General features: G+C 45.6%; 54 protein-coding genes, 1 pseudogene and 2 riboswitches (1 of these 57 running past the window's edge). Of the genes and pseudogenes, 17 read left to right on the top strand and 38 right to left on the bottom strand.

All coding sequences use genetic code 11. The features are described from left to right. Nucleotides 1–479, top strand: partial view of a DEAD/DEAH box helicase gene (locus AC0J20_RS08725; protein ID WP_473021381.1) — the end only. It extends 841 nt beyond the left edge of the window; the window shows 479 of its 1,320 coding nt (coding positions 842–1,320); its start codon lies beyond the left edge, outside the window; its stop codon occupies nucleotides 477–479. 55 nt (nucleotides 480–534) lie between these two features. On the opposite strand, the gene AC0J20_RS08720 is transcribed toward AC0J20_RS08725, so the two are convergent. Beyond that, nucleotides 535–1,461, bottom strand: a complete 927-nt coding sequence (locus AC0J20_RS08720) for an electron transfer flavoprotein subunit alpha/FixB family protein (protein WP_473021380.1) — start codon at nucleotides 1,459–1,461, stop codon at nucleotides 535–537. Continuing rightward, nucleotides 1,462–2,211, bottom strand: coding sequence for an electron transfer flavoprotein subunit beta/FixA family protein (locus AC0J20_RS08715; RefSeq protein ID WP_473021379.1), 750 nt, complete (start codon nucleotides 2,209–2,211; stop codon nucleotides 1,462–1,464). It abuts the gene before it with no gap. Nucleotides 2,212–2,457: 246 nt separating this feature from the next. On the opposite strand from AC0J20_RS08715, the gene AC0J20_RS08710 reads away from it, so the two are divergent. From AC0J20_RS08710 to AC0J20_RS08690, 5 genes are all read left to right on the top strand, one after another. Beyond that, on the top strand, nucleotides 2,458–4,110 hold the full coding sequence (locus AC0J20_RS08710; RefSeq protein ID WP_473021378.1) for an electron transfer flavoprotein-ubiquinone oxidoreductase: 1,653 nt from the start codon (nucleotides 2,458–2,460) through the stop codon (nucleotides 4,108–4,110). Between the two features lie 247 nt (nucleotides 4,111–4,357). After that, nucleotides 4,358–4,759: an H-NS histone family protein gene (locus AC0J20_RS08705; RefSeq protein ID WP_229527151.1), complete on the top strand. Its 402-nt coding sequence runs from the start codon at nucleotides 4,358–4,360 to the stop codon at nucleotides 4,757–4,759. Nucleotides 4,760–5,072: 313 nt separating this feature from the next. Further along, nucleotides 5,073–5,990, top strand: coding sequence for an AAA family ATPase (locus AC0J20_RS08700; RefSeq protein WP_229527150.1), 918 nt, complete (start codon nucleotides 5,073–5,075; stop codon nucleotides 5,988–5,990). An 8-nt stretch (nucleotides 5,991–5,998) separates the two neighbouring features. Continuing rightward, the gene (locus AC0J20_RS08695; protein ID WP_473021377.1) at nucleotides 5,999–7,012 is read left to right on the top strand and encodes a DUF58 domain-containing protein; all 1,014 of its coding nucleotides are present in this window, start codon (nucleotides 5,999–6,001) and stop codon (nucleotides 7,010–7,012) included. After that, complete coding sequence (locus AC0J20_RS08690) at nucleotides 7,009–9,015, top strand: transglutaminase TgpA family protein (protein ID WP_473021376.1); 2,007 nt, start codon at nucleotides 7,009–7,011, stop codon at nucleotides 9,013–9,015. Before AC0J20_RS08695 ends, AC0J20_RS08690 begins: the two co-directional genes overlap by 4 nt. Here the strand turns inward: AC0J20_RS08690 and AC0J20_RS08685 are convergent. The 5 genes from AC0J20_RS08685 to AC0J20_RS08665 are packed head-to-tail and all read right to left on the bottom strand — an operon-like array spanning nucleotide 8,994 to nucleotide 12,579. Continuing rightward, nucleotides 8,994–9,659 (bottom strand): HAD family hydrolase, encoded by a 666-nt coding sequence (locus tag AC0J20_RS08685; protein WP_229527147.1) that lies wholly within the window; start codon nucleotides 9,657–9,659, stop codon nucleotides 8,994–8,996. The genes AC0J20_RS08690 and AC0J20_RS08685 overlap by 22 nt on opposite strands. 1 nt (nucleotide 9,660) lies before the next feature. Continuing rightward, a complete protein-coding gene (gene rlmM / locus AC0J20_RS08680) occupies nucleotides 9,661–10,716 on the bottom strand; it encodes a 23S rRNA (cytidine(2498)-2'-O)-methyltransferase RlmM (protein ID WP_473021433.1) in 1,056 nt (351 codons plus the stop codon). Continuing rightward, complete coding sequence (locus AC0J20_RS08675; protein WP_229527146.1) at nucleotides 10,713–11,087, bottom strand: DUF423 domain-containing protein; 375 nt, start codon at nucleotides 11,085–11,087, stop codon at nucleotides 10,713–10,715. Before AC0J20_RS08675 ends, rlmM begins: the two co-directional genes overlap by 4 nt. A 1-nt stretch (nucleotide 11,088) precedes the next feature. Continuing rightward, nucleotides 11,089–11,688 (bottom strand): alpha/beta family hydrolase, encoded by a 600-nt coding sequence (locus AC0J20_RS08670; RefSeq protein ID WP_473021375.1) that lies wholly within the window; start codon nucleotides 11,686–11,688, stop codon nucleotides 11,089–11,091. 3 nt (nucleotides 11,689–11,691) lie between these two features. Further along, a complete protein-coding gene (locus AC0J20_RS08665; RefSeq protein ID WP_229527144.1) occupies nucleotides 11,692–12,579 on the bottom strand; it encodes a transcriptional regulator GcvA in 888 nt (295 codons plus the stop codon). Nucleotides 12,580–12,842: 263 nt separating this feature from the next. Between AC0J20_RS08665 and AC0J20_RS08660 the strand changes: the two genes are divergently transcribed. Next, on the top strand, nucleotides 12,843–13,124 hold the full coding sequence (locus tag AC0J20_RS08660; protein ID WP_473021374.1) for a hypothetical protein: 282 nt from the start codon (nucleotides 12,843–12,845) through the stop codon (nucleotides 13,122–13,124). Nucleotides 13,125–13,250: 126 nt separating this feature from the next. Here the strand turns inward: AC0J20_RS08660 and kdsA are convergent, their stop codons facing one another. The 9 genes from kdsA to sdhC all read right to left on the bottom strand — a co-directional run bounded on the left by kdsA (nucleotide 13,251) and on the right by sdhC (nucleotide 24,079). Further along, a complete protein-coding gene (gene kdsA / locus AC0J20_RS08655; protein WP_473021373.1) occupies nucleotides 13,251–14,096 on the bottom strand; it encodes a 3-deoxy-8-phosphooctulonate synthase in 846 nt (281 codons plus the stop codon). A gap of 177 nt (nucleotides 14,097–14,273) precedes the next feature. Continuing rightward, nucleotides 14,274–15,146, bottom strand: coding sequence for a succinate--CoA ligase subunit alpha (gene sucD / locus AC0J20_RS08650; protein WP_229527141.1), 873 nt, complete (start codon nucleotides 15,144–15,146; stop codon nucleotides 14,274–14,276). Continuing rightward, nucleotides 15,146–16,312, bottom strand: coding sequence for an ADP-forming succinate--CoA ligase subunit beta (gene sucC, locus AC0J20_RS08645; protein ID WP_229527140.1), 1,167 nt, complete (start codon nucleotides 16,310–16,312; stop codon nucleotides 15,146–15,148). Before sucC ends, sucD begins: the two co-directional genes overlap by 1 nt. Nucleotides 16,313–16,423: 111 nt before the next feature. Next, entirely contained in the window at nucleotides 16,424–17,908 is a 1,485-nt protein-coding gene (gene odhB, locus AC0J20_RS08640) for a 2-oxoglutarate dehydrogenase complex dihydrolipoyllysine-residue succinyltransferase (protein WP_229527139.1), read from the bottom strand. Nucleotide 17,909: 1 nt separating this feature from the next. Continuing rightward, on the bottom strand, nucleotides 17,910–20,735 hold the full coding sequence (sucA, locus tag AC0J20_RS08635; protein WP_473021372.1) for a 2-oxoglutarate dehydrogenase E1 component: 2,826 nt from the start codon (nucleotides 20,733–20,735) through the stop codon (nucleotides 17,910–17,912). 133 nt (nucleotides 20,736–20,868) lie between these two features. Beyond that, the gene (locus AC0J20_RS08630) at nucleotides 20,869–21,579 is read right to left on the bottom strand and encodes a succinate dehydrogenase iron-sulfur subunit (RefSeq protein ID WP_473021371.1); all 711 of its coding nucleotides are present in this window, start codon (nucleotides 21,577–21,579) and stop codon (nucleotides 20,869–20,871) included. An 11-nt stretch (nucleotides 21,580–21,590) separates the two neighbouring features. Continuing rightward, nucleotides 21,591–23,363: a succinate dehydrogenase flavoprotein subunit gene (gene sdhA / locus AC0J20_RS08625; protein WP_229527136.1), complete on the bottom strand. Its 1,773-nt coding sequence runs from the start codon at nucleotides 23,361–23,363 to the stop codon at nucleotides 21,591–21,593. After that, nucleotides 23,364–23,711, bottom strand: a complete 348-nt coding sequence (gene sdhD / locus AC0J20_RS08620) for a succinate dehydrogenase, hydrophobic membrane anchor protein (RefSeq protein WP_229527135.1) — start codon at nucleotides 23,709–23,711, stop codon at nucleotides 23,364–23,366. Then, nucleotides 23,705–24,079 (bottom strand): succinate dehydrogenase, cytochrome b556 subunit, encoded by a 375-nt coding sequence (gene sdhC, locus AC0J20_RS08615; RefSeq protein WP_229527134.1) that lies wholly within the window; start codon nucleotides 24,077–24,079, stop codon nucleotides 23,705–23,707. The genes sdhD and sdhC overlap by 7 nt, the downstream gene beginning before the upstream one ends. 428 nt (nucleotides 24,080–24,507) lie before the next feature. On the opposite strand from sdhC, the gene gltA reads away from it, so the two are divergent. Beyond that, entirely contained in the window at nucleotides 24,508–25,788 is a 1,281-nt protein-coding gene (gltA, locus tag AC0J20_RS08610) for a citrate synthase (protein ID WP_229527133.1), read from the top strand. Between the two features lie 148 nt (nucleotides 25,789–25,936). Here gltA and AC0J20_RS08605 read toward each other — a convergent pair whose 3' ends face one another. From AC0J20_RS08605 to AC0J20_RS08595, 3 genes are all read right to left on the bottom strand, one after another. Further along, entirely contained in the window at nucleotides 25,937–28,252 is a 2,316-nt protein-coding gene (locus AC0J20_RS08605; protein WP_473021370.1) for a TonB-dependent receptor, read from the bottom strand. A gap of 307 nt (nucleotides 28,253–28,559) precedes the next feature. Further along, the gene (gene add / locus AC0J20_RS08600) at nucleotides 28,560–29,555 is read right to left on the bottom strand and encodes an adenosine deaminase (protein ID WP_229527131.1); all 996 of its coding nucleotides are present in this window, start codon (nucleotides 29,553–29,555) and stop codon (nucleotides 28,560–28,562) included. A 36-nt stretch (nucleotides 29,556–29,591) separates the two neighbouring features. Continuing rightward, nucleotides 29,592–30,227 (bottom strand): response regulator transcription factor, encoded by a 636-nt coding sequence (locus AC0J20_RS08595; protein WP_229527130.1) that lies wholly within the window; start codon nucleotides 30,225–30,227, stop codon nucleotides 29,592–29,594. Nucleotides 30,228–30,419: 192 nt separating this feature from the next. On the opposite strand from AC0J20_RS08595, the gene cmoA reads away from it, so the two are divergent. Both cmoA and cmoB read left to right on the top strand, forming a co-directional pair. Beyond that, nucleotides 30,420–31,157 (top strand): carboxy-S-adenosyl-L-methionine synthase CmoA, encoded by a 738-nt coding sequence (gene cmoA, locus AC0J20_RS08590; protein WP_473021369.1) that lies wholly within the window; start codon nucleotides 30,420–30,422, stop codon nucleotides 31,155–31,157. A gap of 12 nt (nucleotides 31,158–31,169) precedes the next feature. Further along, nucleotides 31,170–32,135 carry a tRNA 5-methoxyuridine(34)/uridine 5-oxyacetic acid(34) synthase CmoB gene (gene cmoB, locus AC0J20_RS08585; RefSeq protein ID WP_473021368.1) on the top strand — a complete coding sequence of 322 codons (966 nt, stop codon included), beginning with the start codon at nucleotides 31,170–31,172 and terminating at the stop codon, nucleotides 32,133–32,135. A 56-nt stretch (nucleotides 32,136–32,191) separates the two neighbouring features. Here the strand turns inward: cmoB and moaE are convergent, their stop codons facing one another. The 14 genes from moaE to sufB all read right to left on the bottom strand — a co-directional run bounded on the left by moaE (nucleotide 32,192) and on the right by sufB (nucleotide 43,776). Continuing rightward, nucleotides 32,192–32,647, bottom strand: coding sequence for a molybdopterin synthase catalytic subunit MoaE (moaE, locus tag AC0J20_RS08580; RefSeq protein WP_473021367.1), 456 nt, complete (start codon nucleotides 32,645–32,647; stop codon nucleotides 32,192–32,194). Between the two features lies 1 nt (nucleotide 32,648). Beyond that, nucleotides 32,649–32,894, bottom strand: a complete 246-nt coding sequence (gene moaD / locus AC0J20_RS08575; protein ID WP_229527127.1) for a molybdopterin converting factor subunit 1 — start codon at nucleotides 32,892–32,894, stop codon at nucleotides 32,649–32,651. Then, the gene (gene moaC, locus AC0J20_RS08570) at nucleotides 32,891–33,412 is read right to left on the bottom strand and encodes a cyclic pyranopterin monophosphate synthase MoaC (protein ID WP_473021366.1); all 522 of its coding nucleotides are present in this window, start codon (nucleotides 33,410–33,412) and stop codon (nucleotides 32,891–32,893) included. The genes moaD and moaC overlap by 4 nt, the downstream gene beginning before the upstream one ends. 1 nt (nucleotide 33,413) lies before the next feature. Further along, nucleotides 33,414–33,917: a molybdenum cofactor biosynthesis protein B gene (moaB, locus tag AC0J20_RS08565; protein WP_473021365.1), complete on the bottom strand. Its 504-nt coding sequence runs from the start codon at nucleotides 33,915–33,917 to the stop codon at nucleotides 33,414–33,416. A 25-nt stretch (nucleotides 33,918–33,942) separates the two neighbouring features. Further along, nucleotides 33,943–34,911, bottom strand: coding sequence for a GTP 3',8-cyclase MoaA (gene moaA, locus AC0J20_RS08560; protein WP_473021364.1), 969 nt, complete (start codon nucleotides 34,909–34,911; stop codon nucleotides 33,943–33,945). Next, nucleotides 34,900–35,106: riboswitch (molybdenum cofactor riboswitch) on the bottom strand. Its footprint overlaps the gene before it by 12 nt. Nucleotides 35,107–35,367: 261 nt before the next feature. Next, complete coding sequence (locus AC0J20_RS08555; RefSeq protein ID WP_473021363.1) at nucleotides 35,368–36,102, bottom strand: hypothetical protein; 735 nt, start codon at nucleotides 36,100–36,102, stop codon at nucleotides 35,368–35,370. Nucleotides 36,103–36,207: 105 nt separating this feature from the next. Continuing rightward, on the bottom strand, nucleotides 36,208–37,284 hold the full coding sequence (locus tag AC0J20_RS08550; RefSeq protein WP_473021362.1) for a P-loop NTPase fold protein: 1,077 nt from the start codon (nucleotides 37,282–37,284) through the stop codon (nucleotides 36,208–36,210). A 113-nt stretch (nucleotides 37,285–37,397) separates the two neighbouring features. Then, nucleotides 37,398–37,604, bottom strand: a riboswitch (molybdenum cofactor riboswitch). Between the two features lie 117 nt (nucleotides 37,605–37,721). Continuing rightward, a complete protein-coding gene (locus AC0J20_RS08545) occupies nucleotides 37,722–38,135 on the bottom strand; it encodes a SufE family protein (protein WP_473021361.1) in 414 nt (137 codons plus the stop codon). A 21-nt stretch (nucleotides 38,136–38,156) separates the two neighbouring features. Then, entirely contained in the window at nucleotides 38,157–38,690 is a 534-nt protein-coding gene (sufT, locus tag AC0J20_RS08540; protein ID WP_229527122.1) for a putative Fe-S cluster assembly protein SufT, read from the bottom strand. Between the two features lie 7 nt (nucleotides 38,691–38,697). Beyond that, nucleotides 38,698–39,054: a HesB/IscA family protein gene (locus AC0J20_RS08535; RefSeq protein ID WP_229527121.1), complete on the bottom strand. Its 357-nt coding sequence runs from the start codon at nucleotides 39,052–39,054 to the stop codon at nucleotides 38,698–38,700. Nucleotides 39,055–39,063: 9 nt separating this feature from the next. Further along, nucleotides 39,064–40,281: an aminotransferase class V-fold PLP-dependent enzyme gene (locus AC0J20_RS08530; protein WP_473021360.1), complete on the bottom strand. Its 1,218-nt coding sequence runs from the start codon at nucleotides 40,279–40,281 to the stop codon at nucleotides 39,064–39,066. Next, a complete protein-coding gene (gene sufD, locus AC0J20_RS08525) occupies nucleotides 40,278–41,543 on the bottom strand; it encodes a Fe-S cluster assembly protein SufD (RefSeq protein ID WP_473021359.1) in 1,266 nt (421 codons plus the stop codon). Before sufD ends, AC0J20_RS08530 begins: the two co-directional genes overlap by 4 nt. Beyond that, the gene (gene sufC / locus AC0J20_RS08520) at nucleotides 41,540–42,310 is read right to left on the bottom strand and encodes a Fe-S cluster assembly ATPase SufC (protein WP_229527118.1); all 771 of its coding nucleotides are present in this window, start codon (nucleotides 42,308–42,310) and stop codon (nucleotides 41,540–41,542) included. The genes sufD and sufC overlap by 4 nt, the downstream gene beginning before the upstream one ends. Before the next feature lie 29 nt (nucleotides 42,311–42,339). After that, nucleotides 42,340–43,776: a Fe-S cluster assembly protein SufB gene (gene sufB, locus AC0J20_RS08515; protein WP_473021358.1), complete on the bottom strand. Its 1,437-nt coding sequence runs from the start codon at nucleotides 43,774–43,776 to the stop codon at nucleotides 42,340–42,342. Nucleotides 43,777–44,308: 532 nt separating this feature from the next. Between sufB and AC0J20_RS08510 the strand changes: the two genes are divergently transcribed. From AC0J20_RS08510 to AC0J20_RS08485, 6 genes are all read left to right on the top strand, one after another. After that, nucleotides 44,309–45,076, top strand: a complete 768-nt coding sequence (locus AC0J20_RS08510; protein WP_473021357.1) for a kinase — start codon at nucleotides 44,309–44,311, stop codon at nucleotides 45,074–45,076. Between the two features lie 24 nt (nucleotides 45,077–45,100). Further along, a complete protein-coding gene (locus AC0J20_RS08505) occupies nucleotides 45,101–45,928 on the top strand; it encodes an HAD-IIB family hydrolase (protein ID WP_473021356.1) in 828 nt (275 codons plus the stop codon). Between the two features lie 6 nt (nucleotides 45,929–45,934). Beyond that, nucleotides 45,935–47,155, top strand: coding sequence for a glycosyltransferase family protein (locus tag AC0J20_RS08500; RefSeq protein ID WP_229527114.1), 1,221 nt, complete (start codon nucleotides 45,935–45,937; stop codon nucleotides 47,153–47,155). An 11-nt stretch (nucleotides 47,156–47,166) separates the two neighbouring features. Further along, entirely contained in the window at nucleotides 47,167–48,921 is a 1,755-nt protein-coding gene (locus tag AC0J20_RS08495; RefSeq protein ID WP_473021355.1) for a sugar phosphorylase, read from the top strand. Between the two features lie 202 nt (nucleotides 48,922–49,123). After that, the gene (moeA, locus tag AC0J20_RS08490; protein ID WP_473021354.1) at nucleotides 49,124–50,350 is read left to right on the top strand and encodes a molybdopterin molybdotransferase MoeA; all 1,227 of its coding nucleotides are present in this window, start codon (nucleotides 49,124–49,126) and stop codon (nucleotides 50,348–50,350) included. 12 nt (nucleotides 50,351–50,362) lie between these two features. Beyond that, complete coding sequence (locus AC0J20_RS08485) at nucleotides 50,363–51,715, top strand: MATE family efflux transporter (protein ID WP_229527111.1); 1,353 nt, start codon at nucleotides 50,363–50,365, stop codon at nucleotides 51,713–51,715. A 93-nt stretch (nucleotides 51,716–51,808) separates the two neighbouring features. On the opposite strand, the gene AC0J20_RS08480 is transcribed toward AC0J20_RS08485, so the two are convergent. The 5 genes from AC0J20_RS08480 to AC0J20_RS08460 all read right to left on the bottom strand — a co-directional run bounded on the left by AC0J20_RS08480 (nucleotide 51,809) and on the right by AC0J20_RS08460 (nucleotide 56,885). Beyond that, on the bottom strand, nucleotides 51,809–54,070 hold the full coding sequence (locus AC0J20_RS08480; protein ID WP_473021353.1) for a xanthine dehydrogenase family protein molybdopterin-binding subunit: 2,262 nt from the start codon (nucleotides 54,068–54,070) through the stop codon (nucleotides 51,809–51,811). Then, nucleotides 54,070–54,531 (bottom strand): (2Fe-2S)-binding protein, encoded by a 462-nt coding sequence (locus AC0J20_RS08475; RefSeq protein WP_229527109.1) that lies wholly within the window; start codon nucleotides 54,529–54,531, stop codon nucleotides 54,070–54,072. The genes AC0J20_RS08480 and AC0J20_RS08475 overlap by 1 nt, the downstream gene beginning before the upstream one ends. Continuing rightward, nucleotides 54,528–55,136 (bottom strand): nucleotidyltransferase family protein, encoded by a 609-nt coding sequence (locus AC0J20_RS08470; RefSeq protein ID WP_473021352.1) that lies wholly within the window; start codon nucleotides 55,134–55,136, stop codon nucleotides 54,528–54,530. The genes AC0J20_RS08475 and AC0J20_RS08470 overlap by 4 nt, the downstream gene beginning before the upstream one ends. Nucleotides 55,137–55,140: 4 nt before the next feature. After that, nucleotides 55,141–56,178 carry an XdhC family protein gene (locus tag AC0J20_RS08465; RefSeq protein WP_473021351.1) on the bottom strand — a complete coding sequence of 346 codons (1,038 nt, stop codon included), beginning with the start codon at nucleotides 56,176–56,178 and terminating at the stop codon, nucleotides 55,141–55,143. Between the two features lie 176 nt (nucleotides 56,179–56,354). Then, entirely contained in the window at nucleotides 56,355–56,885 is a 531-nt protein-coding gene (locus tag AC0J20_RS08460; RefSeq protein WP_473021350.1) for an SRPBCC family protein, read from the bottom strand. A 344-nt stretch (nucleotides 56,886–57,229) separates the two neighbouring features. On the opposite strand from AC0J20_RS08460, the pseudogene AC0J20_RS08455 reads away from it, so the two are divergent. Beyond that, a pseudogene (locus AC0J20_RS08455) lies at nucleotides 57,230–57,610 on the top strand (biotin/lipoyl-containing protein); the annotation flags it as partial. Between the last annotated feature and the right edge of the window lie 61 nt (nucleotides 57,611–57,671).

Below are 57,671 nucleotides of genomic sequence, written 5' to 3'. Positions count from 1 at the left end.
TGTTGCAAAGTCAGCGCAATCAAATTATGTCTGACTTTTCCAACAATAAAGCACAAATCCTCGTCACCACCGATCTGGCCTCCAGAGGCCTGGATATTCCCTCTGTGAGCCTGGTCATCAACATGGACTTACCTATTAAAGCGACTGAGTATGTTCACCGTGTAGGACGTACAGGGCGAGCCGGTGCGAAGGGTCAGGCCATATCCCTGGTCAGCAAAAAAGACTGGAAGAGTTTTGTTTTGCTGAAGCAGTTTCTTGCCGATGAGCCTCAATTTAAAACGGTTGAAGGATTGGAAGCTAAATTTAAGGGGCTGTCCGCTAAACCAACTAAACCAGGAGCGAAGAACACCCAGAAAAGTGATGATGGGGCTGATGCTTCACCCTGGCAAAAAGCCAAACGCAAGAAAAAATTTAATGCACTTGCCGGTGACGATGTAGGACATTTACCAATGAAGAAAAAGCGTAATTCTGAAGAGTAATCTTCAACCATAAAAAAACCGGGAAGCTCCCGGTTTTTTTAAATTTTGATATCTTTTAAAGTGCTTTTTCCAGTTCAGGTAGCACTTCAAACAGATCCCCCACCAGACCGTAATCAGCCACCTGGAAGATTGGCGCTTCTTCGTCTTTGTTGATAGCAACAATAACTTTAGAATCTTTCATACCGGCAAGGTGCTGAATAGCGCCGGAAATACCAACGGCAATGTACAGTTGCGGTGCGACGATTTTCCCCGTCTGCCCCACCTGCATATCGTTGGGTACAAAACCCGCGTCAACCGCTGCACGTGATGCACCAATGGCAGCACCTAACTTATCAGCGATACCGTTAAGCAAGGCAAAATTCTCGCCATTTTGCATACCGCGACCACCGGAGATAATCACCTCAGCAGCGGTTAATTCCGGTCTTTCTGATTTGGTCAGTTCCTGAGATACAAAATGCGCTTTGTCTGAAGCTGGTAAGGCTGCAATGCTGATCACTTCAGCGCTGCCATCAGCGGTAACCGCATCGAACGCAGAAGCCCGGACAGTAATTACTTTGATTGTGTCTTCCGATTGGACCGTCGCGATGGCGTTGCCAGCATAAATCGGACGCACGAAGGTATCCGCACCTTCAACTGCAATAATGTCTGAAATTTGTGCCACGTCCAGCAACGCTGCTACGCGGGGTAAAAAGTTTTTACCTGTTGTGGTTGCCGCAGCAATAACATGACTGTAATCGCTCGCCATGCTCAATACCAAAGCACTGACATTTTCTGCGAGTTGCTCTTTATAAATCCCATCATCTACATGGATTACTTTAGACACACCTGCCAGTTTCGCTGCATCTTGTGCGATTGCGCCACACTCATTACCCGCCACTAAAACATGAACATCGTCACCCATGGCCTTTGCAGCAGTGATCATTTTGGCTGTTTCTGCTTTTAAATGAACGTTATCGTGTTCTGCGTAAACTAATACTGTCATTTAAATCACCTTTGCTTCTGATTTTAATTTTGCTACCAACTCAGCTACATCTGCCACTTTAATACCACCTTCACGTGTAGCCGGAGGCGTGACTTTCAACACCTTGACTTTGGAAGTCAAATCAACACCAAAATCACCCGCAGGTTTAACGTCCAGTGGTTTGCGCTTGGCTTTCATAATGTTAGGCAGTTTGGCATAGCGCGGTTCATTCAATCGCAGGTCGGTGGTTACCACCGCAGGTAAGCTTAAATCAACAGTTTGCAAGCCACCGTCAACTTCACGGGTTACCTTAACCTTACCGTCAGCCACAATGACTTCTGATGCAAACGTGCCCTGGGGCATGTCGGTCAATGCAGCTAACATCTGACCGGTTTGATTATTGTCGGAATCAATCGCCTGTTTACCTAAGATAACCAGTTCAGGCTGTTCTTCTTCTACGACTTTAGCCAGCAGTTTCGCCACCTGAAGTGAATCCAGATTTTCATCTGTTTCGATTTGAATACCGCGATCAGCACCCAGTGCCAACGCTGTGCGTATCGTTTCCTGGCAGCTTTTATCACCGATAGAAACCACAACAATCTCAGTAGCAATGCCTTTTTCCTGAAGCCTGACCGCTTCTTCCACCGCGATCTCACAGAAAGGATTGATTGACATTTTAGTGTTACTTAAATCAACGCCAGTATTGTCAGCTTTCACTCTGACTTTAACGTTGTAGTCGATAACACGTTTTACCGGGACTAGTATTTTCATTTCGACCTCGTTGTTTTATTTGCGTCTGAACAGATTAAGTCAGGCGCGTGTAGGATACAAATTACATCTGCTGCTTTTTTTGTTGGAATCGAAATGTACTTACTGTTAACGTAAACGTCAACTTATTGTTAATATATTATTAACTCGCTCTCCGCGAATTTTGTACACATTTTTAGACCAGCAGTTATAGTGCTTCTGATAGAACATCATTACACACTGTGATACTGACCAACCTGAGGAGGAATAATGGAACGCGAATCGATGGAATTTGACGTTGTCATCGTTGGTGCCGGACCCGCCGGACTTGCAGCCGCCTGTAAACTGATGCAACAGGCTAACGAAGCGCAACAAGAATTAATGGTCTGCGTCGTTGAGAAAGGCTCAGAAGTCGGTGCCCATATTCTTTCCGGTGCAGTTTTAGAGACCAAAGCCCTGGACGAATTGTTTCCGGACTGGGCAGATAAAGGCGCGCCCATTAACACGAAAGTAACAGAAGACCATATTTATTATCTTAAGAACGAAAAGTCTGCCACTAAACTACCAGGCTTCATGACGCCCAAAACTATGCATAATGAGGGCAATTATATTGTCAGCATGGGCAATGTTTGCCGCTGGCTGGCGGAACAGGCGGAAAGTTTAGGGGTTGAGATCTTTCCGGGTTTTGCAGCTTCTGACGTGTTGTATCACGAAGATGGCAGTGTGGCCGGCATCGTTACCGGTGATATGGGGATCAGTGTTGCGGGAGAAGAAAAAGATTCCTATATGCCTGGTATGGAACTACGCGCCAAATATACCATCTTTGCCGAAGGGTGCCGTGGTCATTTGGGCAAACAGATAATTGAAAAGTACCAACTGGACGCTGGTAAGTCGCCGCAGCACTATGCTATTGGATTCAAAGAAATTTGGGACATCCCGGCTGAGCAGCACCAGGAAGGCCTGGTGGTTCACTCGGCAGGCTGGCCGTTAACAGATACCTCTGGCGGTGCCTATTTGTATCATGCAGAAAACAATCAGGTACTGGTAGGACTGATTGTGGATTTGAGCTATGAGAATCCCCACCTCAGTCCTTTTGATGAATTTCAGCGGATGAAACATCACCCGGTGTTTAAGCAATACCTGGACGGTGGAACACGCGTGAGTTATGGCGCCAGAGCGATTGCTAAAGGTGGCTTAAACTCATTGCCTAAAATGCATTTTCCCGGCGGTTTTTTGGCGGGCTGTAATGCTGGTACCCTCAATTTTTCCAAAATTAAAGGCAATCACGCCGCGATGAAATCCGGAACCTTGATCGCCGAAACTATCTTTGCTGAACTGCAAAACGATGCGGAATCTGCAGGTAAAGACTTAACCGAACTTACAACACGTTTCGAAGCATCATGGCTTTATGACGAATTGTGTAAAGCGCGTAATTTCGGCCCTGCTATTCACAAATACGGCACCTTTATTGGCGGCGCATTTAACACCCTGGAACAAAACTGGTTAGGCGGAAAGTTCCCGGTCACCATAAAAGACAATAAGGCGGACTACGCCACACTTAAAGAGGCGAAGGACTGCAAGCCATTCAATTACCCTAAACCCGATGGTAAGTTGAGCTTCGACAAATTGTCTTCTGTGTACCTATCCAATACGAATCACGAGGAAGATCAACCCTGTCACCTTAAATTAAAAGATGCAGATATCCCGCTCAAATCTAATCTGCCACTTTTCGATGAACCGGCACAACGTTATTGTCCTGCTGGTGTTTATGAAATTGTTGAAAATGAATCTGGTGAAAAACAGTTTCAAATTAACGCTCAAAATTGCGTTCATTGCAAAACCTGTGACATAAAAGATCCTCAGCAAAATATCACCTGGACCGTCCCGGAAGGCGCCGGGGGCCCCAATTATCCAAACATGTAATACGGTAAATTAAGAGTAGCCTGTACGGGCTGCTCTTAGATTTAAATGGAGCATTAAACTTACCAAATCTACAAATTGTGCCTTCTGTCCCACATTTTCTTTAATTCCTACGCTGTGATTTCGGCAACCTTTAAATTAATTTGACATCCCTGCATTAATTTATAAATTTAAGATTGATTCTTTGCCTCTGTTAATGGTAATTTCAAACCAAATCAATGAGTAAAATAAGTTTCAATAGGAAAGCAGCATGAACGAATTTCTCAAAACACTTACGCATGGAAGAAAGCTACAAGGCGCAGTTAAAGAGCTTTCAATTCAGGAACTGGAAGAAATAGTTGTTAAACTTAGAAACATAATCGAGACCAGAAAGCAAAAAGAATCGGAGAAGCAGGCAGCGGAAAAGGAGAAACTGGATAAGATTGCTGAAATTCAAAAGCAATTACAGGATGCCGGAATTACCTTTGAAGATTTAGCGTCAAATAATGCGATTCCAAGTTCTAAGCGTGTTGGTCAAAAAAGACCAATCAAATACTCCTATACCGACAGCGATGGCGAAGTGCATAACTGGACGGGTATTGGTCGTATGCCGCTGGTGTTCGCAGAACAGTTAAAAAAAGGTAAATCGCTGGAAGATTTTAGCATTAATTAATATTTGCCCTCCGGGCCTGGTTTCAGTTCACGAGTAATTCAGGCTCGTGACTGGACCAAAATGCTAATACCCGCTTTCGAACTCGTTTAATTAATTCCTCTTCAGCCCTACCCTTGTATGAAATGCGTTAAACTCAATGTGTGCAATTTCATTTTGTTACATTTAATCTCTTGTGTTTTTAAATTTAAAAAAAGATATTCGAATTATCTGAATTGGTTCACAATTTAAAAACTCTTTAATTGTTTCATTTTAGGTTTGGATTAACTTAGCCAATCGACTAAAGTTAAATCAAAGAAATTAAATTCGACCTGCCATGCAAACGCAATTAGAACAAGCAATAGAAGCCATCTCTCAAGTTGTCCTGGGCAAAAAACATCAAATCAAACTGGCATTAACCTGCTTGTTAGCAAAGGGCCACCTACTGATAGAAGATTTGCCCGGTATGGGTAAAACCAGTTTGTCGCAGGCTATTGCCAGCACTATCGGCCTGGAGTTCAACCGGGTTCAATTTACCTCGGATTTAATGCCTGCTGATATTATCGGTATTAGCATTTTTGACAATACCAGTAAGGAGTTTGCTTTTCACAAAGGCCCCTTGTTTTCGCAAATGTTATTGGCCGACGAAATAAATCGGGCCAGCCCTAAGACCCAAAGCGCCTTGCTGGAAGCGATGGAGGAACATCAGGTGAGTGTCGATGGCACAACCTGGCCACTGCCTAATCCTTTTTTTGTGATAGCAACCCAAAATCCACTGCACCAGTCGGGTACCTACCCCTTGCCAGAATCGCAATTAGACCGTTTTTTTATGCGCATACAACTTGGTTATCCCGACTGGCAATCAGAGCGACAAATGCTGATGGAACTAACCAGCCACTCGACTATGCCTCCCAAAACCATTATCGACACAACACAATTTTTGGACATTCAAAGCCAGATACCAAAAATCAATACATCAGCGGCCGTCATCGACTATATTTTGCGTCTGGTGACCTTTAGCAGAGAATCGGAAGAGTTTCCCAACCCCCTCTCCCCCAGAGCCAGTAAAGCTATCCTGCTGGCAGCAAAAGCATGGGCTTTTTTATCTTCCAGGGACTATGTAATACCGGAGGATGTTCAGGCCGTGCTACCGTCAGTGGCGGAACATCGCCTGAGAAGCAGCTTTAGCTCCGCCAATGCCGCAGATAACCTGTCTAACAAGTTGATGGAATCTGTTGATACGCTGGCGGCCTGAGACGAAACATGATGTTAAAACTGGGTAGCTGGTGGAATCGCAGACTAGAGCGTTGGTTAAACAACCGCATTCCCGACGACCGAAGGTTTCAAATGAACATGAGTAATGTGTTCATCTTTCCTTCAAAATTTGGTATCGCTTTTTGTTTGTTGTGTGGTTTGTTGTTTATACTAGGTACAAACTACCGCAATAATCTGATGTTGCTGTTAGCCTATTTTTTACTGGCCATATTTCTGGTGACCTTATTAAACAGTTACGCCAATTTTGCCCGGCTAAAAGTGCAACTGGGTAAAGTGAAACCAGCCTATGCCGGTAGCGAATGCGCGTTGCCACTGTGGCTGGGTGAAAATGATAAAAAAGCGATTGCCGCCCTGAATTGCCACGGTCGATTACACTTTCGGCTTTGGCAACAACCGGTACAACGTTCAATTGAATCTGAACAATACAGTAACCCGGTTGTTATTCTCGTAGAAACCCGGCGACGCGGGTATTTTACTCCCCCCAGAATCACCATTGAAAGCTATTACCCAATAGGGCTTTTTCGATGTTGGACCCATTTGCGATTTAAAGCGCAAATTTTGGTGTATCCAAACCCCATTCCGTGCGATTTACGTACCGAAAGCCGCACTACCACAGATGAGGACGGTGCGCAGCTCAGCACATCAATAGGCAATACTGATTTTGATTCACTAAAGCCCTACACGCCCGGTGAGTCGTTAAACCGGGTTGCCTGGAAGTTAGTGGCAAAAGGTCAGGAGATGATGACCAAACAATTTGCGGATGCAAATCACGCTGCGATATGGCTAGATCTGAAAAATTATCTGACCGACGATCTGGAATTGGCAATTAGTCAGCTAACCTGGTTAGCGATTGATTTATCGCAGAGACAGGCCTGTTTTGGGTTGCGTCTCGGGCAGACTGAGGTAGCACCGGATACCGGCAACAGCCATCTGGAAACCTGTCTGGAGAAACTTTCTCTTTATTCTCCAAACGGACAAGCGAAGGCGGAGTACCAGCCTTGAAACGCACAGCCAACACAGCACACCTGATACTCAGTATTAACCTGTTATTACTGACTTTAACCCTATTTGAACCCATTATGTTTTGGGTATCGATACTCGTATTAGTCAGTGTGTTGATTCGGATTGCGCTGTTTTTAGAATGGCACAAGCACCTCCCTAAAACCTCCACGATTAATTTGTTGGCATTGTTATCCGCACTGGTACTGGCCTATACAGGTTGGCACCTGGGATTATTACTCAGTATGGTGAATTTGCTGGTAATGTCCGGTGCATTAAAATTAATGATGATGCGCAAAGTCAGAGATTTTTTAATTCTGGCCCTGGTACAGATTTTCATTATTGGCTGTGGCTTTATCTTCAATCAGGGAATTTTCTACGCACTGATTTATGTGTCTCAATTATTTATTATCTTATTATCACTGAGCTTTCATGTAAGTCCTTCTGGCGCTATTCACAAACAAAGCAAACGCATCGGCCTGCTTATGCTCCAGGCCTTTCCAATTGCAGTACTGTTGTTCTTAGTTTTACCGCAAATTGGCCCTTTGTGGAAAATGCCCGGTAATAAGGGTGCAAAAACCGGGATTTCGGACACCATTACCCCTGGCGATTTTGCGCAATTATCGATGTCAGATGATCTGGTATTCCGGGCCGCCTTTGAAAGCGACATTCCGGATAAGCAGGCACTGTATTGGCGTACTCTGGTCTATGAGGCATTTGACGGAAAAAGCTGGTCGGTATCCAGACATCGCGCCAGAGAAAAAGAACGAATGGAAGCCGGGAATTACAATTACAGCCCAGGCCTCTATGGCGCCAGCCTGCAATACGACGTCATCATGGAGCCCAGTCATCAGAACTGGCTATACACTCTGGATATACCACGCTCCGACACTGAACAAACCTGGTTTAGTCACGACTACCAGTTGCAGAGCCGTATTCTGGTCACCAGCAAATTTAAATACAGTGTGCGCTCTTTTACTGAAATGCCGCTCAATTTCACGCCCTACTACACTGATACCAATATCAACCTGATGCTACCTCAACGCTATAACCCGGAAACGCAAAGCTGGGTAGCGGCACTTCGCGCCAGATATCCTGATGATCAGGCATTTATAGAGGTAGTCGAAGCTTTCTTCGTCCGTGAGAAGTTCTCATATACCTTAAAACCCAGGGCCATGTTATTAAATCCGGTAGACGAATTTCTGTTCCAGTATCAGGCCGGGTTCTGCTCACACTATGCCAGCGCCTACGCTTATATTATGCGCCTTGCAGGCATTCCGGCCCGTTTAGTGGGTGGTTATCAAGGCGGGGAAGCACGGGAGAACAATTACATCAGCGTGTATCAATACGATGCTCATGCCTGGGTTGAAATCTATTTGCCTGACCGGGGTTGGATCCGCAAAGATCCAACGGCACTGGTTTCACCGGAGCGTATCAGTTTGGGTTTAGAAAGTGCAGTAGCCCATGAAAACTCATTTCTGGAAGATTCACCCATGTCGCTAGCAAAACTAAAGAGCATTGCTATTTTTAATCGGCTGCGCTTGTTAATGGCTGATGTGGATTTTTTTTGGAGTAGCTGGGTACTGGGCTTTGATCAACAAAGGCAATTTACCCTGTTTAAAATGTTGGCAGGCAAACTCACTACCGGCAGAGTGGTTGCCATAAGCCTGGCTACGCTAACGTTGATCTGTGCACTGTTGTTGATATTCAATTATCGGGTTTGGCTACCTAAAATAGAAAACCGACACCTGCACTTATACAATCAGGCATTGAAGACATTAAGTCGCCATGGCCTGAATCGCTTACCACAGGAAGGGCCTGATAGTTTTCAGAGTCGAATTCACGGTCGAATTTCAGAACAATGCGCAGAGGATTTCAGGCACATCACCAAACTTTTTATTTTCCATGAATACGCCCCATCCAGCGAAACCAATCCGGATCGCTTGCCGGAACTGAAAATCGCAGTGAACTCGTTTAAGCGGCGTTACCGGTTTTCAATAAAATAAGTATAAAACGCCGACAGACTTTGGCATTGTACATCCGCTTCAGTGAAGTTTTGCGCCCTGGAATGAGGATTCGGAATTGCCACGCAAGGTATTCCTGCTGCCACCGCCGCATTGACGCCGTGTTCAGTGTCCTCAATCGCAATACAATCTGACGCCGACAGGTTCATTTTTTGCAAAGCTTTGAGATAGACATCCGGAGCGGGTTTATTGCTTGGCACTTCCTCACCGGTAGTAATGTATTCAATGTATTGCGTGAAGTTATTACCTGATACTGAGCGTTCAATTGCAAAGCGCTCTGAACCCGACACAATAGCCATTCGGATGCCAAGACTGGCAAAATTTTTCATGATCCGGTTGGCGCCGGGCATTGCCGGAAAACAATGGTTCTTTAAATATTGCTGGGTATTTTCGCGTTTTTGCGCAATGAGTTGTTGTGGCTCCCAGTCAAGCCCAAACTGCTCGATGATATAAGCAGCATTTACATCAGCGGGGATACCGACACAATGTAAGGTGTTCATTTCTTCGGTGAACAGTTCCGGACTTAGCCCTGTGGTCTCTAGCCAGATTTGATAATGCACGAGTTCTGAATCCACCAGTGTACCATCGTGATCAAATAACACGGCTTTGACATTTTTTAGATCCAAATTATTTCTCCTGTTTTTTTAAGTGCACGGTGATCTCGTCCCGGTTGTGATACAGATGTTTCGCTGACAGTTCCAGTTTACCCGGCAGCACTTCGGCGATGATAGCCAGACATTCCAGCACGGACTCGAAACGTTTTTTCATTGGTAATTTCAGATTAAACATGGCTTCTCTGCACCAGTCGTCGGATACCCATTGCGCCATAAGACGGGCCACTTTTTGTGGTTGCTCAATCATATCGCACACCAGCCAATGAATATTTTTCTTGCGGGGTTTAAATTTAAAACCATCTTCCTGAAAGTGAGCCACTTGCCCACTGTCCATCAATGACTCAGCCATCAAGCCATTATCCACGGCCTGCACAAACATCCCCCGGCGCACCAACTGATAAGTCCATCCTCCAGGGCAAGCCCCCAGGTCTACCGCATTTAATCCGGCCCTGAGCCGTTCTTCGCGCTCTTTTTCCGGAATAAAGGTTAAGAAAGCTTCGTCTAATTTTAGCGTTGAGCGGCTGGGTGATTCTGCCGGAAACTTAAGGCGCATGATACCGCCGGGTAATGGACTGATATTGTTCATTGGGGTTATACCCAGATAACATCCGGTACTTTTAACGAAAAAAGCAAAGAGGCAGGTCAGTCCCTTGCTTTCCTGGTACAACTTGTGCTGTTTTAAAGCTTGCCTCAACGGCACAGTAAATTTACGGCAGAAACGAGACAACTCTTTCCCGTCTTCAGTATCAGGGTGCTCAACCCGGACTTCAGAAATCACCGGTAACTCAGCAAAGGAATCGGTTAAATCAGACAACCTGTCGTCTTTTGACAAATTGTCGTAATGCGCCAACACCTGGAGCCATTGCCGGGTAAAAATCAGTTGCGTTAATGCCAACCGTTTAAATAGTGGTTGCAAAGACTGAGGACACTCAAACAGATAAAAGCCTGACAATCGTTCAGCTTTAAAATAGCCATAAAAACCATGCTCGGCGGCACGAGTCTGTAACTCCAACCCGGCATCAGCTTCAAAACCCGGACGGCAATAACCTAAAATCTGTGAAGCCACTATTGATATCCTTTGTTAATTGCCGCCAACATCACCGCCCAACCGGCAATAAACAACAAACCTCCCAGCGGAGTAATGGGACCGAACCATTTAATGCCACTGAGAGATAACGCATACAAGCTACCGGAAAAACACACTATGCCGGCCAACATCAGACTTGCGGACCATGTCCATAAGTGATGAGGAAAAAGCTTAGCCAAAATCACAATCAATATCAGAGCCAGTGCATGGAAAAACTGATACTCAACGCCGGTCGAAAAGGCACTTAACAAATTTTCAGGTAATTTCTGTTTCAGACCATGAGCGGCAAATGCGCCTAAAATCACAGAAAGCATGGCCAGTGCGGCCCCCAGTAATAAAAATAGTTTCATCATTCTAACTTCTTGCTAATGTGTTCTTGATAAATTGACAGGCCTGAGCAACGGCAAACTGCATATTTTCCTGCCAGCTTACGCCACTACTCCTGGTGGTTTTAAAACTGTGCTCACCTGCCGGAATAAAGGTTACCATCAGGCTATCAGGTAATCTGTAGCTTTCAATTTCTTCGGGTTTACCGAACGGATCTCTTTCGCCCTGCAACACCAACAGAGGTTTAGAGATAGAGCTCAGGTGTTCTGTTCTGATTTTTTCCGATTTACCTGGTGGATGAAAGGGATAACCGAAACAAATGCCCCCTAATGCCGGGGATGCTTGCAGTACATGACTGGCCACCCTGCCCCCCATAGATTTTCCACCAATAAAAAGTGGCAATTCACCGGACTCAACGAACTGCGCATTAAACTGCTCTATCAACTTCGGCAATCTCTCCGGAGGACGACGTCGACCGAGCCTTTTCATCTCCGTCATATAATCAAAATCAAACAGAGTACATTTTACGCCAGCCGATTCGAACAGTGTTTTGCATTGCTGCATAAAATCGCTCTCCATGCCCTGACCGGCACCATGAGCCAAAATGAGTTGAGCAATGTAAGCCAAACCCTAGTCCTCGCTAACTTGTTCTAACATCCAGTCTTTGAATGCCTGAATTTTACCCAGCTCGGCATGGGATTGCCTGCACACCAAATAATAGGCCTTTTGCGTTTCAACCCGTTCTTCAAATGGACAAATCAAACGACCTAATGCAATTTCCGGACGCGCCAGGGCGCTGTCAACAAGTGCGATACCCTGTCCCAGCGCAGCCGCCTGCAAAATTAACATTGTATGGCTGAAAATAGGCCCCTGATTCACATTCACGCCCAAAATATTAAAGTGTCTGATCCATTGCTTCCAAAACTCTCTGGATGTGTCGTGCAGTAATTGATGGTGTTTTAAGTCATCAAGCTTATCTAATGGTTTATCCCCCTGAAATAGCATAGGCGAACAAACCGGTGTCAAATACTCAGCATACAGTTTATCAGCCTGCAGACCACTCCAACGACCTCTGCCATAATAAATCGCCAGGTCTACATCATCGGTTAGAAAGCCATCATCTGAGTCAACCGCTTTGATCCGAACATCTATATCCGGGTTTTTAGCAGAAAAATCCGAAAGCTTAGGTACCAGCCATTGCACTGCAAAACTTGGTGGTAAAGCGACGGTTATGGACCCTTTTGCCCCCATTGCATGTAATCGTTTTGTGGCTTCGTACAGCGAGGCAAAGACTTCTTTGATATCCAGGTAATAGCTTTGGCCGATCTCGGTTAATAATAAGGTGCGATTTTTCCTGATAAACAATTTCATCCCCAGAAACTCTTCCAGCGCTTTGATTTGATGGCTCACTGCAGCCTGAGTGACAAAAAGCTCTTCTGATGCCCGGGTAAAGCTCAAATGTCTGGCTGCAGCTTCAAATGCTTTCAACGCGTTCAGTGGCGGTAATCTTTCGTTCATAATCAGGTATTTTTCGTCATAGAAAGTTCATAAATTAAAGATTGCAAGTAAAATTTAGAGGGAAAGCCTCCAACATCCGCATTTGCATTAGTTTTTCTAATGCACTTGGCATATTTTTTCTCGTTTTTAGTTAGTCAAAAAAACATCTATAGTACGCACATCAGCTAAAAACCTTTATTTTACAAGGCTTTTGTAAAATACAAGTAAACAAAACTGATAAACAAAGTGTCTTTTTTACATTATTTTAACTTTAGGTGAATTCTATGAAAAACTTTAAAAACTTAATTACAATCTGTCTATCTACTTTTGTCTTTTCAGCGACTGTTGCTGCTAATGACGTTACTATCGAAACGGTAGAAATTCAAACAGAGATCGCTGACAGTATTCAACTGGCGGTTGCTGAAATCAATGTGCCCGCAGTTGAGAATGCGGCTAAACTACAACTGGAAGAAATGACTTTCAAACAAAATGTAGAACAATTTTTGGCATTGGCCAGATTCAACGAAGAGACGCAAAGCATTTCCACACAAATCATCGCTGAATAACAGCGCAGATTTTACGAATTTAAGGCAATTTGCCTAAAGCTTTCGTTTATTGGACACTCATTGCTCCTGCACAGCGCAGGAGCAACTGATTGCCTGACTACCTTAATCTTTCCCTACGCCAAAAAATCAAGCCGTAATCAATGGCTGAAATCCTTTGACTAATTCATCCAGTTGTTTCATCTGCAATAAATAAGGTTCCAGCTTATCCAACGGTAATGCACAAGGTCCATCACATTTGGCATTTTCCGGATCCGGATGCGACTCAATAAACAAGCCTGCCAGACCTAAAGCCATGCCTGAACGTGCTAACTGCGCTGCCTGTGCCCGACGGCCATCTGCTGAGTCACTGCGACCTCCAGGACGCTGCAGTGCATGAGTCGCATCAAAAATAACCGGTGCCACTGCTCTCATATCATCCATACCCAACATATCTACAACCAGATTGTTGTAACCAAAACACGATCCGCGTTCACATAGAATGATCTTTTCATTGCCCGCTTCTAAAAACTTATTGATGATATGGCGCATTTCATGTGGTGCCAAAAACTGGGGTTTCTTTACGTTAATCACGGCATTCGTTTTTGCCATCGCTACCACCAGGTCTGTCTGTCTGGCCAGGAATGCCGGTAACTGTATAACGTCTGCAACTTCCGCAACCGGTTGCGCCTGATGAGGCTCATGAACATCAGTAATAACCGGCACATCAAACTGCTGTTTGATTTCTTCAAAAATCTTTAAACCTTCATCCATACCCGGACCACGAAAAGAATGCACTGACGAGCGGTTGGCCTTATCAAACGAGGCTTTGAAAACGTAGGGGATGTTGAGCTTTGTAGTCACTTCTTTATAACGCTCTGCGATGGTAAGAGCCAGGTCACGCGACTCCAGTACATTCATACCACCAAATAAAACAAATGGCAGAGCATTGTTAACTTCGACTCCAGAGACAGAAATCGTATGCAAATTATTCATTTATTCTCCGAACAAAAAACCTGAAAAGTTAATCTCTAATCCCGTTAACTAGTTACCGGGATGTTTATACCAATAATATGGCAAGTGGGCTTGATAATGAAAACAAAAATCCCCGGACATTGCCGGGGATTTTTTTAGTAAATTGCCTGACGCAGGCATAATCGAAAAATGTCTGGCTTACCAGCCAGTAATTTCGCGCAATGCTTTGCCAATGTCAGCCAGAGAACGAACGGTTTTAACACCAGCCGCTTCAAGTGCTGCAAATTTATCGTCTGCTGTACCTTTACCGCCCGCGATGATCGCACCAGCATGGCCCATACGCTTACCAGGAGGAGCCGTTACACCTGCAATGTAAGACACTACCGGCTTAGTAACGTTTTCCTTGATAAAGGCAGCCGCTTCTTCTTCAGCAGTACCACCAATCTCACCGATCATAACGATAGCTTCAGTACCGTCATCATCCTGGAACATTTGCAGGATATCGATAAAGTTAGAACCAGGAATAGGATCACCACCGATACCTACACAGGTAGACTGTCCAAAGCCTTCGTCAGTAGTTTGCTTAACCGCTTCATAGGTTAAGGTACCAGAACGAGAAACAATACCAACTTTACCAGGTAAGTGGATGTGGCCAGGCATGATACCAATCTTACATTCACCCGGAGTGATTACACCTGGGCAGTTAGGACCAATCATGCGTACGCCTTTCTGGTTTACGTATTCTTTTACGTAAAGCATATCCAGCGTAGGAATTCCTTCAGTGATACATACGATCAGCTCGATACCGGCATCTGCAGCTTCGATGATAGAGTCTTTACAGAAAGGAGCAGGTACGTAGATAACGGTTGCTGTTGCACCAGTTGCTTCTACTGCTTCACGGACTGTATTGAAGACCGGAAGACCCAGGTGTTCAGTACCACCTTTGCCAGGTGTAACACCACCGACCATTTGTGTACCGTAGGCAATCGCTTGCTCAGAGTGGAAAGTACCCTGACCACCAGTGAAGCCCTGACAGATAACTTTAGTATCTTTATTAATTAATACAGACATTATTTGCCCTCCGCTGCTTTAACTACTTGCTGAGCTGCGTCAGTCAGACTTGTTGCAGCAATAATATCCAAACCAGAGTTTGCCAGAACATCGCGGCCCAGGTCTGCATTAGTCCCTTCTAAACGAACCACTACTGGTACGGTAACGCCAACTTCTTTAACGGCACCGATAATACCTTCAGCGATCATGTCACAACGCACGATACCACCAAAGATATTAACCAAAACGGCTTTTACATTATCATCAGACAAGATGATTTTGAATGCTTCAGCAACGCGCTCTTTTGTAGCACCGCCACCAACATCCAGAAAGTTTGCAGGCTTGCCACCGTGCAGGTTTACGATATCCATGGTACCCATTGCAAGGCCAGCACCGTTAACCATACAACCTACGTTACCGTCTAGTGCAACATAGTTCAGCTCCCACTGTGCAGCATGAGCTTCACGCGCATCTTCCTGAGATGGATCGTGCATGTCTTTCAACTTAGGTTGACGGTACATCGCATTGCTATCAATACCTACTTTGGCGTCAAGACAGTGCAGGTCGCCATCAGTTTTAACAACCAAAGGATTGATTTCGATCAGCGCTACGTCCAGGTCTTCAAACATTTTAGCCAGACCCATGAAGATCTTGGTAAATTGTTTGATTTGTACGCCCTGCAGACCCAGTTTGAAGGCCATTTCACGCGCCTGATAAGGCTGCGGACCAACCAGCGGATCGATTTCCGCTTTTAAGATTTTTTCTGGTGTTTCTTCAGCAACAGTTTCAATGTCAACACCACCTTCAGTTGAAGCCATGAATACAACGCGACGTGTACCACGATCAACTACTGCACCCAGATACAACTCATCAGCAATATCAGTGCATGATTCTACTAAGATTTTGCTAACCGGCTGACCATTTTCGTCAGTCTGAAAAGTAACCAGGTTTTGGCCTAACCACTTCTGAGCAAATTCTTTGATTTCGTCTTTACTTTTAACCAGCTTTACACCGCCAGCTTTACCGCGACCACCGGCATGGACCTGACATTTGACAACCCACTCGTTGCCACCAATGCTATCGGCAGCTTCAGCAGCAGCCTGAGGAGTGTCGGTTGCATAACCTTCTGAGACGGGTAAGCCATATTCTTTAAATAGCTGTTTACCCTGATATTCATGCAAATTCATGGTGAAATTTCCGTGATTATTTAAAAAACGTCGACTAAATCGACCTGAAATAAGTTGTCAGTGTGCATCCTGCACCAATAAAGTAATGCCGTCAGAGACGGCAATACTTCCTTATACATCCAACAGTAAGCGTGTCGGGTCTTCCAGCATCTCTTTAACTGTGACCAGGAAGCCGACTGACTCTTTACCATCGATGATTCTGTGGTCATAAGACAACGCCAGATACATCATAGGAAGAATCTCTACTTTGCCGTCCACTGCCATAGGTCTGTCCTGAATTTTGTGCATCCCTAAAATAGCGCTTTGTGGTGGGTTAATGATAGGCGTAGACATTAATGAACCAAATACACCGCCATTGGTAATTGTGAAATTACCGCCGGTTAATTCATCCATGGTTAACTTACCATCACGGCCTTTAAGTGCCAGACTCTTGATCCCTTTCTCGATACCTGCCAGACCTAACTGGTCGCAGTCTTTCAATACCGGAGTCACGAGCCCGCGAGGTGTAGAAACTGCAATAGAAACATCAAAGTAATTATGATAACAAATGTCGTCACCATCAATTGAAGCGTTGACTTCTGGATAACGCTTCAGCGCTTCCGTTACAGCTTTTACATAGAAGGACATAAAGCCAAGACGGATACCGTGCTTTTCTTCAAATACCGTTTGGTATTTCTTACGCAGATCCATGATGGGTTTCATGTTTACTTCGTTGAACGTGGTTAACATCGCTGTTGAGTTTTTAGCTTCCAACAAACGATTTGCAATAGTTTTGCGCAGACGTGTCATGGGAACGCGCTTTTCTGTGCGCTCAGCCAAAGAAGCAGCGGCAGGTTCTGCTGCAGCAGCCGCAGGAGCTGGCGCGGCACTGGCACCTTTGAGGTGTTTCTCTACATCTTCTTTGGTGATGCGGCCATTTTTGCCTGATCCTTTAATTTTTGCAGGATCTATGTCTTTTTCAGCTAATAAACGACGCACTGAAGGGCTGAGCACTTCATCATCTGAGTCGCTTTCTTCAGCTGCAGGGGCTGGCGCAGCAGCTCCGGCACCGGCGGCGAACTTAGCAATAACCTGCTCTGCGGTTACGGTATCACCTTCATTGTGCAGGATTTCTGAAATCGAACCATCTGCTGGCGCGACAACTTCCAACACCACTTTATCCGTTTCAATATCTACCAGATTTTGATCACGAGATACGGCCTCGCCTGGTTGTACATGCCAGGTTGCTATTGTTGCATCTGCTACCGATTCAGGTAACACCGGTACTTTAATATCCACTGATTCACCTTTTGCGCTTTCGTCTGAATTAGATTGTGCTTTGCTTTCCGTTTTTGCGGAACTGTCTGAGCTGTCAGCTGCACCGGCTCCCACCAAAGCAATGACTTGCTCGGCAAGAACAGTTTCACCTTCCGGGCTGCTAATTTCAGTGATAACACCGTCTTCCGGTGCAACCACTTCTAAAACCACTTTGTCAGTCTCAATATCAACCAGGTTTTGGTCGCGAGACACTTTATCACCTACTTTAACGTGCCAGGTGGCTATCGTTGCATCAGCCACTGATTCCGGCAATACGGGAACTTTAATTTCAATGCTCATTTTAATCCTTGTTTAACTCGATTGCCTCTTCAACCAACTTCTTCTGTTGTTGATTGTGGACTGATAAATAACCGACAGCCGGCGCAGATGACGCTGCGCGACCCGCGTAGGTAACCTTGGCACCTTTGGGAATGGAATCCCAGAAATGGTGTTGACTACAGTACCAGGCTCCCTGATTTTGAGGTTCTTCCTGACACCATACCCAGTCTTTGACATGCTTGTAACGCTGTACCACTTTTTCAATTTCGGCATGAGGAAACGGGTAAAGCTGCTCAATACGAATAATCGCCACATCGCTAATTTCATTTTTGCGACGATAGTCTAACAAATCGTAGTAGACCTTACCTGAACACATGACGACACGCTTGACGTTAGCAGGCTTAAGGTCGTCAATCTCATCTATGACATTGTGGAAAACACCGGCCGACAATTCTTCCAAAGAAGATACCGCCTGAGGGTGACGTAACAATGACTTAGGAGACATAACGATCAGTGGACGACGCATCGGGCGGACAGCCTGACGACGCAACATATTGTATACCTGAGCCGGCGTTGAGGGCACACACACTTGCCAGTTGTGGTCGGCACACAATTGTAAAAATCGTTCCAGTCTGGCTGAACTGTGCTCTGGTCCCTGACCTTCATATCCATGTGGTAACAACAAAGTCAAACCACACAGACGACCCCACTTGTGCTCACCTGAACTTAAAAATTGGTCGATGACCACCTGCGCACCATTGGCAAAATCACCAAATTGCGCTTCCCAAATGGTCAGTGTGCCCGGTTCAGCTGTTGCGTATCCGAACTCAAACGCCATAACCGCTTCTTCGGAAAGTACAGAGTCGTAGATTTCAAACACGCCCTGTTCATCAGCAATATGCTGCAGTGGAGTGTGTTCTGCACCATCTGCCTGATTATGCATAACGGCATGACGATGGAAGAAGGTACCGCGTCCGGCATCCTGACCGGTGAAACGAATGTCGGTTTTGGCTTCAACTAACGTTGCATAAGCCAGGGTTTCAGCAGCTCCCCAGTCTAAGGACTTTTCGCCCTTCATCATGGACAGCCTGTCCATGTAGAGTTTATTAACGCGGGACTGGAGCTTAAAGCTATCAGGTATCGCACAGACTTTTTCACCGAGTTGTTTCAGCTTCTCGATACTGACGCTACCGTCATAGGGTACATCCCAGTCATGGCCGATGTAAGGGGTCCAGTCTACCGAGTGTTCTGTCATAGGACGCCACTCTTCAACCACACAAGCACCGTGGTCCAGCGCAGCGCGGTATTCAGCCACCAGTTTGTCTACATCGTGTTCTGACAGCACGCCTTCGGTAACCAGTTGATCAGCATAAATCTGACGTGGCACCGGATGCTTACGAATCTTCTGATACATCAACGGCTGAGTTGCATTCGGCTCATCAGCTTCGTTGTGACCATGGCGGCGATAACAGACCAAATCAATAACCACATCACGCTTGAAGGTGTTGCGATAATCCAACGCCATTTTAGAGACGAACATGACAGCTTCAGGGTCGTCAGAGTTAACGTGGAATATCGGTGCCTGAACCATTTTTGCAATATCGGTACAGTATTGTGTTGAACGGGTATCTTCGGTTTTAGAGGTAGTGAAACCCACCTGATTGTTAACCACAATTCGAACTGTGCCACCCACCTGAAAACCGCGGGTTTGGGACATATTGAAAGTTTCCTGCACCACCCCCTGACCGGCAATCGCAGAATCACCATGAATGGTAATCGGCAAACACATGGAGCCATCACTGCAACCACGTCTGTCGAGTCTGGCACGTACAGATCCCATAACAACCGGGTTAACAATTTCTAAGTGTGACGGATTAAAAGCCAGTGCCAGATGCACAGCACCACCCGGTGTTGCGAAATCTGAAGAGTAACCAGCGTGATATTTTACGTCACCTGAACCGAGGGACTCATCGTGTAAACCGGAAAACTCATCGAAAAGTACTGAAGGATTTTTACCCAGTACGTTAACTAATACGTTGAGTCGGCCACGGTGCGCCATACCTATCACGACTTCTTTAGAGCCTGCTGCGCCGGCTTGCGTGATCAGGGTTTTGATCATAGGTACCAGCGAATCACCACCTTCCAGTGAGAAACGTTTGGCCCCTGGGAATTTAGCACCAAGATACTTTTCCATACCATCGGCGGCGATCAGTCCCTTGAGAACATTAATTTTTTGCTCTCTGGCCAGATCGGGTTTCGCTTGTGCCGCTTCCAGGTATTGCTGAATCCAACGTTTCTCTTCGGTGTTGGTAATGTGCATATACTCTGCACCGATAGAGCCGCAATAGGTACGGTTAAGAGATTTAAACAACTCACCCAGGGACATTTTTTCTTGTCCCACGGCATAGGAGCCTATGTTGAATACGGTGTCGAAATCTTTTTCAGAAAGGTTATGGTGGGAAAGTTCAAGGTCTCTGACTCGCTCTTGCTGCCATAAACCTAGTGGGTCAAGGTTTGCATGTTGATGACCGCGAAATCGGTATGCGTTGATAAGTTGCAACACCTTAACCTGTTTCAGGTCCCCGGCTTCACCTGCTGGTGCCCCTACTGGCGCTCTGCCAGCCAGCCCCAATGCAGCCATTTTTTTAAACTCGTCTCGGACAAGACTATGACGCGTTTCAATTGAAACACCATCTACTTTTGGCAGTTTGTCAAACGTGCTTCGCCACTCATCTGAAACGCTTTGTGGATCTTCCAGGTACGCTTCATAAAGTTCTTCAACGTAAGCAGCGTTACCACCAGCCATATGGGAAGAATCCCACCACGCTTTCATGACGCTTTCGTGCATTACCGTCCCTTCATCGTATTCATTTTCAACAGGTCTTTTTCAAGACCAACAAAGTACCAATAAAAAAATAGCCAACCTACTTGTGATTGGCTATTTAGTAATCAAAATAAAACGCAATTAACGTTTATTAAAACTAAACAGCCCGTTGCAAAAGCATGGATTTAATTTTACCAATGGCTTTTGTTGGGTTCAGCCCTTTAGGACATACATTGACACAGTTCATAATGCCATGACACCGGAATACACTAAATGCATCATCCAGGTCATTCAGTCTCTCTTCAGTTGCCGTGTCACGACTATCGGCTAAAAAGCGATAGGCATGTAGCAGACCTGCAGGGCCAATGAACTTATCTGGGTTCCACCAAAATGACGGACAAGAAGTTGAACAACAGGCACACAAAATACACTCGTAAAGGCCATCAAGCTCTTCACGCTCTTCTGGTGACTGCAGGTGTTCTCTGGCTGGCGGCTGTTTCGAGTCGTTGATTAGAAACGGTTTTACCTTCTCGTACTGAGTGTAAAACTGAGTCATATCAATCACCAGGTCACGTATAACTGGCAAACCGGGTAAAGGTCTGACAACGATCTTGCCTTTTCCTAACGCGGACAGAGGCGTAATACAGGCCAAACCGTTTTTACCGTTCATATTAACGCCATCAGAGCCACATACCCCTTCACGGCAAGAACGACGAAAAGATAGTGTAGGATCTTTTTCTTTTAAAGCCAGCAGTGCATCAAGCACCATCATATCCTGGCCTTCCTCAACCTCAAGCTGATAGTCCTGCATCCTGGGCGCATTATCAACATCAGGATTGTAACGATAAACTGAAATTTCTCTTATCATTGCAGTGCTCCTTAGTATGTCCGCGTCTTAGGTGGAAATGCTTCACGCGTCTTGGGCGTCATATTAACATCACGCTTGCGCATAGATTCGGTCTCCGGGATATAAACAGAGTGACACAACCAATTCTCATCGTCGCGATCCGGGAAGTCGAATCGGCTATGAGCGCCTCGGCTTTCTGTACGGAAATTCGCAGCTACCGCAGTTGCATAGGCAGTTTCCATCAGGTTATCCAATTCCAGACATTCAATACGCTGAGTATTAAACTCGGTGCTCTTATCGTCCAGTCTGGCGTGTTGCAGGCGCTCGCGAATTTCTTTTAATTCGTTGAGACCAGTTGCCATGGCGTCACCTTCACGGAACACTGAGAAGTTTAGCTGCATACATTGCTGCATGTCTTTCTTGATTTGAACCGGATCTTCACCCTTGCCAATTTCGGAAGATTCCCAACGATTAAAGCGCGCCAGCGCGGCATCCAAATCAGACTCAGAAGCTTCGCGAGAACTGTCGATTTCGTTCAGGGCCTCACCCAGGTGTAATCCTGTCGCGCGACCGAACACCACCAAATCAAGTAGTGAGTTACCACCCAGACGGTTTGCACCATGTACTGATACACAGGCAATCTCACCACAAGCAAATAAACCTTTAACTACTTGCTCACTGCCATCCGGTGCCACCGTCAGACATTGACCATCAACATTAGTTGGTATACCGCCCATCATGTAGTGACAGGTTGGGATTACCGGAATAGGTTCTTTAACCGGATCGACATGCGCGAAGGTACGGGACAACTCCAGAATGCCGGGCAGACGTGATTCAAGTACGTCTTTGCCGAGGTGATCCAGCTTCAATTTAATGTGTGTACCCCATGGGCCCTCACAACCGCGGCCTTCGCGGATTTCGGTCATCATGGAACGCGCTACAACGTCACGACCCGCAAGGTCTTTGGCGTTAGGTGCATAACGCTCCATAAAGCGCTCGCCATCTTTATTCAACAGATAACCACCCTCACCACGACAGCCCTCTGTTACCAGCGTACCGGCTCCCGCGATACCCGTTGGGTGGAATTGCCACATTTCCATATCTTGCAAACAAACGCCTGCGCGCAACGCCATACCAACACCATCACCCGTGTTAATGTGAGCATTTGTGGTTGAGGCATAAATACGACCAGCACCACCAGTAGCCAGCACCACAGCGCGAGACTTGAAGTAAACGACTTCACCGGTTTCAATATCAATCGCCGTACAGCCGACAACATCACCGTCCTGGTTTTTTACCAGGTCCAGTGCATACCATTCGCTGAACACTTTTGTTTTGTTTTTAACATTTTGCTGATAGAGCAAATGCAGCAGAGCATGACCAGTTCGGTCAGCTGCAGCAGCAGTACGAGCGCCCTGCTCGCCGCCGAAATTTTTAGACTGTCCGCCAAAAGGACGTTGGTAAATTTTGCCGTTTTCAAAACGAGAAAATGGCAAACCCATGTTTTCCATTTCAATAATGGCTTCCGGACCAGTTTTACACATATATTCGATAGCGTCCTGATCACCAATGTAATCAGACCCTTTAACCGTATCATACATGTGCCATTCCCAGTTATCGTCGTGGGCATTACCCAATGCTACGGTAATACCACCCTGAGCGGAAACGGTGTGAGAACGCGTTGGAAAAACTTTAGACAAAAGTGCACAAGACTTGCCTGACTGAGAAATTTGTAAAGCGGCTCTCATTCCGGCACCACCGGCACCGATTACTACCGCGTCAAATTCATGAACTGCAACTTTCACTTACACACCCCACAAGACGAACAAACCGACTGCTACATAGGCGAATGCAATCAGGTTTAAAAGAAACTGGATAACGGCTCTGACATTGTGTGGTTTTACATAGTCAGTTAACACCTGCCACAAACCGATACGCACGTGGATCATCACGGAAACCAGTGCAGCAAGCGTGAATACTTTCACAGCCAGATTGGAGAACAAACCAGACCAGACCTCGTAGGTCACCGTCGGTGTAGAAACGAAAAACCACAGCATAAATATGCTGTATGCCAAAATTACGATTGCGGTGGTACGCAAAGAGACGAAATCTTGCACACCATCTCTTTTGATACTTGCCTGATTAGTTACCATATCACTACTCCCATCACGACAGTCAGCGCTATCCACAGGCCAATAATAAATTTAGCACTGTTATTACCTGACTCTAATTCTTCGAAATGTCCCATATCCATAAACATATGACGGACACCGCCAAGAATATGATAAGTCAATGCTGACACTGTGCCGATAACCAATAACTTACCAATAACGCCATTCATCAATTCAGTGACAGAGGCAAAGCTTTCAGCTGAAGTTAATGAACTAGCCCATGCTCCAATTACCAGTAACAGTGCGAAGAACAAAGCAACACCTGTTACACGGTGTAAAATTGAAACCAGAGCTGATGGGGGAAAACTAATCGTATTAAGTTCTAAATTTACGGGTCTTTGTTTATTCACGATTTGTCGCCAACCTGGAATGTTTGTGTGTTAACTCTTTTGTAACAACTGTAACAAGTGAGTATCCCACCTTGAATGTCATCACAATTTACATACGTATGTATTTTAAATTGGATTATTTACATTTTATTAACGAAATATGCTTGCAGACCAATAACTTCGCCTGTCTGGCAGATTTACGTTTTCGCACTGAAGTATATCTTTGGGATTCAGGAAATACAATTTTTGTTACGGATCAAAGACGTGATTGTAAAAATTTTGAGCAATGTGATCAAAGTTTCAGAAATATGCATACTTACCGATGAAATACGCATTAAAATTGACTTATACTATCAGGATAAAGTAAAACTACCGTCTACTTTACAAGCCTCGTCCATTTTTGACGAATCAATGAGCACCCCCCTAGAACATTCGAAAGGAGAATTTTTATGGCAGCTGATTCAGCCATATTAAAAGTTGGTGATAAAGAAATAGAACTCCCCGTACTCACGGGCACAGCCGGCAACCCAGTTATAGATGTAAGAAAATTGGGTTCAATCGGGCATTTCACTTTCGACCCAGGTTTTATGGCAACTGGCTCATGCGAATCATCAATTACCTTTATTGATGGTGAAAAAGGTGTGCTATTACACAGAGGTTATTCCATCGAAGAGTTGGCTCGCGACGCAGATTACCTTGAAGTTTGCTACATGCTTTTACACGGCGAAGCGCCGGATGCCGCGACCTACGCGAACTTTAAATCCACAATAACCCGTCATACCATGGTTCATGAAACCATGAACAATTTCTTCCACGGTTTCCGCCCTGATGCGCACCCTATGGCGATGTTATGTGGTACGGTCGGTGCCATGTCTTCGTTTTATCACGATGATCTTGACGTGAGTGACCCGGATAAACGTCTGCGCAGTGCCTATCGACTGGTAGCTAAGATGCCAACCCTGGTAGCAATGGCATACAAATACAACATCGGTCAGCCTTTCGTTTACCCCCGTAATGACCTGTCCTACGCTGAGAACTTCCTGAACATGATGTTCTCCGTACCTGCAGAAGAATACAAAGTGACGCCGGCCGTTGCCAGAGCTGTTGATCGTATTTTTACCCTGCACGCGGATCACGAGCAAAACGCATCAACCTCTACCGTTCGTCTGGCGGGCTCTTCAGGTGCTAATCCTTACGCCTGTATCGCAGCCGGCGTAGCCTCATTGTGGGGTCCTGCTCACGGTGGTGCGAATGAAGCCTGTTTGAACATGTTAGAGAAAATTGGTTCTGTAGAGCGCATTCCTGAGTTTATCGCAAAAGCAAAAGACAAGAACGACCCGTTCCGACTGATGGGCTTCGGTCACCGGGTTTATAAAAACTATGACCCACGTGCAACAGTGATGCGAGAGAGCTGCCACGAAGTATTGGCAGAACTGGACGTGAAAGATCCCTTGTTACAAGTGGCTATGGAGCTTGAAAAAATCGCGCTTGAGGACGAGTATTTCGCATCCAAGAAATTGTTCCCGAACGTCGATTTTTACTCAGGTATTATCCTGAAAGCAATTGGTATTCCTACCAATATGTTTACCTGTATTTTTGCTCTGGCCAGAACCGTTGGTTGGATCTCTCACTGGCATGAAATGCTGGGTCAGGAAGGTCAAAAAATCGGTCGTCCTCGTCAGCTTTATACCGGTGAAGCACAACGTCCATTTACACCAATTAAGAAATAATACGCCTTAATCAGCGTCCTAAAAGCGTCCAATTGGACGCTTTTTTTATGCCTGTTATTTAATAAATCTGTACATTGAATAAGCAATAAACACAAAAAAGCCGCCCTTAAAGGCGGCTACAACTAGAATGAATTCTTATTAAATAGAATTAATAAAACTCTTTCCTGAACTCTACGCCCCAAACTCTTGGGTTGTTGTCAATAACAGTCAGGTTGTTAAAGTCGATGGCACCGCGAAGATTTTCCTCATCGGTGATATTACGACCAAACAAAGTTACCGTGTATTGATCATCAAAGTTCTCGTAACCCACTCTCAAACCTCCTTCGAATTGAGAATCGGTTGTGAATTCAACTGAATCGTATAAAAACAGATTGGTTTCGCCTTGATACACCCAGTCGGTGTAGGCGAAGATTTCACCGCTTTCAATTTCAAATGCGTAACGGGCGGTAAAACTAAAGTTGGTTTTTGGTGCCTGAGGGAATGGGTTTCCGTCAACGATTGCCAATCCGTTTGCGTCAGTTTGGTCAACAAGTGTACATTGACCAGCGCCACAACCCGGAGAAACGCGAAGGTTTGGATCGTCGATTTCAGTATCGTTATAGCTGTAACCCGCTGTTAAAGTGAGTCCTTCTGCAGCCAACCAGGTTGCTTCAACTTCAAAACCTTGTCCAATACCTTTGTCAGCATTGATAAGACGAGTGAAGTTACCGTCACCACCGATTGCTGAGAACTGCATATCTTCAACTTCATAGTGGTAAATTGCACCGTTTAAACGCAATACGCGATCCAATAAATCCGCTTTAAAACCGGCTTCAAACGAGGTTACGGTTTCTGAGTCCGCCACAGATGGCGCAGATTCGAAAGCCACGTCACGACCCTGAATGGTAGGGGCACGGAAACCTACCGCAGCACGCGCATAGACACTGACATCACGGCTGATGCTGTGATTAATGGACAAGTCGCCGCTAACCTGGCTATCGTCAACCTGTACATCTGGATAATCCTGGATACTTGCATCGCCAGTTACTAATGCAAAACCGTTAACATTTTGGGATACGACTGTTAATTGTTTTTCATCATTGGTGTAGTTCAGACCAAATGTCACCGTGGTATCGTCGCTGACATCGTAGGCCATTTGTCCAAATAGTGCCCACGACTGGTTGGAGTGGCGGACACGTGTTGCACCAAAAAACCCGTCAATAGAGGTGACATCAAATTCAGCGTCAAACACGTACGCACCAATAGTCCAGTCTAAATCATCCGGGCCGGATTCAACAAAACGCACTTCGTGAGTAAACTGATACAAATCATCGAGCTTATCTTGTGTTACTGCAGTAAAAGGAATAAATCCTGGGAAGGATACTGTTGGTGTTCCAAAATTTGAATATTCGGCATAAGTTAATCCGGCAGGTGCATCGGACTCATCACCAGGAATTACCACACCGCCATCGATATCACCTAATGAGTCACCTTCGGCAACGTTATAGTCGGTGATAGAGGAGAAAGTAATATCGTTGCGCAACTCTTTATCTATGCGCAGAGTTACACCGGTATTCTCATAGTTTTGCGGATTGCGATCTTGTTGACCGTCACCATCCAGATCGGCGTCGTAATATACAACATCACGATCGTAGTTTTGATTGAAATCATTGCTACCCGTAGTTAACGCATTAGCCCGGAAAATAGACGCTGTACCTTCCAGGTCACGACCGTATATTTGCAGTAACACAGAGGTATCACCTAAGCCCGGCTCCCACAATAACTGTCCGCGCCAGGCAAGCTCGTTGAAACCACCCATGGCATCATTTTCGCCAGTCCAGGCATTATCAATCCAGTCACCACGATTTTGCGATAATATCGAGAAACGACCTGACAGATTATCCGATAAACCACCACCTACAGCGGCTTCCAGGTTTGCGGTGCTCATGGAACCTAAAGATGCTTCAACAAAAGCCTCAAATTCCTGAGTAGGTTTGCGGGTATCAAACTTAACGATACCAGCGGTCGTGTTTCGACCAAACAAACTGCCCTGAGGACCGCGCAATACTTCCACTTGCTCGATATCAAACAATGGAAAGCTTTTCAGGATAACGTTTTCTTTTACTACATCATCCATCACGATAGAAACTGGTTGTGATGCGGCCAGGTCAAAGTCGGTATTACCTAAACCACGCAAGTAAAAGCGCGGGGCAACACGGCCATTTGATGATTCAGCATTCAAACCAGGCGCTCTTGCCGCCAGTGAAAGAATGTCATCACCGCCAGAAAAGATAGCTTCAAATTTCTCGCCATTCAGCGCAGAGATAGAGATTGGAACGTCCTGAATGCTCTGGGTTCTCTTTTGGGCTTTAACAGTAATGGTTTCTAAACCACTGTTGTCTTCAGCTTCCTGTTCCTGTGCCTGAGCACCGAGTGAAAGAAGCGCGCACTGAAGTGCGACTGCAATAGCTGATTTTTTTATCATGTTGCTGTGTCCTAGAGTGTGTTAAATCAGTTAAGTCAGTGTTTTTTTTATTATTCTATTCTAATTATAATACTTGTTGCAGATATTTTAGATTAAAACTTTATAAACAGAGTGGTTTTATAGCCAATTGTTTAAAATTGCGACTGCAACCGTCAATCTATGCCCTAATTGAATGACTTCACGGAGTGTCGCAAGTATTGACTAGTTGGTCAAGAAGCGATTAATTTGTGCATTTAGCACGCGAAATTTGTGCTGAATAGTAGAATTTTCAGGCGACAGTAACCTTAGCACTGTCGCCCGGGCAGGCTTACCGCTTGCTATTGAGTAAGGCTTTTTTCTCAGAATCTGACAGAAATGCGGCATGAACGCCATTTTCCTGTACCTGACGCAACTGTTGGTCAGTTAATCCAATAACGCTTTTAGCAACCTGATATTCGTGTGGTAAATCGATATTAGATACTGCCGGATCGTCAGTATTCAGGCTCACCACAATGCCATTTTCCATAAAGGTAGGCATAGGGCTGTCTTTTACCGCTTTTACCGTTGCAGTTTGATAATTTGAAGTAGGACAAGATTCAACGGAAATGCCATTTTTTGCCATATATTCCATTAACTTTGGATCCTGTGTCGCCGCTACACCATGCCCAATTCTCGTCGCACCTAACATTTCAATGGCATTCCACACGCTTTGTGGGCCATCTGCCTCTCCGGCGTGAACAGTAATACTCCACCCGGCGTCACGACCTTTTTTGAAATGCTCTTTATACAAATGTGCCGGGAAGTTGATTTCATCACCTGCCAGATCCAGGGCGACTATCTTTTCCTTGTGCGCCAATAAGGACTCCAGTTCCGCCATACAGGTTTCCGCACCAAACGTTCGGCTTAAGATACCAATCAGGTTTGCTTTAACTCCGGTATCCTTTTCGCCGGCTCTGACCCCATCGACAACAGCAGCCACAACATCGGCCATATTAAGGTTGTGATTCATCGCCATATAATAAGGAGAAAAACGCAGTTCTACATAATCGATACCCTGACGTTTGGCATCTAACATGTTCTCGTAGGCTACGGTGTAACAGTCATCAATTGATGCGAGCACAGAAACGCCGTAATCCAGTTTTTGTAAGAATGCCAACAAATCGCTGGTTTGATCCTGGATTTGTGTTAGGGGAATGAGAGCTTCCAGCGAGTTTACGGGCAATTCAATGCCGTTTTTGTTGGCCAAACGCCAGATTGTTTCAGGCAGAATGTTACCGTCAAGATGACGATGCAAATCCACCAAAGGAAGATCCGGATTTATCATTTTTATATCTCAGATTTAATTACGGGGTGAGAAACGTTAATTGAGTTGTAGCTTCTCTGCAACTAAAACTGCCTGAGTTCGGTTATTGACTTCCAATTTTTTGAAGATTGCACTGATATGCGCCTTCACTGTGGCTTCAGTAATATTCAAATCAAAGGCAATTTGTTTATTTAACATACCACCTTGCAGATGTTTTAATACCTGGAACTGTTTCGGTGTTAGTTCTGCCATTCTGGCAGCAATATCAATGTCTTCCCTTTCGACTTTGATGAGATTGTCTCTGAATCCTTCAGGTAACCAATTAGCTCCACCCAATATTGACTGGATCGCGGCTGCTGTATCCGCTGATGGTGTGGTTTTAGGAATGAACCCTCTGGCACCAAATGCCATTACTTTAGAGACCACAATTGGCGAGTCGCTGGCAGAAACAACTGCCACCGGCACGTCGGGAAAGTCTTCAGTAATGCGAATAACACCATAAAAGTCTTCACTGCCTGGCATATGTAAATCCAGCAATACGAGGTCAATATCTTTGTTCTGCTCTAACAAAGAAATGGTCTCATCCAGTGTTCCGGCTTGTATAATTTCCAGGTCTTTTATTAAAGCCTCTAATGCCGCCGTCAACGCATCTCGAAATAATGGGTGATCATCCGCTACTACAAACTTTGTCATCGTAAACCTTTGATTTTAAACAGCAGTGAAAAGCATTATGGTTCAGTCTACGACTTTAGTCTAATATTTTTAGTTACTGCATTGTTTCTCAAAAAGAAATTGCTCATCATTTATTCATTGAACCCATCAGAAATGTTTTGGCCAGGGTAATTTTGCGCTAAAATACGATTTTTTAGCCGACCTGAAACACACTTGAACAAAGATCTGATTTATTCCAAACCTCACGATAAAGTTGCTGACTTCAAATTTGATCAGGACGTGGTTGCCGTGTTTCCGGACATGATCCAACGCTCGGTCCCAGGTTACAGTACCATAGTTGACAACATAGGCTTGCTGGCACAACAGTTTGCCCAGGATAACAGCACCATCTACGACCTGGGCTGCTCATTGGGAGCGGCCAGTTTATCGGTGAGAAAATACGTAATAGCAAACAACGTAAAAATCGAAGCGATAGACAACAGTCCTGACATGGTAAGTCGCTGCAAGAGTCATTTAGCCGCTTTTAAATCAGAGATTCCGGTTAATGTCGCGCAGGCAGATATTACACAGATAAATATTTCGGACGCTTCTGTGGTCATTCTCAATTTTACCCTGCAGTTTATTCCCCCTGAGCAACGTTATGCTGTGCTCAAAAACATTTTTGACGGACTGTTGCCAGGTGGAATTTTAATCTTGTCAGAAAAAGTGTCTCTGGGCCATTCCACCGCTGATGAAAGCCTCATTGAATTACACCATGAGTTTAAGCGCCGCAATGGATACAGTGAGTTGGAAATCAGTCAAAAACGCACGGCGATCGAAAATATCATGAAACTGGAATCCTTACCGTTTCACCTGAATCGCCTGAAAGATATCGGATTCACCGAGGCGTTGACCTGGTTTCAGTGCTTTAATTTTGCCTCTATGTTGGCAATAAAACCCAAACTTGATTAGAGACAAATTACCATGAAATGGTTTTATCAGTTTTATGAGCAAATCGCTCCCACACCACTAGCGCATTGGCTGGAAACTTTACCTGCCCACTTAGCTAAATGGCACAAAGAGGCATTACACGGTGATTTTAAGAAATGGTGCAAATTGCTGGAACAGCTGCCGGACACCGCGCCGTCTAATATGGACTTGCTCAATGAAGTACGTATCGGCTCTGCGGCTGATATTACTGACTATCAACAAAAACAGATAGCAGGCCTGCTTAAGCAATTTATGCCCTGGCGCAAGGGGCCCTTTTTCATTCATGATATTCATATAGATACAGAGTGGCGCTCTGACTGGAAGTGGGAGCGCATAGCCCCGCATATCAGATCTCTGGCGGGGAAAACTGTGCTGGACGTAGGTTGCGGCAGTGGTTATCACATGTGGCGTATGCTGGCAGATAAACCAGAAATGGTGGTTGGCATAGATCCCACTCAACTGTTTTTGATTCAGTTTCAGGCGATAAAACACTTTGCCCGGAACCAACCCATCCATCTCATTCCTCTGGGGATAGAACAAATGCCAGCACTTAAGGCGTTTGACACGGTATTTTCTATGGGGGTGCTTTATCACAGAAAAAGCCCGTTTGAATTCCTACAACAATTAAAAGATCAACTGAAAATCGGTGGTGAGCTGGTGCTGGAAACCCTGGTTGTACAGGGCGATGAAAACACAGTATTAGTCCCTGGTGAACGTTACGCACAAATGCGCAATGTCTGGTTTATTCCCAGTGTTAAAGCGTTGGAACACTGGATGGCCAGAGCCGGATTTAAAAATATTCGCTGTGTCAACCTGGACGAGACCCGCCTTGACGAGCAACGCCGAACTGACTGGATGACCAGCCATTCACTGCAGGACTTTCTGGATAAAGACGATCTCAGTAAAACCATAGAAGGTTATCCCGCTCCGCTTAGGGCCACATTAATCGCCGAACGATAATATCGGGAATAAAAGTGATAGCAACTGCGTGGCTTTGCGCTAAATGTGCGGCTGCGTCACCATGTTTTTGCCTTGTCCTGATCAGCCGATTTCGCGGCAACCCAAAACTCACCGTTATCAGTGGTTTCTTTTTTCCAAAAAGGCGCCTGAGTTTTTAAATAGTCCATAATAAATTCACAGGCGTCAAAAGCATCACCACGATGCGCACTGGTAACGATCACTAACACTATTTGTTCAGCAAGCGATAACTGCCCTACCCGATGAATTACTGTTGCCGCCTGCAGCTGCCATCGCTCACTCGCTTGCTGCACTATGTCATTGAGGGCTTTTTCAGTCATACCGGGATAGTGTTCCAGTTTTAATCCGGTGACATTGCGACCGTCATTAAAGTCACGTACCAGCCCGACAAAAGACACCACAGCCCCCGCCTCAGCCTTCCCCGCTAACACGGCCTGATATTCATGCTCAAGAGAAAAGTCGGCTTCCTGTATCCGCACAGTAAATTTGGTCAAACTATCCTCCGGTTACAGGCGGGAAAAATGCCACTTCATCACCACTGTTCAGGGATACCTGATCATGACTAATGGTTTGATTGACCGCAGCCAGTGCAGTGTCACTAACTAATAATTCAGACCACAGAGGTGATTTTTTACCTAACATGGCGCGCAATTCAGCCACAGTTTGCGGATAGTCATCCAATTGCAATTTATCGCATTGCAGTTGTTCTCGTAATTGCGCAAAAAATAATACGGTTATCATTCCGGCACCTCGCCCACTTTGCTGTGCTGCCAATTACCAGTTTTCCCGCCAGTTTTACTGTTCACCATAATATCTGAGATGATCATTTCCGGGTCTACGGCTTTACACATATCAAACAAGGTTAAACAGGCTACTGATACTGCCGTTAACGCTTCCATTTCCACCCCGGTTTTACCAGCCAGTTTACACAGAGCTTTAACTTTAATTTGATGGCGTATTGGATCAGGCTCAAAATCCACCTGTACTGTGCTCAACATCAGCGGATGACACAAAGGGATTAAGTCTGCACACTTTTTAGCGGCCTGAATACCGGCGATTCGCGCCACGGCTAAAACATCGCCTTTGGCATGCTCACCAGCAACAATCAGCTCAAATGTCGCTGGTGACATACTCACTTTACCTGTGGCTACTGCGGCGCGCTGGGTTATCGCTTTTTCAGTGACATCCACCATCGCGGCCTCACCCTTTTGATTGATATGGGTTAAACCCGGCGAGCTGTTATTTGCAACGTTTTTCATATTAATTAGTTAAATGACCGACAAAATTACAGGGCTTGTGAGTGCCATCCAGCTGTTCTTTCAGGATGCCGTGCCAGCCAGTTTTGCAAGCCCCCGTTGATCCTGGTAAACAAAAAATCGCCGTCTTATTAGCGATACCTGCAAAGGCTCTGGACTGTACCGTAGAAGTACCGATTTCCTGATAGGAAATATGCCTGAACAATTCACCAAAACCTTCGATATCTTTGTCAAACAGGACACTTAAGGCTTCAGGCGTGGTATCTCTGCCGGTAAATCCGGTTCCACCTGTACTAATCACCACATGAATATTATCTGCCGCTATCCAGCGGGACAGGATTTCTCTCAATCGATATTTATCGTCAATCACTATGGCCTTTTCTATCAGTGCATGACCGGCTTCGGTAACAGCCTCTGCTAAATAACGACCTGAGGTATCCGTTTCTTCTGTGCGCGTATCTGACACAGTTAATATCGCGATATTGAGTTTTTGTTCAGAGGCAGACATTGGATTCTATTTACTCCTGTTAAGTTTAGCCACCCAGCATTGCCAGGTTTTTTGTGGCACCGGTAAAGCCATCCTGTAACCAGTGGCTTACTTCTTTGTCATTGAGCATAGTGGAAATTTTGTGTTGCAGTGCCAGCTGGTCGCCTGAAGCAATTTCTTCCCGCAACGACAGACCTTGTTCGGCGAACAAACACAAATGTAACTTGCCGGTTGCGGATATGCGCAAGCGGTTGCAGCTGTCACAGAAATCTTTGCTGTAAGGCATGATCAGGCCGATCCGTCCGGCGTAATCCGGGTGTTGAAACTCCTGTGCCGGACCCGCTGATTTTCCTCTGACAATCCGTGTCCAACCTTCCTGCAACAATTGCTGTTTCAAAGGTTCACCCGGTACATGATGTTGTTTGAAAAACTGATGACTTAATCCCGTCTCCATCAGTTCAATAAATCTCAGGGTTACCGGGGTATCTTTCAGCCAGGCCTGAAACTGTTTCAGACTTTGTTCATTAACGCCTTTCATTAGTACAGAATTGATTTTAACCGGAATTCCCAACGACGCTGCTTTTTCTACTCCCGCCAAAATGGCTTTGAGTTTGTCGGCTCCGGTAATGGCGTTAAACACATTGGGATCTAACGAATCAATGCTGACATTAATCCCCCCAATTCCGGCATCTTGCCATTCGTCAATGACGTCGGGAAAGCGATAACCATTGGTGGTGATGACGACATTGTCTATTCCAGGAGTTTGCGCGCAGGTAGCAATGATGTCCGGCAAATCTTTGCGCAGTGACGGCTCGCCACCGGTAAGGCGGATTTTGGAAGTACCCAGCTCTGCAAATGCTTGTGCGATGGTCTTTATTTCAGACAGTGACAGGAAATCGCGATCCGAATCACATTGGTAGCCGTCCGGTAAACAATAACTGCACCGGAAATTACAGACATCAGTAATGGATAATCGCAGATAGTGAAATCTGCGACCAAAAGTATCTTCTAACATTGAACACCTTTCCAAATTAAAGCTGGTATTTATCCTTAAATATCAACTTTCGGGAGGCTGTTTGATTTCTCGCCCAACCCGTGTTTTGCGCCGGTGCATCGTGCTCCGGTAAGCAAAACGGCCAGAGTTCCTTATAGCGAATTGCAGCAATAGCCGACGCTACTTAGGTCATCAGGCTCGGAGTTTATCAAGGTGTTCAAGTTACCTCCGGAGCCTCTTAAATTCAATGCCTAATCGTGCATTAATCATAACTAATGGTTACGAGGTGTGAAAAAGATCACAAGGAGTGAAATAAGCCGCAAATGGCGGCGTTTATGCCAGTGCGGCTTTGGCGATACTGTTTATACGAGCAACAATAGACTTCAGACCATTACCCCGCGTCGGGCTGATATGCCGCTCCAGATGATGGCAACCCGTATCACGAGGTATTCATTGTTGGAATTATTAACTTCATTTTTACCCAGCTCTATCATCTGCAGTTTTAAATTGACCTATCGACTCATCGCAGATACGAATAACTCTGTTAAGTTCAGCAAACATTAGCCCTTTGGGTTCACTTTTTTGTGACTCTTCAAGTAAAGATTTAATGTTCTCGTAGAATGGTTTTTCAACGGATAAGGAAGCTGTACAAACAATTTTATCCGCACGATGAAATAAGAACTTCCCTGAAACCCTCAAAGAAACAGGATTACGACGTGTTTCTTTAGCAAAATTATTTAAAAATGATTGCGTCAAAACTGGGTTAAAGGTGTTACATGCGATGTTCTCAATATAAGACATTCCATTAACAGTATCATTTCCATGATGACCTTTCAGACAGTCGATGATTTTGTTCTGTACTTTGGTACAGGTAGCGTCATCAGAGAGTTTCTGGGCGAGTGCATTAAATGCATTATAAAATTGCCCTGGTAATTCTTCACCTCTCCAACTTGGGTTCTCAAGAGAGCCTTGATAAAGACATTCAGGAATTTTACGCAAACCGAATTGGGTAAGCTTATCTTTAACATCTGTTTCCGGAAACTCTATGTACCCCCCATCCACTAAGTAATAGAATTTGGTGCAAAAATTTAACACTTGTTCAGGTGAAGAAAAACGATGTTCAACACAACCGTTATATATATCTAAAAACTTTTTTGACCACGTAGAAAAACTTGTTTCATCAATAAAGTCACGGGGGTAAGTACCAAACAACTCATCTTCAATGGATTGCTCAACGTTAACATAGGGTTCAATCTCTTCTATGATTTGGTCTTTGTTTAGTATGCTAAAGCAGATCAGTTGTTGAACTGAAGAAACTCAGGAATAAAGAGGAACTTTCTTCAATAGAAGTTTTTCAAATTCAATTAACTTTTTATCTTCTTCTTTTAAAGATTCTCCATTCTCTTCTTGATGGATGGAAACTGAATTTTGAAATATTAGCGAAAGAAATTCCCTCTGATTACTCGCTAACATAAACAGGACGTCTGGAGAAAAATTCCATTTTCTAGCCCCAACTGCGAGCACCAACCCCATCATCAAGAACACTCGAACCACGGGTGAAATGTCCTTTTCAGGATTCTGTAGCTTTACAACTGAAAACAATCTATCTAGCTGAATACAAGCAAATTGAATAGTTCTAATATTACTTACTTCAGTTTGCCTACAAAAATGAATGATAGTATCAGCAGCAGCATTTCTCTCGGGGCCTTTCAGTGAAAAAAGATGTTTGCAACCAATATTAGCTATATCTGATGAAGGAAGAGATAATTTAAGAGTTACCCCAACCAACTTCTCTTTTTGGCTTTTGTATTCCGCATCTTTCTTTTCAAACTCATCCTCATTAGCGACCAAAATAACGTGGCACCATTTATTCTCTACAAATCGGTTAATGAAGCCAAGAACTTCGGAAGGTTTAGATGAACTTCGTTCCAAGTCCTCAAAGATTAATAGCCACCCCTTATTCATTCTATTTAACAATTTGCTACGAGCCATTGGACCACCAATCGCTGCAGCAGCACCTGTTAATCCTCCAATAGCCTTATCTTCAGAAGCAAAGGTAGCAACACTACCCAAAAGTCTAGAAAAACTGCCACCACCCAATTCAGATAAATGATGCGACATTTCTGCTATCACTGCATCTTCGATTTGAGTTAAAGACCCTAAACCAAACAAAGAAACAGTCAGAGTCTTTTTATGTTTCTTGCTTTCTAAATAACTTTTTATTAAATGGGACTTACCGGCTCCCCATTCACCACTTAACATCAAGGCGAATTCAGGATTAAGGTCTTTAAGAAAGGCATCCAGAGCCAAAACAACCTCTTCTGAAGTCATTGAGTTCCTTTGGCTAGTTTCAAGCTCTGAATCTGGGACTAAAAGATATTCATTTTCTCTCATTACATTAATCTCACTTTAATATCTAAGGCCAAGCCTCAGCACCTGAAATAGCTGATTATGAGAGAAAAATAAAACTTTGCAGCAACGACATTAAAAATAGCCGCACTATTATGCTGGGATAACATTGAACACCTTTCCAAATTAAAGCAGGTATTTATCCTTAAATATCAACTTTCGGGAGGCTGTTTGATTTCTCGCCCAACCCGTGTTTTGCGCCGGTGCATCGTGCTCCGGTAAGCAAAACGGCCAGAGTTCCTTATAGCGAATTGCAGCAATAGCCAACGCTACTTAGGTCATCAGGCTCGGAGTTTATCAAGGTGTTCAAGTTACCTCCGGAGCCTCTTAAATTCAATGCCTAATCGTGCATTAATCATAACTAATGGTTACGAGGTGTGAAAAAGATCACAAGGAGTGAGATAAGCCGAAAATGGCGGCGTTTATGCCAGTGCGGCTTTGGCGATACTGTTTATACGAGCAACAATAGACTTCAGACCATTACCCCGCGTCGGGCTGATATGCCGCTCCAGATCAAGCTGTTTAAAGTATGCATCAATATCAAATGCCAGAATTTGTTGTGCCGACTTGTTGTTATAGGCCGCCAGCACTAATACCAATAATCCTTTTACGATAACGGCATCGCTGTCCACCAGAAACTCGATGCGTTCCTTGTCACCGGCAATTTCCAACCAAACGTTACTCTGACAGCCCTTAACCAGTCTGTCGGGAGTTTGTAATTCTGCCGGGAAAGCCGGCAAGGCCTTGCCTAAATCGATAATGTACTTGTAGCGCTCTTCCCAGCTGTCAAAAAACGCCAGGTCATCTAATATTTCGTCAGTTGTGGGTAAGCTCATAAGATAGATTTTGAATAGAGATTAAAAAAACAGGCCAGCTTCCAACTGCGCCTCTTCAGACATCATGTCTTTTGACCAGGGCGGATCAAATACCAGGTTAACCTTAACGTCTTTGACATTGGGTACTTTAGCAACGCGATATTTTACATCACTGATTAATACCGGCCCCATTCCGCAGCCAGGTGCAGTCAGCGTCATATCAATATCAACCTTGCCACTGTCCTGGTCAATATCCACTTTATAAATTAGCCCAAGCGACACCAGACTAATGGGTATTTCCGGATCGAAAATAGTATCCAGAGCCTGATTAACCTGAGTTTCGCGGATGTCGTTATGTTCCACAGAATCAAAAGTCAGCTCTTCAGGCTTCATGCCAATGGCATCGGCATCAGTACCATCAATACGCAACATGTTGCCCATCCAGGTAACGGTGTAGTTACCTCCCAGAGCCTGATTAATGGTAACAAATTGATTAGCCGGAATGACCGTTTGATCACCAGAGGGTACGCGTCTCGCCGGACACTCCCGCTGAGTGACCACCATCTTTTTTTGCATCTGGGGATTAACCTACGTTAAAGCTTTCACCGCAGCCACACTCACTGACCACGTTGGGGTTATTAAAGCGAATCTCACCGTTGATACCCACTTTAACGTAATCTATTTCAGTGTCCTGTACCAGCGGAGCCGCATCAGCAGCGATTAACAGCAACAAACCGTTATCCAGCGTTATTTCCAGATCGTTATCTTTTTTAGCATCAACAGCGTCCAGAACATAAGCATAGCCGGAACAGCCGCTCACCTTTGTGCTTAAGCGAATCATCTTGTCCTGATTATTGCCCAACATTTTTGCAAAGTGGGCTTTCGCCGAATCAGTTACGGTTACCAACGATGCCGTTGGATCAAATGTATTTACCGTCATCTTAACTCTCTACATCAACATCATTTTGACTTTCTGCAATGCTTTAAACAGCGCTTCCACATCTTCTACCGTGTTATAGATAGAAAAGGAAGCACGGGCTGTTCCCGGAACCCCTAACCGCTTCATCAATGGTTGTGCGCAATGATCACCGGTTCTGATGGCAATCCCCTGTTTATCCAGTAAAAAGCCGATATCAGCCGGATGCGTACCTTCGATGATGAAGCTAAACACACCTATTTTATTGGGTGCATTGCCCTTAATAATAAGACCATCAACACCTGTGGATAATTCCACCGCTTTTTGCATCAATAGCTGCTCATGAGCCTTTACCGCTTCCAGATCGAGACCACTAAACCAGTCAATGGCAGCTCCCAATCCAACGGCCCCCGCGATATTTGGTGTACCGGCTTCAAGTCGGTTCGGTAACTCACCCCAGGTTGCGCCGTCATAAGTCACAACCGAAATCATTTCGCCACCGGTTTGCCATACGGGCCAGTCAGACAAGATCTCAGCTTTACCCCACAACACACCAATTCCCGTAGGCGCGAATATCTTGTGTCCGGAAAATGCGTAGAAGTCGCAACCTAACGCCTGAACATCAACATCGCCATGAGCAATCCCCTGCGCACCGTCAACCAGTACCAGTGCATTTACCGATTTCGCCATTGGAATTAGTTCATGCAATGGATTTATGGTGCCAAGCGCATTGCTGATATGTGGCATGGCCACCAATCGGGTATTGCCATTCAGCAGCTTCTGAAACGCTGCAACATCCAGCTCACCATCGTCAGTAATGGGGGCGACTTTCAGACTGGCGCCAGAAATTTTACACACCTGTTGCCAGGTGACCAGGTTCGCGTGGTGCTCCATCTCGGTAACGATGACTTCATCACCGGATTTGAGTAACTGCTTAGCGCCATTGGCAACAATATTGATGGCTTCTGTGGTGCCCGCCGTCCAGATCACTTCCTTCTTGTCGTAAGCATTGATAAAACGGGCTACCTTTTCCCGCGCCGCCTCATAGAGTCTGGTGGCTTCATCTGCCAGCGTGTGGGCACCGCGATGTACATTACTGTTGCAATGCGTGTAATAATGACTCAGCGCATCAAGCACAGCCTGCGGCTTTTGCGTTGTCGCAGCATTATCCAGGTACACTAACGGATTGCCGTCTATCTGCCGTTGCAAAATTGGAAATTGCTTTTTTATTTCCGCGGGGTTAAAACTCATGCTTGTGCGGGTTCCTGATTCATTTTGGCAAAGCGTTCCTGCAATTGCGGTCTTAACCATTCAGCCAACGCAGAGTTAGGCATTTCGTCTACCAGGGCATTAATAAACCCAAAGTTCAGCATTACCAGCGCCTGAGACTTACTGACACCACGACTGGTAAGATAGTAAAGCGCCGATTTATCCAACTCTGCCACGGTTGCACCATGGGCACAGCGCACATCATCCGCGTAAATTTCTAATTCAGGTTTAGTATTGATCTGTGCGTTGTCTGTTAACAACAAATTCTTGTTACTTAACTCCGCCAGAGTCTTTTGGGCGTCGCGGTGAATGTGAATTCGACCGTTAAAGGTAGCCGTTGCTTTGTCGCCAACAATACCGCGTACGGTTTCATCCGTGGTGCAATGCCCAATTTCATGTTCAATGCAGGAATGCAAATCGAAGATTTCGCCGGAATCCAACAGATAAACGGCATTGATTTTTGCATGTGCACCTTCGCCGCGATGTATAACATCGACGTCGAGTCGGGACAACTCAGATCCAAACCCCACCAGAGTAGAATTTATCTGAGCGTTGCTTTTCAGTTCAAAATGACTGCCGCCAATGCTCAAGGCTTTGCCAGTTCGCAAACAAAAGCGATAGTGTTCAAGTGCCGCCTTTTCAGCCAAAAAGTACTCGGCAAAACCAGAAAAATAACTTTCCTGCGTGCCGCCCGCTTGTTCAATCACAGTAGCTTTTGCGCCTTCGCCTAAGCGAACCAGCACCCGATGCTGCACATCGATGTCTTGCGTAATTTCATTGACAATGCGCATTGGCTGCTTAATGTCGGCACCTGCCTCCACATCAATCACCAGGCCATTATCTGCCAAAGTATCATTAATTAGCCCAAACAGATGTTTCTTTGGCTTGCAGGCAGAAAATGCCTCAACAGCCCACGCCTGAACTTCAGCATCTGCTTTGCCCAGTTCAACAATACTCAGTCCTTCAGGCAGAGATTGTGTCAGGCCCTGAAAATGGCCATCGATGAAATGCAGTTCAATCGCTTCCAGACCAGCAATAGCAGAAATATCAGCCTGACCTGCATTGGCAGCGCCATTGATAGCGCGCTTTTCCAATGCGCGAACAGAGGTGTATTTCCAGTCTTCAGTTTTGCGCCCTGGCCAGTTTTTTTCCTGCAATAACGCCAGGGCCCCCTGGCGCTTTGCTGTCAGCCAGTCGTTGACTGAATGACTTTTTTCAATCGCGTTGGCTAACCATGCACTCATGCCGTTTCCTCTTCGGCCTGGCGATCATAAGTTTCCAACCAGGCATAGCCTTCGGCTTCCAGTTCATGCGCTAACGAGGCATCGCCACTTTTTACGATCTTGCCGTCTGATAATACGTGTACAAAATCCGGCTTGATATAGTCCAGCAAGCGCTGGTAATGGGTCACAACAATAAAGCTGCGCTGATCGTCACGCTGACTGTTCACCCCTTCAGCTACGACTTTTAAAGCATCAATATCCAGACCTGAATCAGACTCATCCAGGATGCATAATTTCGGCTGTAACAGCAACATCTGCATAATTTCATTACGCTTTTTCTCACCACCAGAGAAACCTTCGTTGACGCCGCGTTTCAGGAAGTCCAATGGCAGGTTTACCTGCTTACAGGCTGCTTTTGCCGCCTTTAAAAAGTCTGCGGAACTCAGCGCGTCTTCGCCGCGCTCTTCACGCGCAGCATCAACAGCGGCTTTCATAAATTCCAGATTACTGACGCCGGGAATTTCTACCGGATACTGGAATGCCAAAAACAATCCGGCGCGGGCGCGCTCTTCGATTTCCAGCTCCAGCAAATCTTCGCCATTTAGCGTTGCATCACCGTCGGTTACTTCATAACCATCACGGCCAGTTAACACGTAGCCAAGGGTACTTTTACCGGCACCATTAGGGCCCATAATGGCATGGACTTCACCCGGTTTAACTTCGAGACTCAAGCCTTTCAGTATCTCTTTATCTTCAACTTTTGCTTTTAAATTTCTGATCTTTAACATTAATTCTTTACCTTGCTGGGACCGCTGGTTTAACCCACCGAGCCTTCTAAACTGATTTCTAACAACTTACCGGCCTCTACAGCGAACTCCATGGGCAGCTCTTTGAAGACCTCTTTACAAAAGCCATTAACAATCATAGATACGGCTTTTTCTGCATCCAGGCCGCGCTGTTGACACAAAAACATTTGCTCATCACTCACTTTTGACGTGGTAGCTTCGTGTTCCACAATGGCGCTGGGGTTACTGCTTTCTACATAGGGAAATGTATGAGCACCACACTGATCACCAATCAGCAACGAATCACACTGCGTAAAGTTCCGGGCCTTTTTGGCACTCTTGTGCATCTGTACCAGGCCACGATAACTGTTGTTACTCTGCGCCGCTGAAATCCCCTTAGAAATAATGGTGGATTTGGTATTTTCACCAATGTGAATCATCTTGGTGCCGGTATCCGCTTGTTGTTTACCACGGGTCAATGCCACAGAGTAGAACTCACCCACACTGTTATCGCCTTTCAATATGCAGCTCGGATATTTCCATGTAATCGCTGAACCGGTTTCCACCTGAGTCCAGGAGATTTTGGCATTGGTGTGGCAAATGCCACGCTTAGTTACAAAGTTGTATATCCCGCCCTTGCCTTCAGCATCACCCGGGTACCAATTCTGTACCGTGGAATATTTGATTTCAGCATCGTCCAGGGCGACTAACTCAACGACCGCAGCATGCAACTGATTTTCGTCTCGTTGCGGTGCCGTGCATCCTTCCAGATAACTGACATAACTCCCTTCATCGGCGACAATCAGTGTGCGTTCAAATTGTCCTGTGTTTTGTTCGTTAATTCTGAAGTAGGTTGATAGCTCCATCGGACAACGCGTGCCTTTTGGAATATAAACAAAGGAACCATCGGTAAATACCGCACAATTCAGCGCAGCGAAATAATTGTCGTGTTGAGGTACGACACGGCCCAGATATTTTTTGACCAGTTCCGGGTATTTGTGCACGGCTTCGGAGATTGGGCAAAAGATAACACCCGCCTCTTCCAGCTTCTCGCGGTAGGTGGTAACCACGGATACCGAATCGAAAACAGCATCAACAGCCACGCCCGCCAGCATTTCCTGCTCGTGCAGTGGAATTCCTAATTTCTCGTATGTTGCCAGTAACTCCGGATCGACTTCGTCCAGAGATTTCGGCTTATCAGCCATACTCTTAGGTGCAGAATAATAAGAAATATTCTGATAGTCGATTTTGGGATAATGCAAATGAGCCCATTCAGGCTCTTCCATTTTTTGCCAGATTCTGAAGGCCTTTAAACGCCAATCTAACATCCACTCAGGCTCACCCTTGATCGTTGAGATGCGACGAATAACGTCTTCATCCAGACCAGGGGCAAAGGTTTCTGATTCAATCGCAGAAACAAATCCCGCTTCATACTCTTTTCTTAACGCGTCTTCTATTTGTTCAGACATACCATCATCTTTAATTTTGCTGACCAAAATACCTTCTCTGAACGCACTTCAGAGAATAACAAGGCATCTGTCCTATTAATGGCGGCAATGGTAAATTACCTGAGTAATTTACTCAAGTATTTCACCCTATTCAGCAGCAACAGTTTGCTGATTTGGCTGTACCTTTTGTTTATGCCTTATATCGCGTAAGCATTTCGCACCAATCTGCAGCAAAAAATTGCACCAACACTAATGATATCCACCCCGCAACTCACCATTTTGGTGCAACACAATATTCCTGTCTTCGTTTAATATCCGCTATCATTAGCCTGTACCCCTTATGTTTTATAGGCTTAAAGTTAAATATCAGATCAGCCGGGCGCTGGCATGGATGTTGAAGCCCTCAGCAATGCAACAACCCATTTAATCAGGAGTATTTGCTATCAAAGCCACATTTTTGAATGACTTTTTAGCAACTCATCAATTACCGGACAATTTTGCCGAAACGGTTTCCCAATGTTTTTTGCCTTTGGCGGAAAAAATAACGAGGGCAATGGCAGAGCACGGCAGCACCTTCTATGTCGCGGTAAACGGTTGCCAGGGTTCAGGAAAATCTACCCTGAGCGCCTTTCTGGGCGAGTGGTTTAGCGCCAGCGGATTAAAGGTTGCGGTACTGTCATTGGATGATTTTTACCATGACAGAAAAACCCGGCAGCAACTGGCAACACAAATCTCGCCGCTGTTGGCCACTCGCGGCGTGCCGGGCACACACAATACTGACCTGATGGCAAGAACACTTCGGGCAATGAGCACGCCAGAAAGCATTCGACTACCGCGTTTCAATAAAGCAACGGATAACCCCTACGCCGAACGAGAATGGCCTGAAGTTACCGGCCCCGTGGATCTGGTTATCATGGAAGGCTGGTGCTGGGGTGTTACTGCACAATCTCCGTTGCAACTGCGTTATCCGGTGAATGCCCTGGAAGCAGAACAGGATGCAAATCTGATATGGCGAAACTGGGTAAATCAACAAATCACAGCACATTACGAACCGCTTTACAGTCTCATGAATTACTGGGTAATGCTAAAGGCTCCAGGATTTGACAATGTGTTTCAATGGCGACTGGAGCAGGAGCAAAAATTATCCGCTAAGATTAAGGATTCTGATAAGAGTCGCGTAATGGATGAATCGGGCATATTGCAGTTTATTCAGTTTTATCAGCGTCTCACTGAGGAATGCCTTAATTCGCTGCCTCAGCGCTGTGATGTGGTGTTTGAACTGGACGACCACAGAAACATTTACGCCACTTCGGGTTTATAGCATATTAATTTGGAGTAAAGCGCCGTGTCCTTAACTACCTTTCTTATCTACACCGACCTTGATGGAACGCTTTTAGACCATGACAGTTACAGTTTTGCGCCAGCGCTAAACACCCTGGAAAAGCTAAAATCTGCCGGCCATTTTATTATTCCCAATACCAGTAAAACCTTTGCAGAGATCGAAGCCTTTCGACGCGAAGCTAAATTGCAAACCCCGTTTATTTTTGAAAATGGCGCAGCAATCGCTATCCCTAAAGACTTTTTCCCGTGGCAACCGCCGGAAACCGTTGAAAAAGATGACATGTGGATAAAGTCGTTCACGCAGGAAAGAGCCCATTGGTTATCGCTAATTCAGCAACACGGACAACACTTTTTTGGCATGTTCAGGGGGTTTTCTCAAATGGATGTTGCCGAAGTGGTGAACTTAACCGGACTAACACCAAAAGATGCGCAGCTTGCCATGCAAAGACATTATGGCGAACCTGTGCACTGGTCAGGCGATGAATACGCCAAAAGAGAATTTTTACACAGTATGCAGGCCGCAGGTGCTACGGTATTGACCGGCGGTCGTTTTACCCACATCTGTGGTGAAACAGATAAGGGCAAAGCCCTGCAATGGCTCACTCAGGTATTCTCACAAGAATGTGAAGAGCAACAATTCACCAGCATCGCACTGGGAGACAGTCAAAACGACAGTGCCATGCTGGAAGCGGCAGATATCGCCATCCAAATAAAATCATTACAACACCCTTTCCCAATAATAAAAAAATCAAAACACCTTTACCAAAGTACCCTCTGCGGACCAGAAGGCTGGTCTGAATGCCTCGAAAAAATCGTCTTCAATCAGGAGTAAAGAACTATGGCAGACTTTTACCAAAACGGTGTTATTACAACACTACACAATCTGGCCGACCGCAGTGCAGAAGATCTCGAAGCCGAGTTAAAAACCTTTAGTCAGACTCGTCCTATGGGCTTGTTACTGCCCTCATTATTTTCCGAACTGGAGGGCGAAGCATTACCCAACATTATTGAAGACATCAGCCAGGTAGACTATCTATCACAGGTGGTTATCGGGCTGGACAGAGCCGATGAATCACAGTACCGCCATGCTCTGCAATTTTTTAAAAAACTGCCGCAACACCATCGCGTGCTGTGGAATGACGGGCCACGCCTTAAGGCCATCGATGCTAAGTTACAAGCGATGGAACTGGCCCCAACAGAACTGGGCAAGGGGCGCAATGTTTGGTACTGCATGGGATACATACTGGCAACAAAAAAAGCAGAATCCATCGGCCTGCATGATTGCGACATTCTGACTTACGACAGAGGTTTATTAGCGCGTCTGCTCTACCCAGTGGCAAACCCCAGATTTAACTACGAATTTAGCAAGGGTTATTATGCCCGCGTTGCCGACGGCAAAATTAATGGTCGCGTATCGCGTTTGTTAGTTACCCCTTTAATTCGCGCCCTGCAACGCGTCTGCGGTCACAATGACTACCTGGAATACATGGACAGTTTCCGCTATCCGTTGGCCGGTGAGTTTTCATTTCGGCGTGACGTATTAAATGATTTGCGCATCCCCAGTGACTGGGGACTGGAAATTGGCACCCTGTCGGAAATGCACCGCAATTATTCTCACAACCGTATCTGTCAGGTAGATATAGCTAAAACTTATGATCATAAGCACCAGGATCTGTCACTGGATAATCAACAAGCCGGCCTGTCTAAAATGTCTATAGATATCGCCAAAGCCTTATTCAGAAAACTGGCCACTCAGGGTGAAAAGTTTGATGCTGGTACCTTCCGTTCGCTAAAAGCTACCTATTACCGTATCGCGCTTGATTTTGTTGAGACTTTCAACAACGATGCCATTATGAATGGGCTTAAGTTTGATATTCATAATGAGGAAAATGCCGTAGAAATGTTTGCACAAAATATCATGACGGCTGGTCAGCACTTTTTGGAAAACCCGATGGAGACGCCCTTTATTCCTACATGGAACCGGGTTGTTAGTGCTGTGCCCGATATTCTCGATGAGATTAAAGAAGCAGTTGAATTAGACTTCAATGAATTTAGTTAAGGAGTCCGGCGATGTCTGAGCTGTTAGAAAATCTAAAACACAAACTGCAACAGCAGCTGGAAGTTATTTACGATGGCATTCCGCTAAACCGTTCTTATGAGACGCTGAGCGAAGAATTACTGGCACTGATGCGTCTGGATAAAGACATCAAACAACCTGGCGTATTTCAAAATAACTGGGATCAACAGGATGTCGTATTGATCACATACGGTGACAGTATCGTCCGGGATGACGAACATCCCTTAAAGACGCTGCGCCATTTTATGGATAAATACTTTGCTGACACCATTAACAGCGTACATATCTTGCCGTTTTTTCCCTATAGTTCCGATGACGGATTTGCAGTCATTGACTATTCCAGCGTCAATGAAGCGCTGGGAGACTGGCAGGATATCGAAGCCATAGCCGGTGATCGGCGCCTTATGGCTGATTTGGTTATTAACCATTGTTCCAGTCGCAGTGCCTGGTTCCAAAACTTTATCCGGGGAGAAGGACCGGGATCAGATTACTTTTTCACGGCGTCGCCTGACGATGACCTTTCTCAGGTTGTTCGACCCCGTACCTCGCCATTATTGCGCGAAACCGAGACAGCAAAAGGGCTGGAACACGTCTGGTGTACCTTTAGTCATGACCAGGTTGACTTTGATTTTCGCAATCCTGATGTGCTTTTGGCGTTTGTCTCTATCATCCGGCAGTATCTTGATTCAGGTGTGCGAATTTTTCGCATGGATGCCGTGGCTTTTTTGTGGAAAATTGCCGGAACTCCCAGCATCAATCTGATGCAGACACATGAGGTGATACGATTATTGCGCTCACTGATTGAGCACAGCCAGCCTGACGCTGTAATTATTACGGAAACCAATATCCCTAACACGCAAAACCTCACCTACTTTGGGAATGCCAACGAGGCACACGCAATATACAATTTTAGTTTGCCGCCACTTTTGGTAAATACCCTGATAACCGGGAACTGTTTGTATCTGAAACGCTGGTTAATGAGCATGCCTCCGGCGCAAAACGGCACCACTTATTTTAATTTTATTGCCTCTCACGACGGCATTGGATTAAGACCCGCCGAAGGGCTGCTTTCAGAGGATGAATTGTCAACCCTGATCAATACCATGAAGCAATTTGGGGGGCGTATTTCGTGGCGCACAACAGAAACCGGTGAGCAAAAAGCTTACGAAATGAATATCGCCTTGTTTGACGCCTTACAAGGTACTACTGACGGGCCCGATAAGTGGGGATTAGAACGCTTTATTTGTGCCCATGCCGTAATGCTGGGCCTGGAGGGCATCCCCGGAATTTACATACACAGTATGCTGGGTACCAACAACGACTATGAGAAGTTGAAAAATACTCACCACAACCGCGCTATCAATCGCAAACGCTGGAACTACGACATGTTAAAGATGGAATTGGGCTCCAGGTTCAATCATCATCACAAAGTGTTAGAGCGCATGAAAGCCCTTATCGATATCAGGACCGCACAAAAAGCCTTTCATCCAAACGCAATACAATTCACCTTGCATCTGGGATTGCAGTTATTTGGTTTTTGGCGTCAAAGCATGGACCGAAGACAGAGTATTTTTTGTATCAGCAATATCACGGATCAACCACAGGTGCTGCGACTGGGCGAATTGAATCTGACGGTCACTGATCGCTGGCGAGATTTAATCAGCGATAGTGAAATTATTGATATTACCGAAGAAATCACATTACAACCCTATCAAACGGTGTGGTTATCAAATCAGACCGGCACCTGATAGCCACAAGACGACTGTTCCGCTAGCCTTGTGCTTATCTGCACAATAAATTAGCGCCTTTTTCAAGGCGCTAATTCATCGAGTTTTCTACGACTCTCCAAATACAATATTGCACCCACATCAGAACGCAGGTATAAAGAGCGGCTCGGTTTTATCGAACCCTCATCCTGTATATAACTGTCAAACATAGGGCGTATTTATCATGTCTGGTTGTAATTCCCCCGGTCTTTTACGTGTTGAACAAGCATTAGTACAACAACTGGATAAGATACTACCTGTACAGGAAACTGAATCCGTTACGCCAGATCAGGCCACCGGTCGGATCATCGCAGAAGATATTATTTCCCCGATGAATGTACCGCCCAGTGACAATTCAGCGATGGACGGCTATGCGCTCAAAGCCAGTGATGCGGGCTCTACTATTCAGATTGTTGCCGCGGTCATGGCGGGACAGGCTTATGTCAATTCTTTGCAACAAGGTGAAGCTGTCAGGATCATGACCGGTGCCCCAGTTCCCCAGGGCGCTGATGCCGTAGTTATGCAGGAAGAGGCAAAAGTGACTGACGATAAACTGGTTTGTTTGAAGACCATCACTGCCGGAGAAAATATCCGTAAAGCCGGCGAAGATATTCAGCGCGACAGTGTTATTTTGCCCAAAGGCACCCGCCTTGCTCCACAACACTTATCGTTACTGGCTTCGGTTGGTATGCGTGATATTCAGGTGTATCGCAAGATAAAAGTGGCCATTATGGCGACCGGTGATGAATTGATTGAACCAGGAAAGGCGTTGCAACCGGGTCAAATTTACGAAAGTAATCGGGTTGGACTGACTGCAATGTTGCGCAAACTGGGGGCCGAAGTCACGGACTTTGGTATCATCCCCGACCAACTGGAAGCCACGCGCAAAGCATTTGCAGAAGCCGCGGCACACAATGACTGGGTTATTAGTTCTGGCGGTGTGTCTGTGGGTGATGCCGATTTTGTCAAACCGGTTTTACAGGAACTTGGCGATATTACGTTCTGGAAAATTGCCATCAAACCAGGTAAACCTTATGCCTTTGGGCGCATTCAAAAAACGCTGTTTTCCGGGCTGCCAGGCAACCCGGTATCCTCTTTCGTAACCCTGTTACAGCTGGTTGTACCGGGCTTGAGAAAGTTAGCCGGTGAAGTTAATCACAATTCATTGGAAATAACCGGCCACCTGGATAAGGACCTTAAACGCAGACCCGGCAGAGCGGAGTTTTTGCGGGCCAGAATGTGGCTGGATGGTGACCAGAATGTTCGGGTTATGCCCGGTAATAAACAGGGCTCCGGTATCATGAATTCCTTTACAGATGCCAACTGTTTTGTGGTCATCGACGCTGACTGCAGTCAACTGGCGAAAAATGCCAAAGTTAAGATTCTGCCATTTGATCCATTGTTAAATTAAATTGAGAACCGCTTGAAATATCGCTCTTTCAGAACCGAGTCACGCTCACTGCTTAAGTTAGCCGGGCCTCTGCTTGTTGCTCAGCTCACACAAATGCTGATGGGTGTCTCTGACACCTTAATGGCAGGTCGCCTGTCTTCTACAGATATGGCCGCCGTAGCCGTTGCATCCAGCTTGTTTTTCCCGGTAATGATCCTGGTTCAGGGTATCATTATGGCATTGCCACCAATCATTTCACGTCTGCATGGTGCTAAAAATCATGCGCCAATCCCGGAAGTCGGCCATCAGGCTCTCTATATCGGACTGGGCCTCAGTTTTTTGGTGTTCATTGCCAGCTTTTATACTTATCAATTCTTTACGCCTTTTAATATGGCGGCCGATCTGCACCGCATCTCGGCCGATTACCTGCAATATGTATTTGTCGCCTTCCCGGCGTTTTGTGTTTATATGGTCTTGCGTCAGTACAGTGAGGGGTTATCCCACACCAAACCCAGTATGGTTATCATGATTGTTGGCCTGATTGTGAACATACCGGCCAACTACGTGTTTATTTATGGCAAATTTGGTGTACCGGCTTTTGGGGGTGCGGGTTGCGGAATAGCCACAGGTCTGGTGTTTGTAGCGATGATGACCTGCAACTGGTTATACGTGAAGTTTTCCAAAGAACTGGCTTTCGCACCATTTTTTAGCCATTCCAGTAAACCGGATATCAGCAAAATTGTCGCTCACTTAAAGATTGGACTTCCCATAGGCCTGGCGTTGTTATTTGAGGTTACCCTGTTTTCAGTGATTGCCTTGTTACTGTCTCCGCTGGGTGCAAAAATTGTGGCTTCTCACCAAATTGCGCTGAACGTATCCGGTGTGCTGTTTATGGTTCCTCTGAGTATTGGTCTGGCCGTCACCATTCGCATAGGTTACCTGTTAGGGGAAAACCGGGGAAAGGCCGCAAAAGATGCCAGTTATACCGCGGTAGCACTGGGGCTGGCATTTGCTGCCATAAACGCGCTGATTTCAGTGCTGTTACGCTATGAACTTTCAGGCTTGTACAGTACCGAAGCCGACGTTATTAATATGGCCGCAGACTTACTGTTCCTGGCTGCGGTTTTCCAGTTTTCCGATGCCATTCAGGTTATCGGAGGTTGCATATTAAGGGGCTATAAAGACACTAAAGCCATGCTCATTATCACGATTTGCTCCTACTGGGGGGTTGGCTTAACCATGGGTTATTTACTGGCATTAACGGATACCATAGTACCGGCAATGGCCGCCACGGGATTCTGGCTGGGGATAATAATGGGACTGACTGTCGCAGCCATATTACTGAGTCTGCGCATTCGATTTATTCAGTCTCGCGCCGTGAATTAAGTTCCGGAAACATTGCTGAGTGAATATTTGTTTCTGGCTTAAGGATAAGAAAAAGGACACCATCGGTGTCCTCCTATTCAACCTGACTTCGACCTACACCTGCATGTGATTCTTAACCGGCAGGTCGCGAATTCGCTTGCCACTGGCGTGATAAATCGCATTCGCCACTGCCGCAGCAACAGGCGGCGTACCGGGTTCACCAACACCGCCTGGTACCGCGTCTGAGTCAATAATGTGCGTATAGATCTCAGGACACTGATTCATTCTCAATACCTGATAGTCATGATAATTCGACTGCTGCACCTTACCCTCTTTAAAGCTGATTTCGCCTAACAAAGCGATGGACAGACCAAAAATCATGGAGCCTTCCTGTTGGGATTTAACTCTGTCCGGGTTAACTACAGTACCGGCATCAATGGCAGAGTGCATTTCCAACACTGTTACCTTGTTGTTATCAACTTTGACTTTAGCAGCCACAGCGACGTAACTGACAAAGCTGCGATGAACACTGACCCCCCAGGCTTCATTGGCAGCCGTTGGTTTATCCGCACCGGATTTGGCAATGACTTCATTCAGGCAGTGTTTCAGGCGCTTGGTATCCAGCGGGAACCGCTCTAACGTCTCGCCATAATTGCTAAACTCGAATCCCTGCTGACCCGGATCAATATTGGCATCGTCGCCAATCAGTTCAAGCCACATTTGCGGTGTGCTTTTATCAGCGGCAACCGCGACTTCGTCCACAAATGATCCCAGAGCGAAGGCATGCTGAATGTTGCACACTGAGCGTATCCATCCTATGCGCGCATGAGCTGTAGCTTCATGAGATTCACAGGATAAATGTGGCAGTTGAAAAGGTACATCACCAAACCCCAGCGACAATTCCCAGGATTGCGGTTCATTAGTATTACCACTAAAGGTCCAACCTATACTGGGGAATGCACTGCGTTGTATCCAACTACTCACCTGCCCCTTGTCATTCAGTCCGGCCTGATAATGTTGCGCGCTGATGGCGTGATAATAACCATGCTGAATGTCGTTTTCTCGACTCCATACTACTTTCACCGGTTTGCCACTGTGTTTCGCTAAAATAGCGGCTTCAACGGAAAAGTCAGGTTTGGATTTTCTGCCAAATCCGCCCCCCAATAAAGTCACGTTTACCTTGACCTGAGAAGGCTCCAGCCCTAATACCTGAGCTACGGTATTTTGCGTGGACTGAGGAGTTTGAGTACAAGCCCAAATCTCCATTTGGCCATCTTTAAAAACCGCCGTAGCAGCAGGCGGCTCCATTGTCGCATGGGCCAGATAAGGTACTGAATATGACGCCTGAACTGTATTTTCAGCCTTGTCCAATTCCGCATAAGCATCGCCCACGCTACGCTGAACCTTGCCTTTGGATTTCACTCTTTCTTGCAACGTTGCCAGAAAAGCGCCCGAGTCATGGGACTGGTTTTCATGTTGTGTCCATTCAATACTGAGCTTTTTGGCTGCCTGTTGTGCAGACCAGGTATTACTGGCTAACACTGCAACACCCGGCAGCGAATTAAACCCCACGGGAAAACTGCGCTCCGGCATTGCCACCACATCAGCAACGCCTGGAGTTTTAAGTGCAGCGTCTTTGTCAAACGACACCACATTTGCACCAACCACAGGTGCCCGAACAATACTGGCGTACAACATACCTTCCATGTGTACATCCTGACCAAATTGGGTTTTGCCGGTTTGAATATCGTGCATATCAACAATAGTGAGCCCTTTGCCGATATACTTAAAATCTTGCTTGTTTTTAAACACCAAACTGGCGACATCCGGAGGTGTCAGTTTACTGGCCGCAGCTGCCAACTCGCCAAACCCCAGACTTTTGCCAGACTGATGGACAACCTTGTGATCAATTGCCTTAACTTCTTCTACGGGCACTCCCCATTTTTCTGCAGCCGCCTGTTCCAGCATGGTTCTGGCTGATGCCCCCATCTCTCGCATGGTCTGATAAAAATGGCGAACTGAACGCGAGCCATCAGTATTTTGACTGCCGTAACTGGCATTCGCCAAACCCTGTACTACATTGACCCTCTCCCAGTCAGCCTGCAATTCATCAGCCAACACCTGCGGTAATGAAGTGCGTATACCCTGACCCATTTCTGAGCGATGACAGATAATATTCACCTCGCCTGACTCGTCGATACTGACAAACAGGTTCATTTCACCATTGCCTGACTCAGCAGCATAGGCCGGCGAGAATGACGGTAATGTCACGCCTAATACAAGGCCAGAACCGGCAATACCCAGGGTTTTCAAAAACCCACGGCGACTGATGTTGTGCATAACCGAATCATGGTGTTGCAGTTGTTCAATAAACATTATTTCACCTCCACAAATTTTGCCGCCGTTTTAATTGCCGCTTTTATACGTGGATAGGTACCACAACGACACAGGTTGCCCTGCATATAGTTATCAATATCTGAATCACTGGGATCGTTATTGGAAGCCAGCAATGCCGCAGCTGACATCATCTGACCAGACTGACAATATCCACATTGTGGTACATTGTGCTCCGCCCATGCCTGCTGCACCGGATGACTGGCATCTTTGCTCAGCCCTTCAATGGTGGTTACTGACTTTCCGGCGATTACCGAAACTGGCGTGGCACAGGCACGAATAGGCTGACCATCCATATGCACGGTGCAGGCGCCACATACCCCTAATCCACATCCGTATTTTGTTCCTGTCATGTTTAATAAATCACGAATCACCCAAAGCAATGGCATTTCAGGCTCAGCTTCGACCTTTGTGGGTTTTCCGTTCAGGGTAAATGTAATCATAGGTTAACCTTTTGTTGTTTTTGCCAGAGACTCAAATCTTCCTGGGTATCAATATCGGTAGCACCACTTTGCAATGCAACCGGGATAACGTTTTCTTTGTATTTGGGACTGTTCAGGTGCTTACCGGCACCCATATCACCTTGCAAGCTGTGCAATAAAGCATAGTCGCTGGCAGGAAAAATAGCAGGGACGGCATTTTTTCCCACATAATGTGCACAAACAATCTGCTTCGGGTTGCTACGGCTCAAACTGATAAGTTGTTCAATTTGATGCGCAGAAATATCCGGTTGATCAGCCAACAAAATTAAAACATGAGAGCAATGTTCAAGCGCCTCCAGACCACTTTTGATGCTGGCGGAAATACCGTTTTGCCAATCGAAAACCGTTTTAACGAAAATATTTGCAGGTAGGTTAATTGCGGATTCTATGGTGGCTTTATTGGCCCCTAGTGTGACCACCCGGCAGTCACAATCAATGCCAGAAAGCTTCTCCAACGCCTGTTGCAGCATAGATGACTGCTGCAACGTCGCCAGTTGCTTAATACCGTCAAAGCGGCGACTTTGTCCCGCCGCCAACATCAGCGTGCCCAGCGTATATCCAGACACTAACTTAACCTGCTAGTTTTGCCGCAGGGCGTGTCCGGGTCAGGGTATGACCACTGGCACTATACAATACCGCATGAATTTCACTCAGCATACTCAGTGCGATAGATTCAGGTAGCTCACCACCGAGATCAAATCCGATGGGATTGTGGAGCGGTTTTGTCAATTGTGACTCAACGATATTAACGTCTTTAAAAACCCGTTCAGTTCGATGGCGCGGGCCTAACATTCCTACGTATTTTGCACCACTGGACTGACTTAAGAGCAATGATTTAGCATCCATTGTGACATTGTGATTCATCAACACAACGGCCGACACCTGAGCCAAGGCCGGGTGATTGTGCAGATCATCCAGTTTATCCCGGACAATATCATCGACTGAAGCAAAAAAGGCCTCTTTAGCATACCCCAGCCTTTCATCAAACAAAGTAATGTGCCAACCCAATTGTTTAGCAATATTGGCAAGAGGGATGGCGTCTATACCTCCGCCGAAAATCGCCAGCCGGACAACAGGTAACTGTTCACTGACAAACCAGTTTTCATTGTTGATCTGATTCAGGCGGTTTAATGTCCAACTTTTATCTTCGGGAACCTGTGCGATACATTGGTTTTTGGCCTCTGCCTGCTCAGCCAAAAGCATGTATATGCAGCGTTGATTAGTGTCCAGTTGGGTTTTTAACGCGGTTAACTCCAGGTAGTGATTTTGCGCCGTAACAGGCTGCAACAAAATACGCACCATTCCGCCACAACCTATACCCAGCTTCCACGCAATATCATCTTCATCGCGCATATCATACTGAATAATGTGACTTTTACCGCTGTCCCAACACTTTCTTGCCTGACGCATGATGTCTGCTTCAAGGCAACCTCCGCTCAGCAATCCATAGTATTGTCCGAGACTATTGATGAACATAATGGCGCCGGGTTTGCGATAGCTGGAGCCATCGGTCTCAATGATCGTGGCCAGAACCCAGTCCAGTTCATCTTTTTGTGGGAACCAGATATTCAGCAGTGAAGTGAGGTGATTGTTTTTAACGGCGCTCATGCGATGTGATTATTTCCTTTATGGCCCGGCCCTTGTTGTAACAAAAAAGCCGGGAGAAGAAAATCCTTTGTGCCTGCAGCTCGGCTGCAACGGGATGAACAAAGGAAAAAATAAGACTAACTACACTCACGTCGCTGAGCACAGGAAGCGGCACTCCCACTCCCCGTCGCCGGCGGCTATTGAGATTCCACCAGGTTTTTTAAGTTTTTAAGACCGGCTTCAAAATCCGGCCCTACCATACCGTCCATCATGGCCGCAAAATAGTGGTTAATGGGATTGCCACCGACATCTCCGTAATCTGCCCAAATTACCGTAGTAGTACCATTTTCCTCGGTCAGGGTAAGTTTACCAGTGCTGCCCATACCAAATTCGGGAAAGTACAGGTTGTAAACCACCTTTTTCAGGGGAGAAAGTTCGGTAATCGTCATCTCACCAGACCCCTGGGTTTCGCTCACCCAGCTGGATTTTTGTCCCACAAATCCGTCCGGGCCGGTATAGGTAACCTGCATATCAGGATCACGTTCAAACCAGACGCCCCACTTTTTCCATTCTCTTAAATTAACGATATGAGGATAAACTTTATCTGCAGGAGCACTGATTTGTATCTGGCGCTGCACGTGAAATTCTGATGGCAGAATAAAACCCACCACCAGTACCAGCACGATCAAACCTGTTAGTCCCAATACTGCATATTTTAATGCCTTCATTTTTATTTCCTTTCAAACTTTTTTGTACACGGTATCGACATACCTTCCACTATGTAAAGAATTCTTACAATAGATACTGCCAATAATAGCGGAATATCCAATCGACGGTAGGTTTGACATTAAAACAGGTTTACAATTTATTTACGTCAAAACACGTTTTGACCAGTTTTAACTAATATCACCAATACTTAGTGATATTCACTAACATCTGGGAATGGTTAATCGAAGGAATGTTAAACGGTGAAGTTAACACCATGTTTTTAAAGGTATTTTTCAAATGGCATGGTGAATGCTATCGATTGGCAAGTTTCGCAAATTGTTCTAATTTATTTCAGGGGAAGACAATGACTTACAATAACAACTTAAAAACCCTTTTACTTGCCAGCAGTATTGCCGTTAGCACCGCCCTTTTATCTGGCTGTGGTGAAGCCGAAGCCACCAATAACGCCGAAGAAGCAGAAGAAATCATTTCAATCCCGGTTGAAGTAGCGGATTTAACCATAGGCAACATTTCGTCGAACTACGAAACCACGGCGGTTCTGGAAGCAAAAGAAGAAGCCTTTGTAGTTGCCCGGGCTTCCGGAATTATCGAACATATTTATGTAGAAGAAGGCGACTATGTAGAAAAAGGTCAACCACTGGCCAAACTGGAACAAGAACGCTATATCCTGAACCTGAATCGCGCCAAAGCGGATCTACGCGGTATTCAAAACCCCCTGTGTCAGGATAGTTGTCGCCTCAGTTTTTCGTATTGTTAGACAGGGGGTGGATGACAGGTTTGAGTGA

The sequence above is a fragment of the Planctobacterium sp. R6 genome (assembly GCF_055755215.1).
The sequence above is the reverse complement of the archived record's forward strand: the minus strand, read 5'-3'. Positions and strand labels throughout refer to the sequence as shown.

Bases quoted from the DNA above. Each gene is read 5' to 3' on its own strand.
- moaC (WP_473021366.1), bottom strand. From the start codon at position 33,412: ATGAAAAACGTTGCAAATAACAGCTCGCCGGGTTTAACCCATATCAAT.
- sucC (WP_229527140.1), bottom strand. From the start codon at position 16,312: ATGAATTTGCATGAATATCAGGGTAAACAGCTATTTAAAGAATATGGC.
- sufB (WP_473021358.1), bottom strand. From the start codon at position 43,776: ATGTCTGAACAAATAGAAGACGCGTTAAGAAAAGAGTATGAAGCGGGA.
- AC0J20_RS08510 (WP_473021357.1), top strand. From the start codon at position 44,309: ATGGCAGAGCACGGCAGCACCTTCTATGTCGCGGTAAACGGTTGCCAG.
- AC0J20_RS08500 (WP_229527114.1), top strand. From the start codon at position 45,935: ATGGCAGACTTTTACCAAAACGGTGTTATTACAACACTACACAATCTG.
- AC0J20_RS08715 (WP_473021379.1), bottom strand. From the start codon at position 2,211: ATGAAAATACTAGTCCCGGTAAAACGTGTTATCGACTACAACGTTAAA.
- moaD (WP_229527127.1), bottom strand. From the start codon at position 32,894: ATGATAACCGTATTATTTTTTGCGCAATTACGAGAACAACTGCAATGC.
- sufC (WP_229527118.1), bottom strand. From the start codon at position 42,310: ATGTTAAAGATCAGAAATTTAAAAGCAAAAGTTGAAGATAAAGAGATA.
- AC0J20_RS08665 (WP_229527144.1), bottom strand. From the start codon at position 12,579: ATGAACGAAAGATTACCGCCACTGAACGCGTTGAAAGCATTTGAAGCT.
- AC0J20_RS08675 (WP_229527146.1), bottom strand. From the start codon at position 11,087: ATGATGAAACTATTTTTATTACTGGGGGCCGCACTGGCCATGCTTTCT.
- AC0J20_RS08460 (WP_473021350.1), bottom strand. From the start codon at position 56,885: ATGAAGGCATTAAAATATGCAGTATTGGGACTAACAGGTTTGATCGTG.
- gltA (WP_229527133.1), top strand. From the start codon at position 24,508: ATGGCAGCTGATTCAGCCATATTAAAAGTTGGTGATAAAGAAATAGAA.
- AC0J20_RS08535 (WP_229527121.1), bottom strand. From the start codon at position 39,054: ATGACGGTAAATACATTTGATCCAACGGCATCGTTGGTAACCGTAACT.
- AC0J20_RS08695 (WP_473021377.1), top strand. From the start codon at position 5,999: ATGATGTTAAAACTGGGTAGCTGGTGGAATCGCAGACTAGAGCGTTGG.
- odhB (WP_229527139.1), bottom strand. From the start codon at position 17,908: ATGAGCATTGAAATTAAAGTTCCCGTATTGCCGGAATCAGTGGCTGAT.
- sufT (WP_229527122.1), bottom strand. From the start codon at position 38,690: ATGCAAAAAAAGATGGTGGTCACTCAGCGGGAGTGTCCGGCGAGACGC.
- sdhD (WP_229527135.1), bottom strand. From the start codon at position 23,711: ATGGTAACTAATCAGGCAAGTATCAAAAGAGATGGTGTGCAAGATTTC.
- AC0J20_RS08530 (WP_473021360.1), bottom strand. From the start codon at position 40,281: ATGAGTTTTAACCCCGCGGAAATAAAAAAGCAATTTCCAATTTTGCAA.
- AC0J20_RS08660 (WP_473021374.1), top strand. From the start codon at position 12,843: ATGAAAAACTTTAAAAACTTAATTACAATCTGTCTATCTACTTTTGTC.
- add (WP_229527131.1), bottom strand. From the start codon at position 29,555: ATGATAAATCCGGATCTTCCTTTGGTGGATTTGCATCGTCATCTTGAC.
- AC0J20_RS08705 (WP_229527151.1), top strand. From the start codon at position 4,358: ATGAACGAATTTCTCAAAACACTTACGCATGGAAGAAAGCTACAAGGC.
- sucD (WP_229527141.1), bottom strand. From the start codon at position 15,146: ATGTCTGTATTAATTAATAAAGATACTAAAGTTATCTGTCAGGGCTTC.
- sucA (WP_473021372.1), bottom strand. From the start codon at position 20,735: ATGCACGAAAGCGTCATGAAAGCGTGGTGGGATTCTTCCCATATGGCT.
- sufD (WP_473021359.1), bottom strand. From the start codon at position 41,543: ATGAGTGCATGGTTAGCCAACGCGATTGAAAAAAGTCATTCAGTCAAC.
- AC0J20_RS08495 (WP_473021355.1), top strand. From the start codon at position 47,167: ATGTCTGAGCTGTTAGAAAATCTAAAACACAAACTGCAACAGCAGCTG.
- AC0J20_RS08465 (WP_473021351.1), bottom strand. From the start codon at position 56,178: ATGAGCGCCGTTAAAAACAATCACCTCACTTCACTGCTGAATATCTGG.
- AC0J20_RS08595 (WP_229527130.1), bottom strand. From the start codon at position 30,227: ATGACAAAGTTTGTAGTAGCGGATGATCACCCATTATTTCGAGATGCG.
- AC0J20_RS08710 (WP_473021378.1), top strand. From the start codon at position 2,458: ATGGAACGCGAATCGATGGAATTTGACGTTGTCATCGTTGGTGCCGGA.
- moaA (WP_473021364.1), bottom strand. From the start codon at position 34,911: ATGTTAGAAGATACTTTTGGTCGCAGATTTCACTATCTGCGATTATCC.
- AC0J20_RS08545 (WP_473021361.1), bottom strand. From the start codon at position 38,135: ATGAGCTTACCCACAACTGACGAAATATTAGATGACCTGGCGTTTTTT.
- AC0J20_RS08605 (WP_473021370.1), bottom strand. From the start codon at position 28,252: ATGATAAAAAAATCAGCTATTGCAGTCGCACTTCAGTGCGCGCTTCTT.
- AC0J20_RS08480 (WP_473021353.1), bottom strand. From the start codon at position 54,070: ATGTTTATTGAACAACTGCAACACCATGATTCGGTTATGCACAACATC.
- AC0J20_RS08700 (WP_229527150.1), top strand. From the start codon at position 5,073: ATGCAAACGCAATTAGAACAAGCAATAGAAGCCATCTCTCAAGTTGTC.
- moeA (WP_473021354.1), top strand. From the start codon at position 49,124: ATGTCTGGTTGTAATTCCCCCGGTCTTTTACGTGTTGAACAAGCATTA.
- AC0J20_RS08475 (WP_229527109.1), bottom strand. From the start codon at position 54,531: ATGATTACATTTACCCTGAACGGAAAACCCACAAAGGTCGAAGCTGAG.
- kdsA (WP_473021373.1), bottom strand. From the start codon at position 14,096: ATGAATAATTTGCATACGATTTCTGTCTCTGGAGTCGAAGTTAACAAT.
- cmoB (WP_473021368.1), top strand. From the start codon at position 31,170: ATGAAATGGTTTTATCAGTTTTATGAGCAAATCGCTCCCACACCACTA.
- moaB (WP_473021365.1), bottom strand. From the start codon at position 33,917: ATGTCTGCCTCTGAACAAAAACTCAATATCGCGATATTAACTGTGTCA.
- AC0J20_RS08550 (WP_473021362.1), bottom strand. From the start codon at position 37,284: ATGAGAGAAAATGAATATCTTTTAGTCCCAGATTCAGAGCTTGAAACT.
- AC0J20_RS08630 (WP_473021371.1), bottom strand. From the start codon at position 21,579: ATGATAAGAGAAATTTCAGTTTATCGTTACAATCCTGATGTTGATAAT.
- AC0J20_RS08720 (WP_473021380.1), bottom strand. From the start codon at position 1,461: ATGACAGTATTAGTTTACGCAGAACACGATAACGTTCATTTAAAAGCA.